Origin of the sequence: Micromonospora sp. NPDC050795, assembly GCF_044456785.1 — a bacterium.
Lineage (GTDB): Bacteria > Actinomycetota > Actinomycetes > Mycobacteriales > Micromonosporaceae > Micromonospora.
Window position 1 is genome coordinate 1 of the sequence record NZ_JBITGE010000026.1, and the last position, 55,626, is coordinate 55,626.

Annotated in this window: 56 protein-coding genes and 1 pseudogene (1 of these 57 only partly in view); 31 read left to right on the plus strand and 26 right to left on the minus strand. The window is 71.3% G+C overall.

Annotated features, from left to right (window positions below):
- Positions 1–197 (plus strand): annotated as a pseudogene (locus ACIBEF_RS22075) (IS701 family transposase); the annotation flags it as partial.
- Between the two features lie 260 nt (positions 198–457).
- Here the strand turns inward: ACIBEF_RS22075 and ACIBEF_RS22080 are convergent.
- Both ACIBEF_RS22080 and ACIBEF_RS22085 read right to left on the minus strand, forming a co-directional pair.
- Positions 458–1,408: a DUF3500 domain-containing protein gene (locus ACIBEF_RS22080; RefSeq protein ID WP_396795070.1), complete on the minus strand. Its 951-nt coding sequence runs from the start codon at positions 1,406–1,408 to the stop codon at positions 458–460.
- A gap of 31 nt (positions 1,409–1,439) precedes the next feature.
- On the minus strand, positions 1,440–1,787 hold the full coding sequence (locus ACIBEF_RS22085; protein WP_396795145.1) for an ankyrin repeat domain-containing protein: 348 nt from the start codon (positions 1,785–1,787) through the stop codon (positions 1,440–1,442).
- Between the two features lie 275 nt (positions 1,788–2,062).
- On the opposite strand from ACIBEF_RS22085, the gene ACIBEF_RS22090 reads away from it, so the two are divergent.
- The 13 genes from ACIBEF_RS22090 to fxsT all read left to right on the plus strand — a co-directional run bounded on the left by ACIBEF_RS22090 (position 2,063) and on the right by fxsT (position 12,053).
- On the plus strand, positions 2,063–2,440 hold the full coding sequence (locus tag ACIBEF_RS22090; RefSeq protein ID WP_030490949.1) for a signal peptidase I: 378 nt from the start codon (positions 2,063–2,065) through the stop codon (positions 2,438–2,440).
- A 112-nt stretch (positions 2,441–2,552) separates the two neighbouring features.
- A complete protein-coding gene (locus tag ACIBEF_RS22095) occupies positions 2,553–3,008 on the plus strand; it encodes a cysteine dioxygenase (RefSeq protein ID WP_396795071.1) in 456 nt (151 codons plus the stop codon).
- Between the two features lie 43 nt (positions 3,009–3,051).
- Entirely contained in the window at positions 3,052–3,540 is a 489-nt protein-coding gene (locus ACIBEF_RS22100) for a rhodanese-like domain-containing protein (protein ID WP_396795072.1), read from the plus strand.
- Positions 3,541–3,590: 50 nt separating this feature from the next.
- Positions 3,591–4,124, plus strand: a complete 534-nt coding sequence (locus ACIBEF_RS22105; RefSeq protein WP_396795073.1) for a winged helix-turn-helix domain-containing protein — start codon at positions 3,591–3,593, stop codon at positions 4,122–4,124.
- Positions 4,125–4,371: 247 nt separating this feature from the next.
- Positions 4,372–4,977 carry a winged helix-turn-helix domain-containing protein gene (locus tag ACIBEF_RS22110; protein ID WP_355007887.1) on the plus strand — a complete coding sequence of 202 codons (606 nt, stop codon included), beginning with the start codon at positions 4,372–4,374 and terminating at the stop codon, positions 4,975–4,977.
- A 41-nt stretch (positions 4,978–5,018) separates the two neighbouring features.
- Positions 5,019–5,681: a uridine kinase gene (locus ACIBEF_RS22115; RefSeq protein WP_396795074.1), complete on the plus strand. Its 663-nt coding sequence runs from the start codon at positions 5,019–5,021 to the stop codon at positions 5,679–5,681.
- 164 nt (positions 5,682–5,845) lie between these two features.
- Complete coding sequence (locus tag ACIBEF_RS22120; RefSeq protein ID WP_124823205.1) at positions 5,846–6,244, plus strand: TraR/DksA C4-type zinc finger protein; 399 nt, start codon at positions 5,846–5,848, stop codon at positions 6,242–6,244.
- 48 nt (positions 6,245–6,292) lie between these two features.
- Complete coding sequence (locus ACIBEF_RS22125; RefSeq protein WP_396795075.1) at positions 6,293–7,165, plus strand: DUF72 domain-containing protein; 873 nt, start codon at positions 6,293–6,295, stop codon at positions 7,163–7,165.
- Between the two features lie 111 nt (positions 7,166–7,276).
- Positions 7,277–7,462, plus strand: coding sequence for a hypothetical protein (locus tag ACIBEF_RS22130; RefSeq protein WP_396795076.1), 186 nt, complete (start codon positions 7,277–7,279; stop codon positions 7,460–7,462).
- Positions 7,455–7,883, plus strand: coding sequence for a DUF2267 domain-containing protein (locus tag ACIBEF_RS22135; RefSeq protein WP_396795077.1), 429 nt, complete (start codon positions 7,455–7,457; stop codon positions 7,881–7,883). Before ACIBEF_RS22130 ends, ACIBEF_RS22135 begins: the two co-directional genes overlap by 8 nt.
- A gap of 247 nt (positions 7,884–8,130) precedes the next feature.
- Positions 8,131–8,436: a hypothetical protein gene (locus ACIBEF_RS22140; RefSeq protein WP_238672152.1), complete on the plus strand. Its 306-nt coding sequence runs from the start codon at positions 8,131–8,133 to the stop codon at positions 8,434–8,436.
- Between the two features lie 9 nt (positions 8,437–8,445).
- On the plus strand, positions 8,446–9,723 hold the full coding sequence (locus ACIBEF_RS22145) for a cupin domain-containing protein (RefSeq protein ID WP_396795078.1): 1,278 nt from the start codon (positions 8,446–8,448) through the stop codon (positions 9,721–9,723).
- Positions 9,724–10,127: 404 nt separating this feature from the next.
- Positions 10,128–12,053, plus strand: a complete 1,926-nt coding sequence (gene fxsT / locus ACIBEF_RS22150) for an FxSxx-COOH system tetratricopeptide repeat protein (RefSeq protein ID WP_396795146.1) — start codon at positions 10,128–10,130, stop codon at positions 12,051–12,053.
- A 91-nt stretch (positions 12,054–12,144) separates the two neighbouring features.
- Here the strand turns inward: fxsT and ACIBEF_RS22155 are convergent, their stop codons facing one another.
- From ACIBEF_RS22155 to ACIBEF_RS22175, 5 genes are all read right to left on the minus strand, one after another.
- Positions 12,145–12,807 carry a hypothetical protein gene (locus ACIBEF_RS22155; protein WP_396795079.1) on the minus strand — a complete coding sequence of 221 codons (663 nt, stop codon included), beginning with the start codon at positions 12,805–12,807 and terminating at the stop codon, positions 12,145–12,147.
- Positions 12,804–15,479: an FtsK/SpoIIIE domain-containing protein gene (locus ACIBEF_RS22160; protein ID WP_396795080.1), complete on the minus strand. Its 2,676-nt coding sequence runs from the start codon at positions 15,477–15,479 to the stop codon at positions 12,804–12,806. Before ACIBEF_RS22160 ends, ACIBEF_RS22155 begins: the two co-directional genes overlap by 4 nt.
- A complete protein-coding gene (locus tag ACIBEF_RS22165) occupies positions 15,472–16,569 on the minus strand; it encodes a hypothetical protein (protein WP_396795081.1) in 1,098 nt (365 codons plus the stop codon). The genes ACIBEF_RS22160 and ACIBEF_RS22165 overlap by 8 nt, the downstream gene beginning before the upstream one ends.
- Before the next feature lie 6 nt (positions 16,570–16,575).
- A complete protein-coding gene (locus ACIBEF_RS22170) occupies positions 16,576–16,836 on the minus strand; it encodes a hypothetical protein (RefSeq protein WP_030332749.1) in 261 nt (86 codons plus the stop codon).
- 152 nt (positions 16,837–16,988) lie between these two features.
- Positions 16,989–17,381 (minus strand): hypothetical protein, encoded by a 393-nt coding sequence (locus ACIBEF_RS22175; RefSeq protein ID WP_124770817.1) that lies wholly within the window; start codon positions 17,379–17,381, stop codon positions 16,989–16,991.
- 140 nt (positions 17,382–17,521) lie between these two features.
- Here ACIBEF_RS22175 and ACIBEF_RS22180 point away from each other — a divergent pair, with 140 nt between their 5' ends.
- Together ACIBEF_RS22180 and ACIBEF_RS22185 are read left to right on the plus strand one after the other, a co-directional pair.
- The gene (locus ACIBEF_RS22180) at positions 17,522–20,080 is read left to right on the plus strand and encodes an ATP-dependent Clp protease ATP-binding subunit (protein ID WP_396795082.1); all 2,559 of its coding nucleotides are present in this window, start codon (positions 17,522–17,524) and stop codon (positions 20,078–20,080) included.
- Between the two features lie 209 nt (positions 20,081–20,289).
- The gene (locus ACIBEF_RS22185; RefSeq protein ID WP_141909299.1) at positions 20,290–20,640 is read left to right on the plus strand and encodes a DUF3140 domain-containing protein; all 351 of its coding nucleotides are present in this window, start codon (positions 20,290–20,292) and stop codon (positions 20,638–20,640) included.
- A 57-nt stretch (positions 20,641–20,697) separates the two neighbouring features.
- Here ACIBEF_RS22185 and ACIBEF_RS22190 read toward each other — a convergent pair whose 3' ends face one another.
- The 3 genes from ACIBEF_RS22190 to ACIBEF_RS22200 all read right to left on the minus strand — a co-directional run bounded on the left by ACIBEF_RS22190 (position 20,698) and on the right by ACIBEF_RS22200 (position 22,679).
- On the minus strand, positions 20,698–20,943 hold the full coding sequence (locus ACIBEF_RS22190) for a hypothetical protein (protein ID WP_210818733.1): 246 nt from the start codon (positions 20,941–20,943) through the stop codon (positions 20,698–20,700).
- Between the two features lie 60 nt (positions 20,944–21,003).
- Entirely contained in the window at positions 21,004–21,984 is a 981-nt protein-coding gene (locus ACIBEF_RS22195; RefSeq protein WP_396795083.1) for a LysR family transcriptional regulator, read from the minus strand.
- Between the two features lie 83 nt (positions 21,985–22,067).
- On the minus strand, positions 22,068–22,679 hold the full coding sequence (locus ACIBEF_RS22200; protein WP_396795084.1) for a hemerythrin domain-containing protein: 612 nt from the start codon (positions 22,677–22,679) through the stop codon (positions 22,068–22,070).
- A 147-nt stretch (positions 22,680–22,826) separates the two neighbouring features.
- On the opposite strand from ACIBEF_RS22200, the gene ACIBEF_RS22205 reads away from it, so the two are divergent.
- Both ACIBEF_RS22205 and ACIBEF_RS22210 read left to right on the plus strand, forming a co-directional pair.
- Positions 22,827–24,155, plus strand: a complete 1,329-nt coding sequence (locus tag ACIBEF_RS22205) for a M20/M25/M40 family metallo-hydrolase (protein ID WP_396795085.1) — start codon at positions 22,827–22,829, stop codon at positions 24,153–24,155.
- 58 nt (positions 24,156–24,213) lie between these two features.
- Entirely contained in the window at positions 24,214–24,876 is a 663-nt protein-coding gene (locus tag ACIBEF_RS22210) for a hypothetical protein (RefSeq protein ID WP_091408864.1), read from the plus strand.
- Positions 24,877–24,927: 51 nt separating this feature from the next.
- Here the strand turns inward: ACIBEF_RS22210 and ACIBEF_RS22215 are convergent, their stop codons facing one another.
- Positions 24,928–25,119, minus strand: coding sequence for a DUF5703 family protein (locus ACIBEF_RS22215; RefSeq protein ID WP_013734349.1), 192 nt, complete (start codon positions 25,117–25,119; stop codon positions 24,928–24,930).
- 266 nt (positions 25,120–25,385) lie between these two features.
- Positions 25,386–26,357 carry an aldo/keto reductase gene (locus ACIBEF_RS22220; protein ID WP_112587412.1) on the minus strand — a complete coding sequence of 324 codons (972 nt, stop codon included), beginning with the start codon at positions 26,355–26,357 and terminating at the stop codon, positions 25,386–25,388.
- 185 nt (positions 26,358–26,542) lie between these two features.
- Between ACIBEF_RS22220 and ACIBEF_RS22225 the strand changes: the two genes are divergently transcribed.
- The 6 genes from ACIBEF_RS22225 to mshC all read left to right on the plus strand — a co-directional run bounded on the left by ACIBEF_RS22225 (position 26,543) and on the right by mshC (position 32,105).
- A complete protein-coding gene (locus ACIBEF_RS22225; RefSeq protein WP_396795086.1) occupies positions 26,543–27,595 on the plus strand; it encodes an LLM class F420-dependent oxidoreductase in 1,053 nt (350 codons plus the stop codon).
- Positions 27,592–28,428 carry an undecaprenyl-diphosphate phosphatase gene (locus ACIBEF_RS22230; protein ID WP_387353539.1) on the plus strand — a complete coding sequence of 279 codons (837 nt, stop codon included), beginning with the start codon at positions 27,592–27,594 and terminating at the stop codon, positions 28,426–28,428. The genes ACIBEF_RS22225 and ACIBEF_RS22230 overlap by 4 nt, the downstream gene beginning before the upstream one ends.
- Positions 28,429–28,538: 110 nt before the next feature.
- Entirely contained in the window at positions 28,539–29,243 is a 705-nt protein-coding gene (locus tag ACIBEF_RS22235) for an MSMEG_4193 family putative phosphomutase (protein WP_396795087.1), read from the plus strand.
- A gap of 157 nt (positions 29,244–29,400) precedes the next feature.
- The gene (locus ACIBEF_RS22240; RefSeq protein WP_357186688.1) at positions 29,401–29,985 is read left to right on the plus strand and encodes a DUF3090 domain-containing protein; all 585 of its coding nucleotides are present in this window, start codon (positions 29,401–29,403) and stop codon (positions 29,983–29,985) included.
- Positions 29,982–30,800, plus strand: a complete 819-nt coding sequence (locus ACIBEF_RS22245) for an SCO1664 family protein (RefSeq protein ID WP_210821339.1) — start codon at positions 29,982–29,984, stop codon at positions 30,798–30,800. Before ACIBEF_RS22240 ends, ACIBEF_RS22245 begins: the two co-directional genes overlap by 4 nt.
- Before the next feature lie 66 nt (positions 30,801–30,866).
- Entirely contained in the window at positions 30,867–32,105 is a 1,239-nt protein-coding gene (mshC, locus tag ACIBEF_RS22250) for a cysteine--1-D-myo-inosityl 2-amino-2-deoxy-alpha-D-glucopyranoside ligase (protein WP_396795088.1), read from the plus strand.
- Positions 32,106–32,269: 164 nt separating this feature from the next.
- On the opposite strand, the gene ACIBEF_RS22255 is transcribed toward mshC, so the two are convergent.
- The 3 genes from ACIBEF_RS22255 to ACIBEF_RS22265 form a co-directional block, all read right to left on the minus strand.
- A complete protein-coding gene (locus tag ACIBEF_RS22255) occupies positions 32,270–33,481 on the minus strand; it encodes an alpha/beta hydrolase family protein (RefSeq protein ID WP_396795089.1) in 1,212 nt (403 codons plus the stop codon).
- 216 nt (positions 33,482–33,697) lie between these two features.
- Positions 33,698–34,489, minus strand: coding sequence for a GntR family transcriptional regulator (locus ACIBEF_RS22260; protein ID WP_396795090.1), 792 nt, complete (start codon positions 34,487–34,489; stop codon positions 33,698–33,700).
- Between the two features lie 123 nt (positions 34,490–34,612).
- Entirely contained in the window at positions 34,613–35,482 is an 870-nt protein-coding gene (locus ACIBEF_RS22265; RefSeq protein WP_030332815.1) for a PAC2 family protein, read from the minus strand.
- A gap of 276 nt (positions 35,483–35,758) precedes the next feature.
- Here ACIBEF_RS22265 and metH point away from each other — a divergent pair, with 276 nt between their 5' ends.
- Both metH and ACIBEF_RS22275 read left to right on the plus strand, forming a co-directional pair.
- Positions 35,759–39,259, plus strand: a complete 3,501-nt coding sequence (metH, locus tag ACIBEF_RS22270; RefSeq protein WP_396795147.1) for a methionine synthase — start codon at positions 35,759–35,761, stop codon at positions 39,257–39,259.
- A 175-nt stretch (positions 39,260–39,434) separates the two neighbouring features.
- Positions 39,435–39,563, plus strand: a complete 129-nt coding sequence (locus tag ACIBEF_RS22275; protein WP_396795091.1) for a hypothetical protein — start codon at positions 39,435–39,437, stop codon at positions 39,561–39,563.
- Positions 39,564–39,641: 78 nt separating this feature from the next.
- Here the strand turns inward: ACIBEF_RS22275 and ACIBEF_RS22280 are convergent, their stop codons facing one another.
- From ACIBEF_RS22280 to ACIBEF_RS22300, 5 genes are all read right to left on the minus strand, one after another.
- On the minus strand, positions 39,642–42,197 hold the full coding sequence (locus ACIBEF_RS22280) for a M48 family metalloprotease (protein WP_396795092.1): 2,556 nt from the start codon (positions 42,195–42,197) through the stop codon (positions 39,642–39,644).
- 293 nt (positions 42,198–42,490) lie between these two features.
- Positions 42,491–43,003, minus strand: coding sequence for a hypothetical protein (locus ACIBEF_RS22285; RefSeq protein ID WP_396795093.1), 513 nt, complete (start codon positions 43,001–43,003; stop codon positions 42,491–42,493).
- Between the two features lie 287 nt (positions 43,004–43,290).
- Positions 43,291–43,599, minus strand: coding sequence for a hypothetical protein (locus tag ACIBEF_RS22290; RefSeq protein WP_396795094.1), 309 nt, complete (start codon positions 43,597–43,599; stop codon positions 43,291–43,293).
- Between the two features lie 261 nt (positions 43,600–43,860).
- Positions 43,861–45,036 carry a helix-turn-helix domain-containing protein gene (locus ACIBEF_RS22295; RefSeq protein ID WP_396795095.1) on the minus strand — a complete coding sequence of 392 codons (1,176 nt, stop codon included), beginning with the start codon at positions 45,034–45,036 and terminating at the stop codon, positions 43,861–43,863.
- Positions 45,037–45,229: 193 nt separating this feature from the next.
- On the minus strand, positions 45,230–45,622 hold the full coding sequence (locus ACIBEF_RS22300; protein ID WP_396795096.1) for a VOC family protein: 393 nt from the start codon (positions 45,620–45,622) through the stop codon (positions 45,230–45,232).
- 192 nt (positions 45,623–45,814) lie between these two features.
- Between ACIBEF_RS22300 and ACIBEF_RS22305 the strand changes: the two genes are divergently transcribed.
- Positions 45,815–46,567 carry an MBL fold metallo-hydrolase gene (locus ACIBEF_RS22305; protein WP_396795097.1) on the plus strand — a complete coding sequence of 251 codons (753 nt, stop codon included), beginning with the start codon at positions 45,815–45,817 and terminating at the stop codon, positions 46,565–46,567.
- A gap of 5 nt (positions 46,568–46,572) precedes the next feature.
- On the opposite strand, the gene ACIBEF_RS22310 is transcribed toward ACIBEF_RS22305, so the two are convergent.
- Entirely contained in the window at positions 46,573–47,538 is a 966-nt protein-coding gene (locus tag ACIBEF_RS22310) for an aminoglycoside phosphotransferase family protein (protein ID WP_396795098.1), read from the minus strand.
- Between the two features lie 61 nt (positions 47,539–47,599).
- On the opposite strand from ACIBEF_RS22310, the gene ACIBEF_RS22315 reads away from it, so the two are divergent.
- A complete protein-coding gene (locus ACIBEF_RS22315) occupies positions 47,600–48,040 on the plus strand; it encodes a VOC family protein (RefSeq protein WP_396795099.1) in 441 nt (146 codons plus the stop codon).
- Between the two features lie 67 nt (positions 48,041–48,107).
- Here the strand turns inward: ACIBEF_RS22315 and ACIBEF_RS22320 are convergent, their stop codons facing one another.
- Both ACIBEF_RS22320 and ACIBEF_RS22325 read right to left on the minus strand, forming a co-directional pair.
- Positions 48,108–49,028, minus strand: coding sequence for an NAD-dependent epimerase/dehydratase family protein (locus ACIBEF_RS22320; protein ID WP_396795100.1), 921 nt, complete (start codon positions 49,026–49,028; stop codon positions 48,108–48,110).
- A 58-nt stretch (positions 49,029–49,086) separates the two neighbouring features.
- Entirely contained in the window at positions 49,087–49,380 is a 294-nt protein-coding gene (locus ACIBEF_RS22325; RefSeq protein WP_396795101.1) for a hypothetical protein, read from the minus strand.
- Between the two features lie 170 nt (positions 49,381–49,550).
- Here ACIBEF_RS22325 and ACIBEF_RS22330 point away from each other — a divergent pair, with 170 nt between their 5' ends.
- A complete protein-coding gene (locus ACIBEF_RS22330) occupies positions 49,551–50,135 on the plus strand; it encodes a hypothetical protein (RefSeq protein WP_396795102.1) in 585 nt (194 codons plus the stop codon).
- Positions 50,136–50,164: 29 nt separating this feature from the next.
- Positions 50,165–51,109, plus strand: coding sequence for an acyltransferase domain-containing protein (locus ACIBEF_RS22335; protein ID WP_396795103.1), 945 nt, complete (start codon positions 50,165–50,167; stop codon positions 51,107–51,109).
- Here ACIBEF_RS22335 and ACIBEF_RS22340 read toward each other — a convergent pair.
- A complete protein-coding gene (locus ACIBEF_RS22340; RefSeq protein WP_396795104.1) occupies positions 51,106–51,492 on the minus strand; it encodes a nuclear transport factor 2 family protein in 387 nt (128 codons plus the stop codon). The two genes, ACIBEF_RS22335 and ACIBEF_RS22340, sit on opposite strands and share 4 nt — an antisense overlap.
- 80 nt (positions 51,493–51,572) lie before the next feature.
- Between ACIBEF_RS22340 and ACIBEF_RS22345 the strand changes: the two genes are divergently transcribed.
- Positions 51,573–52,340, plus strand: coding sequence for a helix-turn-helix domain-containing protein (locus ACIBEF_RS22345; protein ID WP_396795105.1), 768 nt, complete (start codon positions 51,573–51,575; stop codon positions 52,338–52,340).
- A 47-nt stretch (positions 52,341–52,387) separates the two neighbouring features.
- Here the strand turns inward: ACIBEF_RS22345 and ACIBEF_RS22350 are convergent, their stop codons facing one another.
- Both ACIBEF_RS22350 and ACIBEF_RS22355 read right to left on the minus strand, forming a co-directional pair.
- Positions 52,388–55,222, minus strand: coding sequence for a PQQ-dependent sugar dehydrogenase (locus tag ACIBEF_RS22350; RefSeq protein ID WP_396795106.1), 2,835 nt, complete (start codon positions 55,220–55,222; stop codon positions 52,388–52,390).
- A gap of 88 nt (positions 55,223–55,310) precedes the next feature.
- Positions 55,311–55,626, minus strand: the 3' end of a protein-coding gene (locus ACIBEF_RS22355; protein ID WP_396795107.1) for a ThuA domain-containing protein. It continues 872 nt past the right edge of the window; only the last 316 of its 1,188 coding nucleotides appear in the window; its start codon lies off the right edge, out of view; it ends in the stop codon at positions 55,311–55,313.

Below are 55,626 nucleotides of genomic sequence, written 5' to 3' on the forward strand. Positions count from 1 at the left end.
GTGCTTCGGCCCCCGCCGACACCAGCGACGAGACCCTCATCCGCATCGCCGGAACCCGGTGGGCGATCGAGGAATGCTTCCAGACCGCGAAGACCGAGGTCAGCCTGGACCATTACCAGGTGCGTCGCTACGACGCCTGGTACCGGCACATAACACTCGTTCTGTGCGCCCACGCCTACCTCGCCGTCACCGCCGCACACGCCAAAAAGGGGTGGTGCCGGATTCGAGCAAGAGGGTCTCATTCCTCTCACCCTCGGCGAGGTCCGACGTCTCCTGGCACACCTGATCACCACCATCCGACCCTTCGACCACACCCATCGATGACCACGATGGCGACGCCGACACCAGCACCGCGCCAAAACAGCCCACTACCAGCGAAGACTCCACCTCTAAGATCGACGGGGCGAGGGCGGGGCGGGGCGGGGGCGGGGCGAGGGCGAGGGCGGTGAGGGGTGGGTTAGTGAGGGTGGGTTTGGTGATGGGTTGCCAGGACGTCGGCGCCGAAGTCGCTGGCGGGGCGGCGCAGCACGGTGTGCGCGTGGTTGCCGTCCGCTGTGGTGTTGTCGTACTCGATCAGCAGGTCGTCGCCCTGTACCCGGTAGTAGTGCCGCCGCCCGGGGTGGGTCGGGCCGGCCCAGGCGAAGTGCAACGGGCCGGAGTCCAGTCGGGTCGCTTCCCGGATGGCCAGCTCGGGCGGTAACCGGTCGAGGTAGAGGGCGACCACCTGGTCGAGCAGGGCGCGGCCGGTCGGTCCCAGTCGCTGTGCCGGTACGCCGAGGGGCTCCAGCGGCGCGTCGACCCGCCCACGGGTGGCGCTGATGATGTCCGCCGGGGCCTCGTCGGCGATGATCGCGGCAGCCCGCTCGGCGGGGCCCAGCGCGTCGAGCAGGGCGCGGGCCAGGTCCTCTTCGACACCGAGTGGGCGGGAGACCGGCCGGCCGGCGTAGCGGACGGCGGCTGGGTTGGCGCCGAAGAAGATCGGCGCGGGGGAGACCTGACCGTCCACCACTGTCATGTTCACCGACAGGTGGTGCCCTTCGAGTCGCCACGCCCAGCGGTCGTCGCGCGCGGGGTCACCGAACACGGCCACCCAGTAGTCGGCGCTGTGCCGCCCGCGCTGCCAGCCCTCGGCCCGGTCCAGCACCTCCTCCAGTGAGATGATCGCCATCGCCTGTGCGTACGCCGAGGGGCTGAGCGCGGTGGCCAGCAACCGGTGTGCGGCCTTGCGGGCGGTGACGTCGAGTTCGGCGAGGCAGACGCCCGGTCGGGGTCGGGGCCGGTATTCCAGCCAGCGTCGGGCCGCCTCGTCGTCGAACGAGTGCACGGCGCTCTCACGGGCGGCGGGGTCGAGCGCGGTCAGCAGCGAGGTGGCGGCCGCCCGCATCTGCTCCGGCAGGGGATCTTCCACCGACCCTGTATACCGGCCGGCCGTGCCGGTGTCAGCCGACGCGCAGCAGCTCTGTCATCTCCGGCAGGTCGAAGAAGCGCGCCGTCTCGATGGCCGACGGGTTGCCGTGTGCCGGATCCGCGCCGGCGGCGAGAAGCGCGCGGACCGCTTCGGCGCTGCTGCGGAAGACCGCCGCTGCCAATGCGGTCTGACCTCGGTCGTTGGCTCGGGTGTGGTCGGCGCCGCGGCTGAGCAGGGCGGCCACCGTGTCCGGGTGGGAGTGGTACGCGGCCAGGATGAGCAGCGTGTCGCCCTTGTCGTTGGTGAGGTTGACCGGCAGGCCGGCGTCGATCTGCGCCGCCAGTTCGTCGGTGGTGCCGGCGCGGGCCAGGTCGAACATGCGGTGCGCGAACGCCAGCGTCTCGGCGTCGAGGTTCTCGGTCACCGGTCCAGGATAGGGCGTGTATCCCGGATCCTCGCCCGCCGACGACGGACCCGGACGACGCCCGGCAGCGTTGCCTGGACGTCCGGATGCAACACCGGTATCCGGACGTCCAGCCGCCTTGCCGGATCGCCGTCTGGGCCTCGTCTCGGCTCGACGAGGATCCGGGGTACACGTCCCCGCCACACCGGTCCTGATAGGTTGCTCGGCCGGCGCGCAGGGTGAGGGGTCCGATGGGTGAGACGGTGTACGTGGGCAACGCGGGCGTGGACGGCGCCACCAACGCTGGTTGGTTGCTCGGGCACTTCGCGCCGCCGGGGGAGATCCGGCACAGCACCGACGTCGAGGTGAAGTGGGGCGTGCATCCGCCCGGGCAGGCCCGGTCGCGGTGGGCGACCGGCGAGGTGCGCACCACTCTGCTCGTACTCGTCGAGGGGTGTTTCCGGGTGGAGCTGCCGGACCGGACGGTGCGGCTGGCCGCTCCGGGCGACTACGTGGTGTGGGCGCGTGGGGTGGACCATTCCTGGTTCGCCGAGCGCGCGTCGGTGGTGTTGACAGTGCGCTGGCCCTCGTTGCCGGGCTACCGCGCGGACCCCCCGGTGCTGCGCTGATTCACCCGAGCGGATGACCTGCGTCCCACCAGACGGAATTACCTACTAAACCTATAGGCTTTGCCGTCTAGAGTACGAGAGCACCCCGCCGAACGACCCGCGAGGAACCGCCATGACGCACCACCGTCCGGAGCCCGACCTGCTCACCGTTGCCGCCGGGTGGGCCGACCCGGCCGGCTGGCCGGTCGCGCTGCGCTTCGATCCAGCCGAGCGCTGGTACGCCCGTCTCGCCGTCGGCGACGAACACGAGGTGTGGGCGCTGAGCTGGCTGCCCGGGCAGGGCACCGACCTGCACGACCACGGCGGCTCCTCCGGAGCGTTCCGAGTGGTCAGCGGCGTGCTCACCGAGGAGACGGTCAGCGCCGGCCGACTGCGCCCCCGACTGTTGCCGGCCGGTGCGGGCCGCCGCTTCGGCCCCCGGCACGTACACCAGGTGACCAACCGGGGCGTCGATGCGGCGGTCAGCGTGCACGTCTACCGGCCGGCGCTGCTGCGGATGACCCGCTATCACCTCCTCGACGGGCGGCTGCGGGTCGCCGAGGTCGCCGAGGCCGGTCGGTCCTGGTAGTCGCGCGCCCCGAGAACCCCCTGTCACCGGAAGGAATCCGATAATGCAGACAACCGCCGAGCACTGTCCCGCCCCCGTGCCGCCACCGGGATCCCGGGGCATCGACGAGATCCTGGCCGCCGCGCGGGCCCGGCTGCGCCGGCTGGACCCGGAGCGGGCGCACCTCGCGTACCGGGGCGGAGCGCTGCTCGTCGACATCCGCCCGGCGGCACAGCGGGCCGCGCACGGCGTGGTGCCAGGCTCCCTCATCGTCGAACGCAACGTGCTGGAGTGGCGCTTCGACCCACGCTGCGCGGCCCGGCTGCCGCAGGCCGTCGACTACGACGTGCCGGTGGTGATCCTCTGCCAGGAGGGCTACACGTCGTCCCTGGCCGCCGCCGCTTTGCAGGACGTCGGGCTGCACCGGGCCACCGATGTGGTCGGTGGGTTCGCGGCCTGGCGCATCGCCGGCCTACCGGCCCTCGGCCCGACCCCACTGCACCACCCTTCACCCCTCGCGTCCCCGGTCAACGCCGGGTGGGCGCCCCGCTGACCGTCACGCCACACCCGGCGTGGCGCGCGTACCGCCACTCAGGAGGCACCATGTCCGTCGTCGCCATCCCCACGCGCCGTCACCCCGGCGTGCGTCCGTCGGCCCGTCCGCGCACCAGCCCGACCCTGACCATCACCCTCGACCTCGTCCCCGGGCCGCTGAGCCCTCGCCTGGCCCGGCTCGTGCAGCTGCTCGGCGAGCTGGCCGAATCGGGGGAGGGTCAACTGCAGGCCGTGGAGGAGCCCGCGTCGGGGCCGCGGCCGGCCCCGCGCCCCGCCGCACCGGACCACGTCCGCATCCTGGCCGGCTCGCGGATGGTCCGCCAGGGCGATCGGGACATCGCGCTGACCCGCATCGAGTACGAGCTGCTGCTGTTCCTGGCCGAACGGCCCCGCCGGGTCTTCACCCGCCTGCAACTGCTCTCCAGCGTCTGGGGCTACGAGCACGCGGTGGCCCGGACGGTGGACGTGCACGTCCGCCGGCTGCGCGCCAAACTGGCCGGTTCGGAGGTGGTCACCACCGTCTACGGCGTCGGCTACCGGCTGGCCGACGAGGCCCTGATCAGCGTGGATCACGGCAGCTGAGCCCTGGTCCGGAGGCGATGTGGCCGCCTGGTGAACCGGTCGGGGACCCCCGTAACGGGGCATGTCGACGACTCTGCTGTAATCATCAGGACTCGTACGCAGAGCGAGCATCCGGCTCCGATGCGTTCGTCAATTGTCACATTCATGCAACGCAGCCGCCTCTTGACCCTCGCCCAGGCGCCGGGAAGCATCGATGAAGCGGCGTCCCGGGCCGTGGGGAGATACCCGGACCAGCCCAAGGAGGACCATGTCGGTCAGCCCCGCCTCGTCGCGTGCCGGATGGCATACGTCCCAACCCGCGGTGCCCGGTCGACCTCCCGGCGGCCAGCGTCGCCCGGCGAACACCGCCGCGCCCGTGCTCACTGTGACGCTGTCCATCCCACTGGCCTGTGAGGAGTCGCTGACCCCGGCGGCACGCCGGCTGTTGGAGGCCGCTCGCGAGATGCTGGAGCGGGGCGAAGGCGTGATCATCGGCTCGGTCCCGACCGAACGTCGCCCCGACCAGGCGCCCGCCAACCGGTCGCCGGCCCGCCCGATCAGCCCGACCATCCCCGCCCTGCACATCCTCGCCTCGTCGCGTTCGGTGCTGCGCGACGAGGAGCCGCTGCCGCTGACCCGGCTGGAGTTCGACCTGCTGCTGCACCTGGTCGCCCACCCGCGCCGGGTGTTCACCCGCCTGCAACTGCTCAACGCCGTGTGGGGCTACGAGCACGCCGGCGTGCGCACCGTCGACGTGCACGTGCGTCGGCTTCGCGGCAAGGTCGGCGTCGACGTCCCACTGGTCACCACCGTCTATGGCGTGGGCTACCGGCTGGCCGACGACGCCCGGGTCACCATCGACCGCAGCGGCTGACCGACGACACCTCCGCACCCGGCGCGGGGCAGGATGGTCCGGTGCGCATCCGCCCCATCTCGCCCGACCTGCTCGTCACCGAGCTGACCGGCCGGCTGGCCGACGCGGCGACCCGCGCCGCGAGCGCCGCCGCCGGGCCCGCGCGGCTGCGGGTGGCAGTGGACGGCGCCCCCGCCGCCGGCGCCGACGAACTGGCCGCGGCGCTGGTCGACCCGCTGCGCGCGCAGGGCCACCCGGTGCTGCACGTCCGCGCCACCGACTTCCTGCGCCCCGCGTCGCTGCGCTTCGAGCTGGGGCGCACCAACCCGGACTCCTTCTACGAGGCCTGGGTCGACGAGGCCGGGCTGCGCCGGGAGGTGCTCGACCCGGCCGCCGCCGGCGGCAACGGCCGGCTGCTCCCGTCGCTCTGGGACGCCGACGCCGACCGGGCCAGCCGTGCCCGCTACGTCGACCTGGCACCCGGCGGTGTCGTCCTGGTCAGCGGCTCACTGCTGCTCGGCGGCGGCCTGCCCTTCGACGTGACCGTCCACCTGGAGTTGTCCCCGGCGGCGCTTCGCCGACGCACCGAAGCGGCCCAGCAGTGGGCGCTGCCGGCCTTCGACCGGTACGCCGAGGAGGTCGCCCCGGCGAGCTTCGCCGACGTCGTGATACGCGCCGACGACCCCCGCCGACCAGCGCTCGTGGAGCCCGGCGAAAACGACTGACAACAACCGAGAATTCGTCGGTTTGCCCGGCTGGTCCGGCGGGTACTCGCCCGGCTCACAGAGCACGGGTGATCGCCCGCGCACCGAACGCGACCGTGACCGGGGCCCCGCGCCGCCGGCACCCGGTTCACCTTGTGCCACAGGCCCAGGAAAGGCAGGCAGCGATGCTCGTCCACGACACGGTCGGTACGGCCCGGTCCCAGACGGAGATCGACCAGATCCGACAGTCGCTCCAGGCACGCTACGACGAGCTGACCGCGGAGTACGACCAGGCGGTGCTCCAGAGCCAGGTGCTGCGGCTGGTGGAGGTCGGCGACACCGCCGGCGACGACCAGGCCGACAGCGGCACCAAGACGGCCGAGCGGGACACCGCCCAGTCCCTGTTGCGCACCATCCTCGACCGCCGCGCCCAGTACGAGCACGCCCTAGGCCGGCTCGAGGAGGGCACCTACGGCTGGTGCGAGGGCTGCTCGGCGGCGATCCCGGTGGAGCGGCTGGAGATCTTCCCGTCCGCCACCACCTGTGTGACGTGCAAGCAGACTCGCGAGCGGCGGGCGGCCTGAGCCACCTCAGCGGTTGCCGGTCGGTCCGGGACGCGATGGACTTCAGCCATGGGTGACATCCTCGTGGGCACCGCGTCCTGGACCGACCGCACACTGCTGGACTCGGGGTGGTATCCGCAGACCGCCGACACCCCGGAAAAGCGGCTGGCCTACTACGCCAAGCAGTTCCCGCTGGTCGAAGTGGACGCCACCTACTACTCGCCGCCCGCCGAGGCGACCGCGCGGCTGTGGGCCGAACGCACCCCGGCGGGCTTCACCTTCAACGTCAAGGCGTTCAGCCTGCTGACCGGGCACCCCACCCGGGTCAGCGCGCTCTACAAGGACCTGCGCCCGGAGACCGACAAGAAGAACGTCTACCCCGACGACCTGCCCGCGCAGTCGTACGAGGAGGTGTGGACGCGTTTCCTGTCCGCGCTGGACCCGCTGGTCGAGGCCGACAAGCTGGGCGCGCTGCTGTTCCAGTTCCCACCCTGGTTCACCATCAAGCGGGCCAACAAGCAGTACCTGCTGGAGGTGGCGAAGCGCTGCGCGCCGCTGCGCCCGGTGTACGAGTTCCGGCACGCCTCCTGGTTCGACGGCGACAACGCCGACGAGACCCTGGCCTTTCTGCGCGAGCACAAACTGCCGTACGTCTGCGTGGACATGCCGCAGGGCCACCGTTCGTCGCTGCCCCCGGTGCTGGCCGCCACCGCGGACCTCGCGGTCATGCGCTTCCACGGGCACAGCGACAAGTGGACCAGCAAGGACATCCACGAGAAGTTCGGCTACCACTACTCCAAGCGCGAGTTGGCCGACTGGGCGCCGAAGCTGCGCGAGCTGGCCGACGAGGCCGGCCAGACCCACGTGCTCATGAACAACTGCTACCGCGACTACGCGCAGACCAACGCCACGACCCTCGCGGCTCTCCTCGACGTCGACTGACCTCACCCGATCAGGGTGGGGACGACTCACCCCACCCACCGGCAGGGTGGACGCGGTGGGTACGGCCGTCCACGGGCGGCCGACGCCGGAGACGACACGGAGGTGACGGGGATGACGGTTCGAGTGGTGACGGATCGACGGCGTGGTGCCGTCCTGCACGTGGTCGGCACGCCCGACAACGCCCGGCGCGCACCACAGGGCAGCCCGGTGCGGGCCCGCCGTGGCCCGGTGGGGCCGCCGCGCCGCGCCGACGACCGACGGTGGGACACCACGGAACGGGGGTCGACCGATGGCTGACTCGATGATCTCGGCGTTCGAGTCCTCGCTGGACAAGACGAACCTCATTCTCAAGGACATCGAGAACGCCTACGGCTGGCCGAAGGAACGGCGCAACCAGTCGTACGCGGCCCTGCGCACGGTGCTGCACCTGCTGCGCGACCGGCTGCCGGTGGACGAGAGCGTGGAGTTCGCCCAGCAGCTGCCGGTGCTGGTACGGGGCATCTACTTCGATGGTTGGGTGCCGTCCGACGTGCCGATCAAGCTCAACCGTGACGACTTCCTCTACGAGGTTCGGCAGGGCTTCCCGTACGACGCGGAGGGTGGCCCGGAGCGGGTGACACAGGTGGTGCTGGACACGCTGCGCCGCCACGTCACCCAGGGTGAGTGGCAGGACGTGAAGGACACCATGCCCAAGGACCTCGCCACGATGCTGCCGTGACGGTCTGACACACCGCGAGCCCGCCCGACCGCTGTCGGGCGGGCTCTCAGTCGTCCTCGGCGGGCACCCGCGACACCCCACCAGGATCACCAACCCGTCCTGGCACTCTCCGCCGCCGCTCGCGAACTGCCCGTGTCGCCCCGGTTCGGCGTCTACGGTGAGGGTTAGAGAAGATCGCGCGTGGGGTACCACCCGCAGCACGACGGACCCCGGCGTACGGCGGGGCGGCACACCCGAGGGAGTACCGATGGCACTCAACGATGACGACATGCAGACCACCGGCGGCGGCGGCGCGGAGGGTCCGGCCGACGGCGGTGCGACCCCCGGCCAGCACGACGGTGGCGCTGACGGCGGCGCGGAAGGTCCCGCCGACGGTGGTGCCACCCCGGGTCAGCACGACGGTGGCGCCGATGGCGGCGCGGAGGGTCCCGCCGATGGCGGTGCCACCCCGGGTCAGCACGACGGTGGCGCCGATGGCGGCGCGGAGGGTCCCGCCGATGGCGGTGCCACCCCGGGCCAGCAGGACGGTGGCGCTGACGGCAGCGCCCGGTAGCGGCTCGCCATGACCTACCTCGACCCGCCGGGCGGCCACCACGGTCGCCCGGCGGTTCCGTCCGCCGAGGCCACCGCGGCGCTGGCCCGCTGCGTCTCGGTCGAACCGGCCAAGTTCGCCGCCGCGTACTGGGGGCACACCCCGCTGCTGTCCCGAGCCGCCGAACTGCCCGACCTGGCCGGCTTCACCGACCTGCTCAGCCCCGCCGACGCCGACGACCTGCTGAGCCGGCGCGGTCTGCGTACCCCGTTTCTGCGCGTCGCCAAGGACGGCCAGCTGGTCGCGGCTTCGCGCTGGACCGGCGGTGGCGGCGCGGGTGCCGAGATCGGCGACCAGGTGCTCGACGAGCGGGTCCTGGAGCAGTACGCGTCCGGGGCCACCCTCGTGTTGCAGGGGTTGCACCGGATCTGGCCGCCGCTCATCGACTTCGCCCGCGACCTGGGCCTCGCGCTCAACCAGCCGTTGCAGATCAACGCCTACCTGACACCGGCCGGCAGCCAGGGCTTCGCCACCCACTACGACACCCACGACGTGTTCGTGCTCCAGGTCGACGGCCGCAAGCACTGGCGAATCCACCCGCCGGTCCTGCCCGACCCGTTGGAGAAGCAGCCGTGGGGTGGACGCGCCGACGAGGTCGGTGCCACCGCGCAGGGGCCGGCCGCGCTGGACGTGGTGCTCGCCCCCGGTGACGCCCTCTACCTGCCCCGGGGATGGCTGCACAGCGCGCAGGCACAGGACGCCAGCTCGCTGCACCTGACCGTGGGCATTCGCGCGCTCACCCGCTACGCCCTGGTCGAGGAGCTGCTGGCGCTGTCCGCCGAGGACCAGCGACTGCGGGCCAGCCTGCCGTTCGGCACCGACGTCGCCGACCCGGACGCCATCGAGCCGGAGCTGACCGAGACCGTGGAGGCGCTGCGGGACTGGCTGCTGCGGGCCGACCCGAGCGCCGTCGCCGCGCGGTTGCGCCAGCGCGCCTGGCCGGCCGCCCGCCCGGCGCCGATCCGACCACTCGCCCAGGCCGACGCGCTGGCCACACTGGACGCCGACTCCCGGCTCACAGTGCGGCCGGGCCTGCGGTGGCAGCTCGTGCCACACGGGTCGGACAGCGTGGCGCTGCGGCTCTTCGACCGCACCATCACCCTTCCGGTGACCTGCGAGCCGGCCGCCCGCGCCCTGCTCAGCGGAGTGGTCACCCGGGTCGGCGACCTGCCCGGCCTGCCCGACGACGCCGACCGGGTCACCCTGGCCCGCCGCCTGCTCCGCGAGGCCGTCCTGATCCCGGCCTGACCGGTCGCATCGAGGACGGGCGCAGCGCCCTGGGCACACCCTGCCCAGGGCGCTTCACGTCCCGAGGACCTGACGAACGGTCAGTGACACCGGACGCCACGTCCTGTTGGATGTGGGGGACGGTGCCGCGAAGGGATTCGTCCATGGGTTCTGATGGTCGTCGCTCGGCCGGATGGGTCGTGGCCGGTGTGCCGATATTGGCTGCGCTGGGCGGCCTTGCCGCTAACGCAGCTTCCGACCAGCAGCGTTGGCCCAGGGCCCTTGAGCTGGTGCGACAGAATCCGTGGTTGACCTTAGGCGTCATAACTCTGATGTGTGTGGGATCCGAGGCGGTGTTGCTGTGGCCGCGCCGGAGATCCAAGAGCGTTGTCCCCGCCGAGACTGAGCAGCCGGGCCCGCGTCGTATGCCGAATCGGAATCCGTTGTTCACGGGCCGAGAACAGATGCTGGACGAGCTCCACCTGCGACTCGAATCATCTGTCGTCTGTCTGCAGGGCATCGGTGGTTCCGGTAAGACAAGTTTGGCAGTCGAATATTCGCACAGATTCAAAGAGCGCTTTTCCGTGATTTGGTGGATAGCTGCCGAACAGCCTCCGCTCGTAACAGAACAATTGGCGGCGTTGGCTGTCGAAGTGGGTGAAGCGACCGAAGGAACACCAGTCAAGGATGCTGCCGAGAAGGCTCGGGGCTGGCTGCGCGGCCACCGGGGCTGGTTGGTGGTGTTGGACAACATGCCGGGAACCGAGCTCGTTTCTCCGGCAATTCCCGATGGTGCTGGTCGAGTGCTGATCACCTCGCGAGCCAACTACTGGAATCAGCTAGGAGCGTTGATTCAAGTGGATGTATTCTCCCGGACAGAGTCGGTGGCCTTATTGACAGCGCAGTTGGGCGGGATCAGCCCGTCGGACGCGGACAGGGTCGCGAACGCGGTGGGCGATCTGCCCCTGGCGGTAGCGCAGGCGGCGGGTTTCATGGTGGCGACGGGCATGCGGCCCAGTGAGTACGTCGATGCGATCGACGCACATGCGATCGAGATTCTGGACCGCGGCAGGCCGGTCGGGTATCAACTGTCGTTGGCCGCGGTGGTCGCGCTCTCCGTCGAACGGCTCAGTGTCGAGGATCCCGTCGGGGTCAGCATCCTGAATCTGTGTTCGTTCCTGGGACCAGAGCCGATTCCCTTCACCTGGCTCACTCGTATGCCGCAGGAGGGAAGTCGAAGCGCCCTCGCCAAGGCCTCACCCGTCAAACTGAGGTCATCGGTGGGGCGGCTGGTGGAATTCGGCCTTGCGCGGCTCGACTCGGACGGAGGGTCGCTCGTGGTGCACCGCACGACGGCGGCAGTCGTGCGCGACCTGCTCACCGTACGGACGCGAAGCAGGCAGTGGCAGTTGGCCGGTGAATTGCTCGCCGCGAACCGATCCGACGACCCCTCTGAGTTGACCCTCTGGCCGCAGTGGTCCGTCCTGACTGCTCACGTCGGCCCGCATCTACGGCTGGCGCCCGGATCCGCCGACGCGGGCAGCCAGGATTATCGAAGAGTCGTTCTCGATGCCGCCCGGTATCTGGAGCTGTCCGGACAGGCCGCATCAGCGAATGAACTCGCCCGCGCAGCTCGCGAGAGATGGACCCAATCGCTGGGCAGCGACGATCTGGATGTCCTGCGGGCAGCTCGGCGCCAGTCGGCGACGCTTCCCCCGGCGCATCCCGACGCGTTGGGCATCGAGACGGACACACTTGCCCGCTTGCAGCGCCTGCTCGGTCCGGACGATCCGGAAACCCTGTCTTCGGCTGGCAACTGCGCCAGGGCCATGGCCGACCTCGGGAGATACGAGGACGCACGGCAGTTGAACCGTGACACTCTCACTCGCCTGCGGCGGATCTTCGGTGACGATGATCCCAGGACCCTGCTGTCCGCCGACAATCTGGCTAATCGAATGTCCGAGCTTGGTGAACACGAAGCTGCGAGGGCATTGCACCGCCAGGTCCTGGACCGCCGGGAAGTCGTGCTTGGTCACGATCATCCGGACACCCTGATTACCAAGGCCCAACTCGCTCTCGACCTCGCGAATCTCGGAGAACTGGACGAGGCGAGGACGTCGGGTCGCCTGTCCCTTGCCGAGCTCGGCCGCAGGCTTGGTCCCGACCACCGCAGCACTCTGCGGGCGGCGGCCATCCTCGCTGAAATTCTGCGCCGGGAGGGCAGTCTCCAGGAGGCGCGCGCTCTTGACGAGGAGACTCTCCAACGTCGCAAGCGGGTGTTGGGCACAGACCATCCCGAAACCTTGGCCCTGGCTCAGAGCCTTTTTCCGAACTCGTCCCAGCAGGGATGAGCCGGGAATGCCCGGTGTCTAGCTGGTGCTGTCTCGCGCGCCGAGCGCCACGTCCGTTGTTGACTGCGGCCATCCGGGGGCCTTCGTCGGATCAGCGGCCGAGGGCCAGCAGCAGCCCGGTGGCGACCACCCCCGCACCGAGGACCACTGTGATCGGCCGGGGGCCGAGCACCGCGTGCCGGCGGTCGGCCAGCACCCGCGCCGGCACCAGACCGACCAGCGGCCCGAGCAGGGTCACCACCAGCGCCAGCACCGGCAACCCGACCGCGAGGTCTCCGCCGTACCCGATGCCGAGCGCGCGGGCGCCGGCCCCCAGCGCGTACGCCAGCACGGCGCCGGCCACCCCGCAGAGCGCCAGCAGCGGGTTGACCGAGCCCGGCAGCTCGCCCGGCTGACCGGCCCGGTCGAGCAGGTCACGGGCCTTGGCGAGCAGCACCACCGGGTCGCTGGCCCCGACGCCGTTCGCCGGGGCGGGCGGGCCACCGAGACGGCGGGCACCGAGGCGCGAACGGACCTGCTGCCACAGGTGGGTCACCTCGGCGCCGACCCGTTCCTGCTGCTCACGGGCAGCGACCAACTCCTCCTCGGCGCTCTGGAGCTGGTCGGCCGCCTCGGCGACGGCCCGCTCGGCGGCAACGCACTGCCGCTCGTGCCAGGTGTGCGCCTCGGCGCGCTGCTCGCGTACCCGCGCGCTGAGGTCGGCCAGCCGCCGTAGCTGCGCCGCGTACGTCTCGCTGGTCACCGGTTCGTTCATCGTGTCGGTCCATACGGGATGATCACCTGTCCGGTGCGGTGCACCGCCCGGTCGAAGAAGAGCCCCCGCCAGGGGCGGGGATACCAGTCCGGGCCGCCGGTGCCCGGGTAGAGCGACGAGCCGAGCTCGCCGCCGTGCGCGTCCAGGGCCACCCAGGCGCCGATCTGGTCGGTGCGGGCGGCCGGCCCACCGAGATCGGCGCGCATCCGGGCCACACCCCGCCACCAGGCCAGCACGTGCGTGCGTCGTTCCGGCCCGTCGTGCATGATGCGACGCAGCTGCTCCAGGCCGGTCCGCCGGCCCACGCGGGCGGCCAACGCGCCCGCTGCCGCGTCGACGGCGAACAGCAGCAGGTAGTGCGGAGTTCCCGGGCCGCTGAGCGCGTCGGCCGTCTCGGCCATCAGCTCCCCGACGGTCTCCTCGTCGTACCAGGCGGCGTCGTCGGCCAGGTCGTCGTAGAGGGCGCGGGCGATCGGGTCGGCGTCCGGGTCGAGGCAGGCGATGGAGAACCGGGCGGTGCCCGGCGGGTGCTGACGGGCCAGCGACCGGGCCGCCGCGTCGAGCACCGCGCACGCCTCGTCGACGCGGGTGCCGAGCACCGCGAGGTTGCGGCCCGGGGCGCGCGGCAGCCGTAGCGACGCCGAGCGGGACTGCACGTCGATGATCTCGCCGAGCAGGGCCACCGGGTTGCGCGGCGCGGTTCCGTCCGGCGGTACGGCGAGCGCCCGGAAGTCCGGGGCGTCCGCCAGCCGGGGGATCGCGTCGCCGTCGAAGAGCCGGGCCGGCGCCGCGTCGGGGGCGCGCATCCGCCACAGCCGGTGTTGCAACCCGCTCCAGGTCTCCCAGTCGCTGGCTGCCGGGATGCGGGCCACCTCGTTGCCCTCCACCATGCCCGACTCGGCGTTGACCACCGCGTGCCAGCGCGGCAGCGACTGCGCCGCGTCGTTGCGCTCGGCGAGGATGCGCAGCGCCTTGGGCAACGCGATGCGCAGGGCGAACTGGGCGACCAGCGCGGGGCGGCCCCACAGCGCCTCGATGCCCCGCACGTCCTGCGAGGCCAGGACGAGGTGGATGCCCTGGGAGCGGCCGCGGCGGGCCAGGTCCTCCAACAGGTCGGCCGCCTCCCGGGCGACCACGTCCCGGCCGGCCAGCAACATCTGGAACTCGTCCACCACGGCGACGATGCGTGGCCAGTGCCCGGTCGGGTCGACCGCCCGCAGCTCGGCCAGCTTGGTCACCTCGTGTTTCTTGGCCGCGTCGGCGCGTCGGCGCAGCTCCTCGGCGAGGAAGCGCAGCAGCGCCAGCCCGAATTCCCGGTCGGTGTTGACGTTGATGCCGACCAGCCGCATGTGCGGCAGCCAACTCGGGTCACGCCGGCCCTGCGCGAACCGCGCGAAGGAGACCCCTTCCTTGAAGTCCAGCAGGTAGAACTCCAGCTCGGCGGGGGAGTAGCGGGCGGCGAGGGCGCCGATCCACGCGAAGATCAGGTTGGTCTTGCCGGTACCGGACGGCCCGCCGATCAGCGCGTGCGGTGGGTAGTCGCCGAGCGTCAACCGCACCGGCCGGCCCTGTGGGCCCTCACCGATCGGCGCGGTCAGCCCGTCGGCGGAGTCCTCCCGCCACATCAGCTCGGGCGGGGGCAGCAGGTCGGTGAAGGGAGTCGGCGGCGGGCCCGCGTTCACCCGGGCGGCGACGTCCCGGCAGGTCTCGGTGACCAGCGCCGCCGGTGGCGGTGGGTCCAGCCGGACCGGCAGCCCGGCCGAGCCGCCGATCCGCGCGCCGGACACGCCGGCCACCACCCGGGTCACCGTCGGATCCTCTGGCAACGGCACACCGTGCACCACCAGGTGTACGCCGCAGGCGGCGCCGGCCCGCACCACGCGGTCCAGTTGCCCGCGCTCGTGCCGGTTCAGCTCCTCCCCGCCGAGCAGCACCGCCACCCGCCACGGCTCGGGTCGTCGGCCGGTCGCCGCCGCCAGTTCGCGCAGCGACGCGTACTCACCGGCGAGGACCGTCTCGTTGATTCGGCGGATCTGCTCCACCAGGTCGTCCAGCAGCGGGCCCAGCCCGCCCGGGCCGACGAAGGTGAGCAGTCCCGCCGTGCCCAACGGGGCGAACCCGGCCAGGCCGCCGCCGAGCTGGTCCGGGTCGTACCCGACCAGTCGTACCACCCCGGGGTCGGCACGGCCGACGGCCCGCAGCAGCAACGCGGACACCACCGCGTCGCAGCCGGCGCGGTCGTCCCCGGAGAGGTGCACGTGCCCGGCGTCGAGCAACGGCACCAGCGCGGGCACCGGGTCGACGCCGTCGATCCGGACCGTGCCGACCCGCAGCGCGCCGGGCGGTTCGGCCCGGCGGGCGGGCGTCGGCGTCCACCCGGCCCAGTCGGCCCCCGCGCAGCCGGGCGCCTCCTGCCGGGCGGCGTCGGCGGCCCGCCGGGCCAGCTCCGCGATCCGGGTGGAGTAGCGGGCGTCGATCTCGGCGATGCGGCGGTCCCGTTGGGCGCCCACCCGTTCCGGTACGGCAGCCGCGGCCCGCTGGACCCGGGCCAGTCGTTCCCGCCCGGCGGTCAGGTCGGCCTGGGCGGCGGACAGTCGGGTGCGGGTGGCGCCCAACGCCTCGGCGAGGGTGTCGCGGACCCGGCTGGCCAGTTGACCGCGCCGGTCAGCCATCGGAGCCCCGACGCGTCGGCGCGTCCCGCCAGGGGCTGCCCGAGCGTGGGGGCGGCCCAGCGGGGCGTGGCGGCGGCGCATCCGAGCGCTGCGGCAGGCCACCGGAGCGCTGCACCGCACCGCCGACGCGGGGAACCGCGCCCGCCGATCGCCCGGTCCCGCCCGGCTGCTGCGTGCCCGCCGGTTGCCCGGCCCGCGCCGCCTGCCCGGCGTCGCCTCGCTGCCCCGTACCCGCCGGTTCTTTCGCGCCGCCGGCCGGCAGGTCCCGGCCGAGGCGGGCGAGCAGCAGCCCGGTCGCCACCCCGGCGGTCACCGCGGAGTCGGCGGCGTGCGGTGGTTCCCCCGAGGCGCGCGGCGGCGGCATCCGGCACACCCGGGTCAGCAACGTCTCCAGCACCGGCGGCGGCAACCCGGGCAGCAGGTCGCGCACGCGTCCGTCCAACTCGCCGCGCAGCCGCCCGAGGTCGGCGGCGCGAGGTGGGTGTCCGAGCAACTCGCCGGCCAGTTCACGCAGCAGCGGCGGCGCCAGCGCCGCCATGCCCAGCCCCACGTCGGCCGGGGCTCGGCGCAGCTCCTTGCGGAGCCGGTCCCGGTCGCCGGAGCGGACACCACCCACCACTCGGCGCAGCAACTCCTGGGAGTCGTCCACCCGCTCGTCGGGCTCGTCGTCGGTGCCCTCGCGCCCGCCGGTCAGCTCGGCCACCCGCACCGACCACCAGCGGCGCATTCGCACCTGCTCGGCCGGCTCCGGCGCGACCGCGGCGGGCCCGGACACCGGTGGCGTGTCGTGTCGGGGAGCGCGTTGCTGCTCAGGGCGGGGCGCCGGGGCGCCGTCCGCGCCGAGCCCGATCGCCGTCAGGTACGCCGACAGCTGTTCCTGGGCCACCCGCAGCGCGTAGCCGGCGCTCTCGGCGTGCTCGGTGGCGGCGGAGAGCTCGGGCACACCCATCGGGTTGGCCGACTCCTGTCGTACCCAGCGCAGCCGCTCCGCGGCCAGGCCGAACTTCTCCAGCGCCTGCCCGAGCAGCGCGACCGGGAACTCCTCGGTGGCGGCACGGACCTGCCCGCCGACATCCTCGATGATGGACACGACGGCCTACAGGGTGGAGACGTAGAGCTGCGCCTGCTCCACCGCGACAAGTGTCGCGGCGAGACACTCCTCCAACTCCTGGCTGGCCTGGGTCAGCGACGCCTGGGCCGCCTCCACCGTCTCGTGCCCGCTGCCCTCCAGTGCCCCGGCCAGGGTCTGTTGTGCCTCGGAGAGTTTCTCGCCGGCTGCCTGCACGGCTGTCTGCCCGTCTCCGATCTGTTGGAGGGCGACATCGATGGCAGCTTTCAGCTCGGCGACGCTCGCCACGGCGGAACCTCCTGGGGGCGGGGAGATCTCCATTAGAGCCTATCGCCGGTTCCGAAAGAACATCCGCCCTGTCGGTGTTCCTGCCCGCCTGTCCGGAAGGCCCTCGGAAGTGCCGGGAGTCCGATCTGTGGGAGTCCCAGTGCGAGAACTTCTCAGTTGCTGGTCGGGTTCTCGCGGAGCCAGCGCGGGCCGTACACCTCGGCGCCCAGCGCCGTCACCCGGCCACGCAACTCCCGGTCGGCGGTGACCACCAGCCGCCGACGCCGCGGCGCGCCTTCCACCAGCTCGACCACCGTGTCGTCCCCGGAGCCGGCGGCGGAGACCACCCGCACACCCTCGGTGCCCGGCACGTCCCGCGCGGCCCCCTCGACCACCAGGACCACCTCCACCGGGGCGGTCAGCCGGGCCGGCAACCCGACGGTCGCCACCGGGGCGAGCGAGTCGCGCAACCGGGCAGCGGCCCCGGCACGGTCACGCCACCACCCGTTCGGGCGCGAGCCCACCACGTTGGCGCCATCCACGATCAGCAGCGGGGTCTCATCCATCCGGTCAGCCTGCCACCACCGCCCGGCCCTGGCCCGACGCCACTCCCAGAATGCCGGTCCTCCGCCACCTGCGGCGTTTGTCGGGGCGCGCGCCGGGTAGCCCCTGCCGACCGTGCCGAGCCCTACCGCGGAGGACAGACATGATGGGACCCGGTGACATCGGCTCCGACCCGTGGGACGAATTCCTGGCCAGGTACTTCGGCCGGGGCGAGGGAGGGCGCCGACCGCCGCACCGGGTCGACATCACCCGACTGATGACGGCCGACGCCCGGGAGATGCTGGCCGACGCGGCCCGGCGGGCCGCGCAACGGCAGAGCAGCGACCTGGACACCGACCACCTGCTCTGGGCGGCGCTGCAACGCGAACCGCTGCGTGACCTGGTACGCCGGGCCGGGGCCGACCCGGACACCCTGCTCAACGCCCTCGGCGGAAAGGGCGACGGCGCGCCACGCGGGGAGGTGCCGCCCAACCTCTCCTTGACCCCCGCCGCCAAGCGGGCGCTGCTCGACGCCCATCAGCTGTCCCGGGCAATGGGCGCCAACTACATCGGCCCCGAGCACATCCTGATGGCGTTGCCGCTCAACCCGGAGTCGCCGGCCGGGCGGATGCTGGCCGCCGGCCGGATCCAACCCGAGTCGTTGCAGGCCGCCAACGCCGAGCGCGGGCCGATGACCGGGCCGAAGCCGGACCGCGGCACCCCCACCCTGGACCAGTACGGGCAGGATCTCACCGACCTGGCCCGCAACGACCAGATCGACCCGGTGATCGGGCGGGCCGACGAGATCGAGCAGGCCGTGGAGATCCTGTCCCGTCGGACCAAGAACAACCCGGTGCTGATCGGCGAGGCGGGCGTCGGCAAGACCGCCATCGTCGAAGGGCTGGCCGAACGGATCTGCGACGGCGACGTACCGCAGACCCTGCTCGGCAAGCGGGTCGTCCAGCTCGACCTGGCCGGTCTGGTCGCCGGCACCCGTTACCGGGGCGACTTCGAGGAACGGCTGAAGAAGGTGATCGACGAGATCCGGGCGCACCGGGACGAGCTGATCATCTTCATGGACGAGATCCACACCCTGGTCGGGGCCGGTGGCGCCGGCAGCGAGGGCGGAATGGACGCGTCGAACATGCTCAAACCCGCCCTCGCCCGCGGCGAGCTGCGGGTGATCGGCGCGACGACGCTGGACGAGTACCGCAAGAGCATCGAGAAGGACGCCGCCCTGGCCCGGCGCTTCCAGCCGGTGCTGGTGCCCGAGCCCAGCGTCGACGACACCATCGCCATCCTGCGCGGGCTGCGCGACCGGTACGAGGCCCACCACCAGGTGCGCTTCACCGACGAGGCGCTGGTCTCGGCCGCCGAGCTGTCCGACCGGTACGTCGCCGACCGGTTCCTGCCGGACAAGGCGATCGACCTCATCGACCAGGCCGGCGCCCGGGTGCGGCTGCGGACCCGCACCCCCGCGTCCGACGTGCGCGAGCTGGAGCAGGAACTCGACGAGGTACGCCGGGACAAGGAACAGGCCGTCACCGACGAGCAGTACGAGCGGGCCTCCGCACTGCGCGACCGGATCTCCGAGCTGGAGGAGGACATCCGACGCGCCAACGGCGAGGACGGCTCGTCCGGATCCCAGGTGCCCGAGGTGGGCCCCAAGGAGATCGCCGAGGTGGTCTCCCGGGCCACCGGCATCCCGGTCAGCCAGCTCACCGAGGAGGAACGCGACCGGCTGCTGCGCCTGGAGGGTCACCTGCACCAGAAGGTGGTCGGTCAGGACGACGCGGTCACCGCGGTCGCCGAGGCGGTGCGCCGCTCCCGGGCCGGGCTGGCCGACCCGGAGCGCCCGATGGGCAGCTTCCTGTTCCTCGGCCCGACCGGTGTCGGCAAGACCGAGTTGGCGCGGGCCCTGGCCGAGGCGTTGTTCGGCGAGGCGGACCGGATGGTCCGGGTGGACATGAGCGAGTTCCAGGAGCGGCACACGGTCAGTCGTCTCGTCGGCGCGCCGCCCGGATACGTCGGCTACGAGGAGGCCGGTCAGCTCACCGAGGCGGTGCGTCGCCGCCCGTACGCGGTGGTGCTGCTCGACGAGATCGAAAAGGCCCACCCGGACGTCTTCAACATCCTGCTCCAGGTGCTCGACGACGGGCGGCTCACCGACAGTCAGGGCCGCACGGTGAACTTCAAGAACACCGTCCTGATCATGACGAGCAACCTCGGCTCCGAGCTGATCACCGGCGCCCAGCGCTCGGTCGGCTTCGGCACCGGGGACGTGGGCAGCGAGCAGGAGAGCAACGAGCTGCGTGAGCGCCTCATGCGCCGCCTGCAGGAGAACTTCCGCCCGGAGTTCCTCAACCGCATCGACGAGGTCATCATCTTCCGCCGGCTCGAGGCCGAGCAGCTACGCGACATCACCGCGCTGCTGCTGGAGGAGACCCGCCGCCGGATGCACGCCCAGGACCTCCAGGTGGAGTTCACCACCGCCGGCATCGACTGGCTCGCCGAGCACGGCTACCAGCCGGAGTTCGGCGCCCGCCCACTGCGCCGGGTGATCCAGCGGGAGGTGGACAACCACCTGTCCCGGATGCTGCTGGAGTCGGCGATCTCGCCGGGGCAGAAGGTCACCGTGGACGTCCGCGACGGGGCGCTCACCTTCGACGTGACAGCGGGCGAGCGGGGGTACACCGCCGCCACGACCACACACCCGCGATGAGCGGGCCGGCGCGAAGGGACGAACACGAGGACCCGCACCAGCCCGCGGAGTCCGCGAAACCCCGGGACGAGGACGACCATCCCGACCCGATCCTGGCGTCGCCCACCGCGAACCCCCGCCGGACGCGGGTGCCCGCGGAGGGCCTGCATCCGAAGACCGACCAGGACGACCCGGAGACGTCCGGGCCGCCGCCTGCGAGAGGAGACCCGATGGTACGCGAAGCGCGGCTCGACCCTGAGGTGGAAGTGCTCTGGGAGGACTTTCACGCCGAGGTCAACGTCCCGTCGGAGCAGCTGCGGACCTGGCTGCTGACCCGGGGTTCGGGGGAGGAGTCGTTCAGCCCGAACCCGAACCTCGACCTGCCCCAGCCCGGCCGGGAGATCCTCAAGGTGCTCAACAAGCGCAAGGTGGACCTCACCCCGGAGGACATCGAGGTGATGCGCGAGGCGGTCGAGCGGATCCGCGAGCTGATGGACGCCAAACCGTCGCGCGGCAACGCCGACGACAACTGGCGGCACTCCCTGCTGGACCTGGGTCACGACCCGCTCGTCGAACGCTGAGCGAGGTTCACCCGCGACGGTGCCGTCCCGAACCCGGGACGGCACCGTCGCGGCGCGCTACTGGCCCTGGTCGGGCTCCAGGCTCGCGATGGTCAGACCCGCCGCGTCGGCGGCGGCGTCCCGGTCGCCCCGGGTCTGGTCCTCCCGGGTGAGCAGATTCGCGTACTCGGTCACGTCGGCCGGGTCGGGCACCGTCGGCAGGCGGCGCAGGAACGCCTCCACCGCACGGGTGGCGGCGGTGTGCGCGGCAGCCGCCTGGCGCAGCAGTTCGCGGTCGTCGGCGGGCGGGTAGAGGTCGGTCATGTCCGCCAGATACCCGGCCCACGGCGGTTCGCACCGCCAGCGGCCGGGAATACCGGCAGCTCAGCCCGGCCGTACCCCGGTGGGGTGCCGGACGCCGAACCCCGGGTTACGGGGCAGCCAGGCCAGGTACGCCGGGTGCGGCGCCAACGAGTCGACGTACGCCGCCTTGGCGGATTCCAGCACGAGCTCCGCGCCCTGGGCGGCGGGGGAGTCCGGATGCCAGCCGAGCAGCAGCCGCCAGCGCAGCGGCGTCCCGGCGAGTTGACGGGTGACCAGACCACTCACCGGACGGAACGTCGCCTGGCACAGGGCCACCGCCACGCCGGCTTCCACCAGGTCGACGCAGCCGCGGATGTCGGTCTCGTACACCTTTCGGGGGGTGAAGCCGGCGCGGGCGCAGGCGGCGGCGAAGCAGTCGGCGAAGCAGCCGTCACCCGGCGCGGCGACCCACTGCTCGTGGCGCAGGTCGGCCAGGCGGACCTCGTCCTGCGCCGCGAGGGGATGGGTCTCCGGCAGCAGCACCAGCACCGGGTCGACGGCCACCTCCTGCCAGCTCAACCCGAACCCGCCCGACGGACTGGCGTCGCCGCACACGCCGGCCAGCGCGAAGTCCAACCGACCGCCGGCCACCAACTGCGCCAACTCGTCCACCGACCAGGACGCGTACGTGGTGATCTGGGCGGGCGGCTGCTCGGCCGCCAACCGGTGCACCAGCCGACCCAGGATCGGGCTGTTCACCCCGCCGAACCGGTAGCACGGCGGCGTGTCGCCCGCCCCGGCCAGGCGGGCGGCCTCGTCCTGCAGCCCCTTCATCGCCGGCAGCAGCACCCGGGCGCGGGCCAGCACCAGCTCACCGAGCGCGGTGGGTCGAGCCCCGCGCCGGTCCCGGTCGAACAGCGGGCCGCCCAGCGTCCGTTCGATGCGTTGGAGCTGGGCGGTGAGCGCCGGCTGGGCCAGGCCGAGCGCCGAGGCCGCCTTCGTCACACTTCCCGTCTCCGCGATCGCGCAGACCACCCGCAGGTGACGCAGCTCCAGGTTCATAGGGTGACGGTAGGACTACGCGTCTGCTGGCGGAATACCCCAAGCGGATCGGTGATAATGAATGCACTGCCGGCGGTCGCCGGTCACCGCTCGCGCGGCGGCTCCGGCAGGTCCGCCAGGTACGTCGGCCGCCGGGTCACCGCGTCGAGGACCTTGTCCACCACACCGACCGCCGGCTCCACGATCCGGTTCCACGGAGGGGTCGCCGGTGTGCCCGGGTGCGGTCGGGTCGGCGCGGCCTCCTCGGCGATCTCCAACCGGTTGCCCAGCCGGATCAGCTCCTCCTCGGTCGCGACCTCGCGCAGCTCGGTGACCAGCGCGCCCACGCCCTCGACATGCCGGCGGACCCGCTCGGCGACCTCGGTCAGCGCCTCCTCCGTCAGCCCCTTCAGGGCGCTCAGCAGGGCCGCGTCGGCGCTGATCTCCGCATCGACCCGCTCGGTGGCCGCCGGCAGCGCCGCGCGGATCGCCGGCAGCAGGTACTGCTCCTCGGCGGACAGGTGCCGCGACAGCGCGGCGGTGAGCACCGCCAACCCCTCCTGCGGCGTGGTGTCCGGGCCGGAGAGCTGGTCCAGCAGCGCCAGCAGTTGCCGGTGCTCCCGGTCGACGATGTCGGCGATGCTACGACCGGCGGGTCGGTAGCCCTCCTCGGGTGCGGGCGCGGGCGGCAGCGGCGGCAGGGGAACAGCGGACATGGTGCCCTCCTCGACTGGCGGGCGGAAGCTCCGGCAGGGACGATCGGTCGTGGGCGGCGGTACCCGAACGCGGCCGACGCGAAACCGACCCGTCGATGCGTCCACCCGCGCCGCCTGTCGAGCTGCCCGGGCTGGTATGAAGAGGCGATGACGAGCGACGCCGCCTCCGCCCTGCCCGACCCCACCGCAGAGGTCGTGGACCTCTGCCGCGACCTGCTGCGCATCGACACCACGAACACCGGTGACAACGACACCAGCGCCGGCGAGCGCCGCGCGGCCGAGTACGTGGCGGAGAAGCTCGCCGAGGTGGGCGTGGAGTCCGTCCTGCACGAGTCCGCGCCGGGCCGGGCGAACGTGGTGGCCCGCATCCCGGGCACCGACCCGAGCCGGGGCGCGCTGCTGGTGCACGGCCACCTGGACGTGGTGCCCGCCGACGCCGACGAGTGGTCGGTGGGCCCGTTCTCCGGCGAGCTGCGCGACGGCTACCTCTGGGGCCGGGGCGCCATCGACATGAAGGACTTCGACGCGATGGTGCTCGCCGTGGTGCGGCACTGGCAGCGCACCGGCGTACGCCCGCCGCGCGACATCGTGCTGGCCTACACCGCCGACGAGGAGGCCGGCGGCGAGTACGGCGCGCACTTCCTGGTGGACAACCACCGGGGCCTCTTCGACGGCTGCACCGAGGCGATCGGCGAGGTCGGCGGCTTCTCCTACTCGGTCAACGACAGCCAGCGGCTCTACCTCATCGAGACCGCCGAGAAGGGCATCGACTGGCTGCGGCTGCACGCCAAGGGCCGCCCCGGGCACGGCTCGATGATGCACGACGACAACGCGGTCACCGCGCTCGCCGAGGCGGTCGCCCGGATCGGCCGGCACCGCTTCCCGGTGGTCGTCACCGACACCGTGCGGGCCTTCCTCACCGAGGTCTCCGACCTGCTCGGCATCGAGCTGGACCCGGACGACCCGGAGACGGCCATCGCCAAGCTCGGCCCCATCGCGAACATCATCGGCGCGACCATCCGCAACACCGCCAACCCGACCCGGTTGAGCGCCGGATACAAGGACAACGTCATCCCCGGCCGGGCCACCGCCACCATCGACTGCCGCAGCCTCCCCGGCCAGTCCGAGCTGCTGGAGCGGCAACTGCGCGAACTGGTCGGCCCGGACATCGCGATCGAGTACATCCAGCGGCAGCCGGCGCTGGAGACCACCTTCGACGGTGACCTGGTCGAGGCCATGTCGGCGGCCCTGCGCGCGGAGGACCCGGGGGCGCGGCCCGTCCCGTACATGCTCTCCGGGGGCACCGACGCCAAGGCGTTCTCGCAGCTCGGCATCCGCTGCTTCGGGTTCGCCCCGCTCCAACTGCCCGCCGACCTGAACTTCTCCGCGTTGTTCCACGGCATCGACGAGCGCGTTCCGGTCGACGGACTACAGTTCGGCGTGCGGGTTCTCGACCGGTTCCTCCGCACCTGCTAGTCGTGTCCGGCGGTGGCCGCCGGCGCGCAACCTCCCCATCGTGAAGGGACTGCCCCACATGACCGACCAGCATGGTGAGCTGGACGCCGCTCTCGAGCGGGTGATCGAAGCGGCCCGCCACCACCTGGCCGCCGTACGCGCCGCGCAGGGCCGCGTCGACGACGACGACGTCTGGCAGGCGTACGTGGCGTTGAACAACGCCTCCTTCGCGTACGACGAGCGGCTGCTCGACGCCTTCGGCGAGGTGACGCCGTGGGATGTCGACTCGATCGACCCGGACGAGGCCGACGAGCGTTTCGGCGGCGGCGAGGGTGCCGAGGCCAGCGACCCGCACCCCCGGGTGATCTCGGTGCGTCAGCGTCGCGACTACCGGGTGCCGAGCGTCGCCGCGCTGCTGCGGGTGGCCGAGGCGGCCCGCCGCGAGGGCACCCCGGAGGACGACGAGCCGGCACCGGTGGAGGGCGTCGGCGAGGCGGTGCTGGAGCTGCTGCAGAGTGGTGACGGCTCGCTCGGCGCGTTGGACGTCCCCGAGTTGGAGCCACTCGACGGGGTGGTCATGGTCAGCGAGGTGGGCACCCCGGTCGACCTGGAGTCGTTCGACGACGACGACGCTGTCGGCCCGTTCCAGCCGGCTGCCGACGACCGGCTGGTCGGTCGGCTCGACGAGCACCCGTTCCTGGAGCTCGACGACGACCACGACCACGCCGGGCACCAGCACTAGGCCGCGTGTCGCCCGGGGCCGACTCCGGCCTCGGGCGACACGGCCCGGTCGTCAGTACGACAGACCCGGCTGCGGCTGGTTGACCCGCCGCCGCCGTAGCACCACCTGCCGCGTGCCGTCCCGGTACAGCCGCACCCGGGCCAACTCCCATCCGGAGAACTCCGCCTGGATCGCCAACTGCGCCGCTGCGGTCAACCGGTCGACGTTCGGCGGCAGCCGCAGTGGCGCGTACTCGTAGTCCATGCCCTCCATGCTGCCCAGCCCAGCGACCGTTTGCCACCCCCTCCAGGGTGACCAACAACGCCGCCGCCACCGGTTCGCCCCGCCTCCATGCCACCCCGCGCCCACCCAACCCCTTCGCCGCGCCGATCTTGCGCTTTCTGTCGCGACAAAACAGTCACGTCGCACCATAACGGCAACAGAAACTGCAAGATCGACGCGCTGGCCCCCGGGCCGGCGGGGCCAGCCGTGACCCGGACCCAGGGGCCAGCCGTGACCCGGCCGCCCGGTCAGCCGTCGCGTTCGGGGTAGCCGACCGGCACCGCGGAGACGTCGTCCAGCGCGGTGGTGATCTCCTCGGGCAGGGTGATCCGTTCCACTGCGAGCGCGCCGAGCAACTGCCCGACCGTGCGCGCGCCGAGGATCGGCGCGGTCACGCCCGGCCGGTCCCGGATCCAGGCCAACGCCACCTCCAGCGGCGACACCCCCAGCCCACCGGCCGCGGTCGCCACCGCCTCCACGATGCTGGAGCAGCGCGGCTCCAGGTAGGTCGAGACGAACCGCTCGAAGTGCGGCGACGCGGCCCGGGAGTCGGCCGGACGGCCGTGCCGGTACTTGCCGGTGAGCACGCCCCGGCCCAGCGGCGACCAGGGCAGCACGCCGAGGCCGAGCGCGTCGCACGCGGGCAGCACCTCCCGCTCCACGCCCCGCTCCAGCAGCGAATACTCCACCTGGGACGCGACCACCGGCGCCCGCCCCGGCCAGGCGGTCTGCCAGGCGGCGGCCCGCGCGGTCTGCCAGCCGGAGAAGTTCGACACCCCGACGTAGCGGACCTTGCCGCTGGCCACCGCGTGATCCAGGGCGGCCAGGGTCTCTTCGAGGGGGGTGTCCGGGTCGTACCCGTGCACCTGGAACAGGTCGACGTGGTCGGTGCCGAGCCGGCGCAGCGACGCGTCCAAGGTGCGCAGCAGGTGCCCCCGGGAGCCGTCCCGGCGTCGGCCACTGCCGGGGCGCAACCCGGCCTTGGTGGCGATCAGCAGCTCCTCGCGGGGGACGAGGGAACCCAGCAGCGAGCCGATCACCGACTCGGCGTCGCCGTCGCCGTACACGTCGGCGGTGTCGATCAGGTTGCCGCCCGCGTCGAGGTAGCTCTTCAGCTGAGCGGCCGCATCGTCGGCGTCGGTGTCCCGGCCCCAGGTCATGGTGCCGAGCGCGAGCCGCGAAACCGCCAGCCCGCTTCGGCCGAGCGGTCGCTGTTGCATGGGTGAACCTTATTTCGAACCTGCCGCCACCGATATCCTCGCTCCCGTATCTCTGCCGGTTCTGCCGGTTCCGCCGCCCCGGGCTGCCCCATGGAGGGGGATCGTAAGGTGTCGAGCCGGTGATCGAGTCCGTTATCGGCATTGCGTAACCTGGGGCGACCTGTGCCACGGATGGGGGAGGACCAGTGCGACTCGGGCTCAGTCTCGGATACCAGACGGCGTGGAGCACACCGGCCGACCACCTGGCGCTGGCCCAGGAGGCGGATCGGCTGGGCTACTCGGTGGTGTGGGCGGCGGAGGCGTACGGCTCCGACTCGCCCAGCATGCTCGCCTGGATGGCCGGCCAGACCGAACGGATCGACGTCGGCGCGGCGGTGATGCAGATCCCCGCCCGTACGCCGGCGGCCACCGCCATGACCGCCGCCACTATCGACGCGCTCTCCGGCGGCCGGTTCCGCCTCGGCCTGGGCGTCTCCGGCCCGCAGGTCTCCGAGGGGTGGCATGGTGTGCGCTTCGCCAAGCCGCTGGCCCGGACCCGCGAGTTCGTCGACATCGTCAAGCTGGCCATCGCCCGCAAGGAGGTGGCGTACGACGGCGAGCACTACACGCTGCCGCTGCCGGACGGCCCGGGCAAGGCCCTGCGACTGGGCTTCCACCCACCGCGCGAGCACATACCGATCTACCTTGCCGCGGTCGGCCCGAAGAACCTGGAGCTGGCCGGCGAGATCGCCGACGGCTGGCTGGCGGTGTTCTACGCGCCGGAGTTCGCCGAGGAGCAGCTCGCCTCGGTGCGCGCCGGGCGGGCCAAGGTCGGCAAGGAGTTGACCGGGTTCGACGTGGTGCCGTCGGTGCCCGTGGTGATCGGCGACGACGTGGCCTCCTGCGCCGAACTCGTCCGCTGGTACGCCGCGCTCTACGTGGGCGGTATGGGCAGCCGGCAGCAGAATTTCTACAACCAGCTCGCCACCCGGATGGGCTACGGCGACGCCGCCCGCGAGGTGCAGGACCTGTACCTGGCCAAGCGGCAGCGTGATGCTGCCGCCGCTGTGCCCATGGAGTTCATCGACCGCACCTCGCTGCTCGGCCCGAAGGAGCGCATCGCCGAACGGATGCGGGAGTACGCGGCAGCCGGGGTCACCACGCTGTCGGTGACCCTCTTCGTGGCCGACCGGGACAGCGGTGTGCAGACTCTGCGTACCGTCGCCGAGGCTCTCGACCTCTCGGGAGTCGGCGAGTGACCTGGGTCGAGGCCATCGTCCTGGGCATCGTCCAGGGACTGACCGAGTTCCTTCCGGTCAGCTCGTCGGGGCATCTGCGGATCACCTCGGCGATCTTCTTCGACCGTGACGCCGGCGCGTCGTTCACCGCGGTCACCCAGCTCGGCACCGAAGCGGCGGTGCTGATCTACTTCGCCAAGGACATCTGGCGGATCACCCGGACCTGGCTGGTGGGCATCCGGGACAAGTCGGTCCGCTCCAGCCTCGACTACCGGATGGGCTGGTACGTCATCGTCGGCTCGATCCCGATCGGGCTGTTCGGTTTCCTGTTCAAGGACCAGATCAAGACCGCCGGGCGCAACCTGTGGGTGGTGGCGACCACGCTGATCGTGTTCGCCTTCGTGCTGGCGTTCGCCGAGTACTGGGGGCGGCAGACCCGCACCCTGGAGAACTTCCGGATGAAGGACGGCATCGTGATGGGCTTCGCCCAGGCGATGGCGCTGGTCCCCGGTGTGTCCCGCTCCGGCGGCACGCTCACCGCCGGCCTCCTGCTCAACCTGACCCGGGAGGCGGCGGCACGGTACTCGTTCCTGCTGGCCATCCCGGCGGTGGTGATGTCCGGGGTGTTCAGCCTCGGGGACGTCTTCGAACCGTCCGCCCCGGGCACGTCAGTGCCGACCGTGGCCCAGACGATCGTGGCCACCCTGATCGCGTTCGGCATCGGCTACGCGGCCATCGCCTGGCTGCTGCGCTACGTCGCCCACCACACCCTGTACGTCTTCGTGCTGTACCGGGTCGCGCTGGGCACCCTGGTCCTGGCCCTGCTGCTGACCGGCACGATCGACGCCACCTGACCGATCTGCCGACGGCCCTCGTCTGCGCCCGCGGGTGGGGACGAGGGCCGCAGTCGTCAGGTCGCCGCCCGCGACGGCCCGGCCCGGGGGGCAGGTCATAGGGTGGTCCCGTGGCGACCCTTCTGCTTCTGCGACACGGCCGTACCACGGCGAACGCCGATGGCGGCCTGGCCGGTCGGCAACCGGTCGAGTTGGACGACACCGGGCGCGCGCAGGCCACCGCGGTCGGCGAGCGCCTGCGGGCGGTGCCGTTGGCCGCCGTGGTGACCAGCCCGCTCATCCGCTGCCGGCAGACCCTGGAGCTGGCGCTTCCGCAGGCCGCCCCGGTCGTCGAGGACGGGCTGATCGAGTGCGACTACGGCAGTTGGGAGGGGCAGCCGCTGAAGAAACTCGCCAAGGAGCCGCTCTGGCCGGTGGTCCAGCAGCACCCCAGCGCCGCGGTTTTCCCGGGTGGCGAGGCGATGGCGGCGATGGCGGCCCGTGCCGTGGCGGCGGTGCGGTCCTGGGACGCGCGGGTGAACGCCGAGCACGGGCCCGAGGCGGTCTGGTTGGCGTGCAGCCACGGCGATGTGATCAAGGCCATCGTCGCGGACGCGCTCGGCGTACACCTGGATGCCTTTCAGCGGATCGTGGCCGACCCGGCGTCGGTGACGGCGATCCGGTTCACGCCGCTGCGTCCGTTTCTGGTGCGACTCAACGACACCGGTGGCGACCTGGCGGCGCTGGTGCCGCCGCCGGCCAAGCGGCGTCGGCGCGCGAGCCGCGTGGCCGACTCGGACGCGGCCGTCGGCGGCGGAGCGGGTGCGTCGCGGTGAGGCCCGTCACGACACCACCCCCGGCCGGGGCGTCCGCGCAGGCCGAAACGGCCGCCACGCCCGGGTGTAACCCCTGCTACACCGGGCGCGCCGTCGCTGTGGCGATTCGCGTCGGTGGGGTGCGCGATGCCAGGGCGGGCCGGATAGGGTCGTGGGTATGACCCACCAGGTGCACGCCTTCGAACCGCCGGAGCGGTTCGTCGCCGGGACTGTCGGGCCGCCGGGGGAGCGCACGTTCTTCCTGCAGGCCCGCGGCGGCGGCAGGCTGGTCAGCGTCGCGCTGGAGAAGGTCCAGGTGTCCCTGCTCGCCGAGAAGCTTGAGGAGTTGCTCACCGAGGCGCAGCGTCGCTTCGGGGTGGACCTGCCCGAGCTGGCACCGGTGATCGGCGACAACGAGCCGCTGGACACTCCGGTCGACGAGGAGTTCCGGGTCGGGACGCTCGGGCTGGCCTTCGACGTGGACACCGCGACCGTGGTGATCGAGGCGATCGCGGCGGGCGAGGTGGAGCCCGAGGTCGAGCTCGGCGACGAGGACGACGACGACGAGGACGACGACGAGGACGAAGAGCCGGACGAGGACCTGGATCGGCTCCGGGTCCGGCTCACTCCCCAGGCGACCCGCCAGTTCATCGAGCGGGCCCGGCGAGTGGTCAACGCGGGCCGGCCACCGTGCCCGCTCTGCGGCCAACCGTTGGACCCCGCCGGGCACCTCTGCCCGCGGCACAACGGTTATCACCGGTGACCTCGTCCGGCCTCCAGCCTCGCCAGGACGGCGACGCCGCGCTGCGGCTGCTGCGTGACGGCGTCCTCGACCTGGAGGGTCGGCTGGTCGACGCGTCGAACACGACGCTGCGCGGCATCCTGACCCTGGACGGGTTGACCGCCCGGTGCGTCTACAAGCCGGTCCGTGGCGAGCGCCCTCTCTGGGACTTCCCCGACGGCACCCTGGCCGGCCGGGAAGTCTCGGCGTACCTGGTCTCCCGGGCCACCGGATGGGACCTGGTGCCGCCCACGGTGCTGCGCGACGGCCCGTTCGGCCCCGGCTCCTGCCAGCTGTGGATCGACGAGCCGGAGGACGCCGAACCACTTGTCGGTTTCCTGCCCGCCGGGGAGTTGCCGCCACGCTGGATCCCGATCGCCGCGGCCCGGGACGACGACGGCGCCGCGTACGCCCTCGCCCACGCCGACGACCCACGGCTGGCCCGGCTCGCGGTGCTCGACGCGGTGCTCAACAACGCCGACCGTAAGGGTGGTCACGTGCTCGTCGGTGCCGACGACCGGATCTACGGCGTGGACCACGGGGTGAGCTTCCACGTGGAGGACAAGCTGCGCACGGTGCTCTGGGGTTGGGCCGGTAAGCGCCTGCCCGCGGACGCCGTGGAGATGCTCGACGCGCTGGCCGGTCAGGTCGCCGGTGCGCTCGGCGCGGAGTTGGCCGACCATCTGACGATCAGCGAGGTGGCCGAGGTGGCCGCCCGGGTCGACCGGCTGCGCGAGACCGGCAGCTTCCCGCAGCCCCCGGAGGACTGGCCGGCGATGCCCTGGCCGCCCATGTGACCCGCTGTCATCTTGATCACCCGTGGGGCGCTCCGGCGTTGCCGGCGGGCTGGCTAGGCTGATCCCATGGAGTCTTGGGCGGGACACGAGGTGCCACGGCTGCCGGGCAGGGGCGAGCCACTGGCGTTGTACGACTCGGCGCGGCAGGGTGTCCACCCAAGTGAGCCGGCCGACGCGGGCAGCATGTACGTCTGCGGCATCACCCCGTACGACGCCACCCACCTCGGCCACGCCGCCACCATGATCACGTTCGACCTGGTGCAGCGGATGTGGCGTGACGCCGGCCGCCCGGTGCGCTACGTGCAGAACGTCACCGACATCGACGACCCGCTGCTGGAGCGGGCCGCCCGCGACGGCGAGGACTGGGTGGTCCTGGCGATGCGCGAGACGGCGCTGTTCCGGGAGGACATGGAGGCGCTGCGGATCATCCCGCCGGCGCACTACGTGGGTGCCGTCGAGTCGATCCCGGACATCGCCGACAAGGTCGAGGTGCTTCTCAAGGACGGTGCCGCGTACCGGCTCGACGACGGCACCGGCGACGTCTACTTCGACATCTCCGCCACGCCCCGCTTCGGCTACGAGTCGAACCTGACCCGCGAGCAGATGCTGGAGATCTTCCCCGAGCGCGGTGGCGACCCCGACCGGGCCGGCAAACGGGACCCACTGGACCCGCTGCTGTGGCGCGGCGCCCGCGAGGGCGAGCCGTCCTGGCCGGGCGGCGAGCTGGGCCCGGGCCGCCCCGGCTGGCACATCGAGTGCGCGGTCATCGCGCTCAACCTGCTCGGTGACCGGATCGACGTGCAGGGCGGCGGCAACGACCTGCTGTTCCCGCACCACGAGGCCTCCGCCGCGCACGCCGAGCGGCTCACCGGCCAGGCGCCGTTCGCCGAGCACTACGTCCACGCCGGCATGATCGGTCTGAACGGCGAGAAGATGTCCAAGTCCCGCGGCAACCTGGTCTTCGTGTCCCGGCTGCGCGCCGACAAGGTCGACCCGATGGCGATCCGGCTGGCGTTGATCTCCGGGCACTACCGCAGCGACCGCACCTGGACCGACGACCTGCTCACCGCCGCGCACGAGCGCCTGGACCGTTGGCGGCGGGCCGCCGCCGCGCCCGCCGGGCCGTCCGGGGCCGAGCTGCTGGCCGAGGTACGCGCACGCCTGGCCGACGACCTGGACACTCCCGGAGCCCTCGCCGCAGCCGACCGCTGGGCCGAGGCGACCCTCACCGGTGCCACCGACGACCCCGAAGCGCCCGCTCTCTTCGCGACCACTGTCGACGCCCTCCTGGGCATCCGCCTCTAGCCCCTCGCAAGCCCCGCCCCGCTCGCGTCGATCATGGAGTTGTGGTGGGCGATAAGCGGTGCTGTGCCCCTTACGCGGGGCGCCACGACTCCATGATCGACAGAGGCTCTGGTGGCCGCGTCACGGAATGAACGCCACCTCGGGGAAGGACCGGCTGGGGCCGTTCAGTAGGTGGCCGCCCCGGTGCCGCAGGTGCAGGTCGAAGAACGCCAGCGGGTACGCCTGCCCGATGCGGACCGCGCGGGCGGGGTCGAGCGTGCCGACCCACGCGCGAGTTCCTCGTCGCTCATGCCGATGAGCTTCGCCAGTTGCGGCACGAGCCACTGGTTGTCGCCGTAGGACGAGTGGATCGCTTCGGCGGCCTGGATGTTGAGTCGCCATCCCCGCAGGTGCGTGAAGAACTCGGCGACGGCGGGCTCCGCGGCCCGGGTGTACTCCGCCGTCATCAGCATGAACGGCCGGTACAGGTCGGTGGTGGGCATCGGCTGCGACACCATCGGGGCGTCCAGGCTCAGCCCCGCCCGGACCCGTCGGTCGGTGCCCATGGTCAGGGCCGTCGCGGTGCCGCCCTTCGACCAGCCGAACATGCCGATCCGACTGAGGTCGAGGGCGGCACCCAGCCCGGTCGGCAGCGGCGCGTGGTCGACGTCGGGGTTGCCCCCGGCGGCGAGGTCGCAGATCTCATCGAGGGCGAATCGGACATCCCTGGTGTAGGTCCACGGGGTGGAATCGAAGTCTTCCTCCTGAATGGTGACCCGGCCGTCGGGGAATTCGCTGAACCCGTCGTACGTGTGGTCCACAGTGACCACCGCGTACCCGTGGCTGGCGAGTTCCTGCACCACGATGGTGGTGTCCGAACGGTGGCTGCCAGCGCCGTGCGAGTACAGCACCACCGGCAACCGCCGGCCCGGGTGCCGCACCGGGGCACCCTCGTGCCCGGCCGTCAACGGCGCCAGCGCGGCGTGGGGGTCGAAGCCTGCGGATTCCAGCAGCACGCGCATCGAGGCGGCCGTCATCCACGGGGAGCGCGGGTAGCGCCGCTCGTCGTTGCGGGCGGGGTACCAGACGCTGACCATCAGTTCCCGATACCGCCCCGGCCCCGCCAGCGGTTCCGGCCGCGACCGGTCGACCAGATGCAGCGGCACCACACCCACGCGGTACGGCCCGGTCGGCCGGGGGAGAGTGAGCCGGGCCGGGCCCGCATCGGCGGTTGCCGTCGGGGCGCGGCCGGCGATGCCCAACGGTACGCCGGCCCCGACCGCCAGCGTGGCTCCGACAAGGCCACGGCGCGTGATCCTCCGTGTACCAACAGGTTTCACGGTTGGCATTGATCCTCCCCTGGGTTGCTCGACGCCGGAACCGGGCCGCCCGGCCATCGATATAACCGCAGTATATATACCGAGTGTATAGATGCAACGACGGCGACGCGTCTCGGCAACGGGTGAGAGCTCTCAGAGGCCGCCCTGGCGCGCGCCGATCGCCCCGATCTTGCAGTTTCTGTCCCAGTAAAAGGTGTAGAACAGGCAAAAGCACGACCGAAAGCGCAAGATCGCCGAGCCGAGCCGAGCCGAGCCGAGCCGAGCCGGGGCTGGCTAGCCCAGGACCAGGCCGGGGTCGGGTTCCGGGTCGGGGGTCGGGCCGGGGATCTTGTACTCCTCGGTGAGGGTGGTCATCGGGCCGGGCCAGGTCGCCTGGGAGACCTCGATCGGCTTGCGGTGCGCGTCGTACGCGACGTGCAGCAGGTGCAGCACCGGGGTGTCCGGCCGGATCTGGAGGGTTTCGGCCTCCTCCCGGCTCGGCTGCCGGGCGCTGATCGTGTCGGTGGCCGAGACGTACCGTCGTCCGGTGGCTTCCTCGGCCTCCTGGTAGAGCGGCCGGCCGAACGCCTCGGTGCGCTCCAGTGAGGTGCCGGCGGTGTCGCGGGGCAGGAACCAGGAGGTGCCCACCTCGACGGGGGAGTCGTCGGTGCGGACGAGGTGCCGGCGGCAGAGCAGGTTGGTGCCGTCGGAGACGCCGAAGGCGTCGGCCACCTCGGCGGGGGCGGGGGCGTGCCCCACGGAGACGAGCTGTTGACGGTATCGGGCGGCCAGGTCGGTGTGGTAGCCGCGGTAGCCGCCGTACCGGCCTCGGGAGAGGCGGTTGAGGCGGCGGCGGGTGCCCCGGACGTACGTACCGGAGCCGGGTTTGGTGATCAGGATGCCTTCGACCCGCAGTTGGTCGACGGCGCGTTGCACGGTCTGCTTGGCGACGCCGAACATCTCGGCGATGGCCGGGATGGACGGCAGCCGCTCACCCGGCCCCCAGTCTCCGCGCCGGACCTGGGCCTTGAGCTGCGCGGCGATCTGTCGGTGCGGGAACTCGGCGGCCCCGGGATTGATCTGCACACCCGCCTCCTTGATCACATCTAGGTTCCTAGGATGCCCTAGGGGGTGTGTCGGCGCTACCCCGGACACGCGAAAACGGGCCCCCGGACCACAAAAGGTCCGAAGGCCCGTAGCGAGAACGTGCTACCAGGAACCGGCGGTGGGGCCGGCCGAACCGCCCCGGCGGCGCAGGTACTTCTCGAACTCCTGGGCGATCTCGTCACCGGTCAACGGGGTGATCCCCTCGTCGCCGACCCGCTCTTCGAGCTCGCGGACGTACTCGCCCAGCTCGGCGTCCTGCTCGGCGGCGCTGCGCACCCGCTGCTCCCACTCGGCGGACTCCTCGGCCAGGTCGGCCATCGGCACCGGCAGGTCGACGACCTCCTCGACCCGGTGCAGCAGGGCGAGGGTGGCCTTCGGGCAGGGCGGGTTGTTGGCGTAGTGCGGCACGTGCACCCAGAATGAGACGGCGTCCACCTCGGCGCGGGTGCAGGCGTCGTGCAGCACGCCGACGATGCCCGTCGGCCCGTCGTAGCGGGTGGGGGTGAGCTGGTAACGCTCGGCGGCCTGCGCATCGGAGGCGCTGCCACTGATCGGCAGCGGCCGGGTGTACGGCACGTCGGCCAGCAACGCGCCGAGCAGCACCACCCGTTCCACCTCCAGGCTGTGGCAGATCTCCAGCACCTGCTCGCAGAACGTCCGCCAGCGCATGCTCGGCTCGATGCCGCGGATCAGCACCACGTCACGGTCGGTGCCCTCCGGGCTGGCCACCATGAACCGGGTCGTCGGCCACTCCACCCGCCGGGTCTCCCCGTCGGCCATGGTGATGGTGGGCCGGCTGACCTGGAAGTCGTAGAAGTCCTCCGGATCCAGCTCGGCGATCTGCCGGGCGTTCCAGACCTGCTCCAGGTGCTCGACCGCGGCGGTGGACGCGTCGGCGGCGTCATTCCAGCCCTCGAACGCGGCGATCGCCACCGGGGACCGCAGCACCGGCAGTCCGTCGAACTCGGTCACGCCGTCACCTCACCCTGCTCGTCGCGGCTGGCGCCGGGACCGCGCCCGGTCGTCATACCGTGTGGCACGGTGGCGTCCCTGTTGTCCTTCACGTCCGCCAGCCTACGTGCAGGGCGAGGGTGCGGCCCGTCGGCCGCGCCGGTCGGCCGCTCCGGCAGCAGGTCATACCCGAACGAACCAGGCAGCGTGATCCCCGTGACACAATAGGGGATAGCACGTGGATGGTCGTGGAGTCCGGCGGAATCGCACTAACCTGAACGGGTGCGGACTTCATTGATGGATGTGCTGGCTGATCGCATTCTCATCGCCGACGGCGCGATGGGCACGATGCTTCAGGCCGCGGACCTCACGCTCGACGACTTCGACGGGCTCGAGGGGTGCAACGAGATCCTCAACGTCACCCGCCCGGACGTGGTGCGCGGGGTGCACGACGCCTACCTGGCCGTCGGCGCCGACTGCGTGGAGACCAACACCTTCGGGGCCAACCTCGCCAACCTCGCCGAGTACGACATCCCGCACCGCATCCGCGAGCTGTCCGAGGCGGGCGCCCGGATCGCCCGGGAGGCCGCCGACGCGGCCAGCACCCCGGATCGGCCCCGGTTCGTGCTCGGTTCGATCGGGCCGGGCACCAAGCTGCCCACCCTCGGGCACGCCGCCTACTCGACCCTGCGCGACGCCTACCAGGAGAACGCCGCTGGTCTGATCGTCGGCGGCGCGGACGCGCTGATCATCGAGACCTGTCAGGACCTGCTCCAGGTCAAGGCGGCGGTGGTCGGGTCGAAGCGGGCGATGGCCGAGCTGGGCCAGACGGTGCCGATCATCTGTCACGTGGCGGTGGAGACCACCGGCACCATGCTGGTCGGCAGCGAGATCGGGGCGGCCCTCGCCGCGATCGAGCCGCTCGGCGTGGACCTGATCGGGCTCAACTGCTCGACCGGCCCGGCCGAGATGAGCGAGCACCTGCGCTACCTGTCGCAGCACTCCCGCATCCCGCTGTCGGTGATGCCGAACGCCGGCCTGCCGGTGCTGACCGCCGACGGGGCGTACTTCCCGCTGACTCCCGTGGAGCTGGCCGAGGCCCTGGAGCGGTTCATCACCGAGTACGGCGTGGGGCTGATCGGTGGCTGCTGCGGCACCACCCCGGAGCACATCCGGGTGCTGGCCGAGCGGTTGCACGGCGTCACCGCCCCGGCCCGGGAGCCGCGGCACGAGGCGGGCGTCTCCTCGGTCTACCACCCGGTGCCGTTCGCCCAGGACGCGTCGGTGCTGATGGTGGGGGAGCGGACCAACGCCAACGGCTCGAAGGCGTTCCGGGAGGCGATGCTCGCCGGCGACTGGCGGGCCTGTGTGGAGATCGCCCGCAGCCAGGCACGGGACGGCTCGCACCTGCTCGACCTGTGTGTGGACTACGTCGGCCGCGACGGCACGCAGGACATGCGGGAGCTGGCCGGTCGGTTCGCCACCGCGTCCACCCTGCCGATCATGTTGGACTCCACCGAGCCGAACGTGGTGGAGGCCGGCTTGGAGATGCTCGGCGGCCGCTGCGTGGTCAACTCGGTGAACTTCGAGGACGGCGACGGCCCGGAGTCCCGGTACGCGCGCGTGATGCCGATCGTCCGGGAGCACGGCGCGTCGGTGGTGGCGCTGCTCATCGACGAGGAGGGTCAGGCCCGTACCCAGGAGTGGAAGGTCCGGGTCGCGGCGCGGTTGATCGACGACCTGACCGACCGGTGGGGCATGGACCGCGCCGACATCCTGATCGACGCGCTGACCTTCCCGATCGCCACCGGGCAGGAGGAGACCCGCCGCGACGGCATCGAGACGATCGAGGCGATCCGGGAGATCTCCCGCCGCTACCCGGGCGTCAACTTCACCCTGGGCATCTCGAACATCTCCTTCGGGCTGAACCCGGCGGCCCGGCAGGTGCTCAACTCGGTGTTCCTGCACGAGTGCGTGCAGGCCGGCCTGACCTCGGCGATCGTGCACGCCAGCAAGATCCTGCCGATGTCGAAGATTCCCGACGAGCAGCGCGAGGTCGCCCTGGACCTGGTGTACGACCGGCGACGCGAGGGGTACGACCCGGTGCAGCGTTTCCTCGAGCTCTTCGAGGGCGTCGACGTGACCAGCGCCCGCGCCAGTCGCGCCCAGGAGTTGGCGGCGCTGCCGCTCGACGAGCGGCTCAAGCGGCGGATCATCGACGGTGAGCGCAACGGCCTGGAGGCCGACCTGGACGAGGCGATGGCCGGCGGCCGATCCCCACTGTCGATCATCAATGACATCCTGCTGGACGGCATGAAGGTGGTCGGCGAGCTGTTCGGCTCCGGCCAGATGCAGCTGCCGTTCGTGCTCCAGTCCGCCGAGGTGATGAAGACCGCGGTGGCCTACCTGGAACCGCATATGGAGACCGCGGAGGACGGCGGCAAGGGCCGCATCGTGCTCGCCACCGTGCGCGGCGACGTGCACGACATCGGCAAGAACCTGGTCGACATCATCCTGTCCAACAACGGCTACGAGGTGGTGAACATCGGCATCAAGCAGCCGATCAGCGCCATCCTCGACGCCGCGGAGCAGCACCGCGCCGACGCGATCGGCATGTCCGGGCTGCTGGTCAAGAGCACTGTCATCATGAAGGAGAACCTGGCCGAGATGGCCACGCGCGGGGTCGCGGAACGCTGGCCGGTCCTGCTGGGTGGGGCGGCGCTGACCCGCGCGTACGTCGAGGACGACCTGCGGTCGACGTTCCCCGGGCAGGTGCACTACGCGCGGGACGCGTTCGAGGGTCTGTCCCTGATGGACCGGGTGATGACGGCCAAGCGCGGCGGCGCCCCGGTGATCGACCCGGAGCGGGAGGCGGCTCTCGCGGCCCGGCGGGCGCGCCGGGAACGGCAGCGCTCGATGGTCACCACGTCGCTGCCGGAGCTGCACGACTCCTCGGTCCGCTCCGACGTGGCCGCCGACGTGTCGGTGCCCACTCCGCCGTTCTTCGGCACCCGGGTTGTCAAGGGTGTGCCGATGGCCGACTACGCGGCGCTGCTCGACGAGCGGGCCACCTTCTCCGGGCAGTGGGGGTTGCGCGGCGCCCGGGGTGGCAGCGGACCCTCCTACGAGGAGCTGGTCGAGACCGAGGGCCGGCCGCGGCTGCGGTACTGGCTGGACCGGCTGATCGCCGACCAGGTCCTTGAGGCAGCCGTGGTGTACGGCTACTTCCCCGCGTACTCCGAAGGCAATGACCTGGTGGTGCTCGACGAGAACGGGCATGCGGAGCGCGCCCGGTTCTCCTTCCCCCGGCAGCGGCAGGAGCGGCGGCTCTGCCTGGCGGACTTCTTCCGGCCCCAGGGCGACCAGCTCGATGTGGTCGCGTTGCAACTGGTCACCGTCGGCCAGCCGGTCAGCGAGTACGCGGCGAAGCTGTTCGCCCGCAACGAGTACCGCGACTACCTGGAGGTGCACGGCCTCTCCGTGCAGCTCACCGAGGCGCTCGCCGAATACTGGCACCAGCGCATCCGCGCCGAGATGACCCTGCCCGACGGCCGCCCGCTGGGGCACGACGACCCGGCCGACCTGGCCGGCATCCTGCACAACGACTACCGGGGCTGCCGGTACGCGTTCGGCTACCCGGCCTGCCCCGACCTGGAAGACCGGGCGAAGATCATGGATCTGCTCGGCGCGGACCGGATCGGGGTCGAGCTGTCCGAGGAGTTCCAGCTCATGCCGGAGCAGGCCACCGACGCGATCGTGGTCCACCACCCGGAGGCCAACTACTTCAACGCCAAGTAAGGCCAGTGGGTGAGGAACCTGCTCTGAGCTGCGCAAACATAGATCACGCCTTTTGGCTGGTCGGCGAACTGGTTTAACGGCCGCTGTCCCTGGCGGAGATCCGCCGGTCCGTCACGCCCCGCCCGGGGCTTGGATACCCCCCGCCCCGGGCGTACCGGGCGGACCGCAGCTCACCGTGGACGTTCTGCGTGCCCGGCTCGCCGCGGGCGATGCCGCGTACGGCCGTGGCGACTACCCGGCCGCGTTCGCCGCAGTTCGTCGAGCAGCCTGGCGCGAGCCCGCCGTCTCGCCACCGAGCTGCTGATCCAGTTGCGACGTTTCGGTGGTGCGGGTCTGTGCAGGATGGTTGAACAACATCATGACCACCGAATCCCGGCCAGGCCTAGCGCCTGAGGGCAGCCACCGTCGAGGAGACCGCCGCATCGAACACCGCCTCGTCCAGCGGCTCCGCGATGGCGGTCAGCTGCACCTGCACCAGGTTGTGACCGATCCGGACCAGGCCGAACAGGGTCGTACCGGTGATCCTGCTCGAACCACTGCCGAGGGAGAGGTCATACCGTACCCGCCAGGACTCTTCCCCCACCTGAGGGGCCGGCTGGGCGCTCACGGTGAACCGCACTGGCGAGCTGCCGGGGACGGTGGCGTCGAACCGGGGGCACGCGGCGCGGGCTGCCTCGGCCTCGTCGAGGAGGGTGTCGGGCACGGGGTGGGCGTACGAGGTGACGATCACGATGACGGTCGATTGCCTGATGCTGCTCGGCAATTTCCTGGTGGCAAAGCCGCGAATCTCGTCGACCCGTTGGTCCGACTCGATCCGGCGCAGATAGTCGTCCCGGGCCAACTCCCGGCAGCTTGCAGGCGCGACGACGGTTTCGGCGTTCTCGGTCTCCCGCTCCTGCGGCTCCGGCTTCCAGAACGCTGGCAGTGGTGCCCGGACCGCGCTGGCGGCGGCACCGGCTTCCGCGACGGTGAGCAACCGGCCAGGATCCGCACCGGGCGAGGCGCTGGCGTTCGGCCCGACGGTGGTCGATGACGGCACCACCACGACCGCCGGGCCGGTGTTGACCACCGCCCCTGTGGGTGGCAGCACCGGCACACCCGGCAAGCCGATGACCGCCGCCGCCCCGACCAGGAGCGCCGCCGTCACGGGACCCACCGCCGGCCACACCTGCGGTCGCCTGCCGGTTCGGCCAGGTGGCCATCCGATCGGGTCGGGCCGTTTTCCGAGCCGTCCGGTGAGAGCGGAGAGCCCGATCAGGACGGGCATCGTGAGCACCGCGAGGTAGAGCCACCAGATCACCGGCACACCGACATAGAGTCGGAGCAGGGACGCATCCGAGGTGCGACCGGCGAGTATCTGGTGCACGAACTGCGAGGTCCCGGTCAGCGCCGCGACACCTGCCCCCGCTACAAGGGCCCGCCCTAGACCGGGGTCATCACGTCCGATGGCGAGCACCACGAGCGCTGCCCACCCGGCCAGGGCGCAGATCCACCATCGCTGCTGGGAAAGGGAGAGCGCGGCGTCCAGCGTGATCGGTGGGTGCCGTAGCGCCTGCGCCGATGCGAGGCTCCCACCGATCAGCACCGTCACCACCACGACGGACAGGACGGCATGGGTGGCGACCCGGCGCCAACCGAGCAGGGCCACGACCGCCGCTGGCAAGGCTAGGCCCAGCCACGGCCACGGCGCGTCGGGCAGCGCGTAGACCAGCCAGGCACGTACCGGCACCGGCCGTTCCAGGCCGACGACGAGCGGCTGCAAGGGCCAGCAGATCGCCGTAACTGTCGTGGAGGCCGCCAGATAGGTGAACCCTCGCCGGACTCGGGTGAACCGGTCCGGGCCCCGGCGGGCCGCCATCCCGGCGAGCACGGTGCAGGCGGTGGCGGCGACGACGCCGGCCAGTGCGACCACGATCGCGAACCGCAGACTGACGCCCAGACTGGCTGTGCCGGCCGGGAACGACGTACCGCCACCGGTCGTCCCGGTGGGAAAGAGGAAGCCGCCCACGGCGAAACCGGCCGCGGCCGTAACGACCGGGAGCCAACGCCGTGACGGCGCACCGGTGAGCGCCCTACGATGCAGCGCGGGGGTCAGTCCGAACCCGAGCAGCACACCGACCAGACCGGCCGGCAACACGGAGAGATCCCGGTCAATCGCCAATGCGCTCGCCGCCTGGGTCGCCGCTCCCGCGACGATCGCCGTTACCGTCCCGGTCACCGCGGCCTGCATCGGCCCACCAACCGACACCTGCTGCCCGCCACGCAGCGCGGCGGCCCGGCGCTGCGGTGTCGGGTGCCGGGCGAACAGCCGGCGCAGCCGCCCGGGCCGATGCGGTCGGATCGCGGCGGCGGCGTCCAGCAGCCAGACCAGCGCGGTCCGGTCACCGGTCCGGTTGACCTGCTGATCCGCCTCTTGTTCGCGCAGTCGCAGCACCAGCGCCCGCAGTAGGGCGCTGAGCAGCACCAGAACCAGCGCCCGGCTGAGCGTGACGACCGGGATCTCGGTAAGGCCTTCCCGGCGGATCTCGGAAACACTGGCCACCGCTACCGCCGGTATGACCAGCCACAGCAGACCACGCACGGCGGAGACCCACCGGACGTCCCGACCCTGCACATGCGCCAACTCGTGCTGGACGACTGGGTCGAACCGCGCCGGATCCTGATGACCCACCGCCACCGCAGCCGGCAGCACCACAAGTGGTCGACCGCCGGGCCGGACGGTGGTGAACGCCTGCCGCACCGAAGGTCCGGCCACGAGCAGGCGGGGACGGTGCCGACCATGCAGGCCTTGCCGATCGCAGAGCTCGGCAAACCGCTGCTCGGCACCGGCGATGGTGCCCGGGAGTCGGTGGCGACGCAGCCGCCAGTGATCGACCACCGGGGTAAGCGCGACGATCAGGGCGAGCCCGACCAGCAGCAGGACGCCGCCGGTGAGCATGACCAATCCGCGTATCCGGGACGGGTCGGACATGCAGGTCAGGAATTGCATTGTCCGGGTGGCATCGAACTCGACGGGACTGCTTGGGTCGACGTCATAAGTCCGGGAACACCGGGTGATCGCCTGCGCGTAGGGCTGCGCCAGTGGACGGCGACCGAAGAAGAAGACGGTGCCCACAGCGATACCGACGCCACCCACCACCCCAAGGACTTGCAGATAGAGCCAAAGCAGGGGGGCCGACTGCTCGCCGGGCCTCCGGGCCTGGGGATCAGCCGGTGGCGCGGCGGTGCGGATCACTCCGGTGCCGACAGGCGGACGTGCAGGGCTCCCACCGCCGCGTCGGCCAACAGGACGGCCTGCTCCTCGGTGAGCCCGAGAGTGATTCCATGGCGCCGGCATGCCTCGCGTAGAGCCTGTGCCTGCGCATCAGTCAGCACCAGCCGATCCCCTTCGATGACCGGCTGGGGTGCGTCGCCGCCCGACTCGACCGTTGCCGGCGCCGTCGACCGGCGTAACCGTCGCCTGCTGCGCCACCAACCGGCACCAGCCGCGATCGCACCGGTCGCGAGAATGTCACCGAGACCCGACGTGACGGCCTGCAGTGCGATCTCGCTGACCAGGACCGAGTCGATCCCGAACCCGATCGACCCGCCAGGCGCCGGTAGGCCCCGTAGCGACGACCCGTCCCGCCGCCACTTCTGAGCGACCGGGGCGAAGACCGCCAGCTCCTCGGGGGCTAGCCGGGCCACCCCGGCGCGGGCGGCGGCCTCGATGAGGTCCGGCAACTGCGTGTGTGTGTCGGCCATGCCCACCCTCCACAGAGTAGGCATTAGGATACGCAACGTCTTCCAGCCCCATCGGGCAGAGGACGGCACGACCCGCGCACCCCCGGTGGCGGCCGGAACGTCATCGAGGGGCGCGCGGTGAGCGCTGCGACCGTAGCCCTCGAAACACAGACCGATACGCGCGATGCCGCGCCGACGGTGTTGCATGGTGGCCAACGCCGACGTCGTGCAGGAACTGGCGCGGAGGCTGGTGGCGCAGCGCCTGCCCCTAACCGTTGCTGTTCCCGTCGAAATGGGAACGAGATTCCCTAGCAGCAGGCCACAACGAGACGCCCCGCCAACCCTTCGCTGGGCTGGCGGGGCGTCTTCGTCGTTTCGGTCAGCGAGGCCACGAACCTGTCGTACAGATCAGCGGTGTCGGCGGTCGGCAACTCTTCCAAGGCCGCATCGAGCAGGCCACTGACGTACATGGACAGGTTGACCCGGTTGGTGCCGAACTCCTCTGCCAGGCGTACCCGCGCCGGGTCGCACGGCCAAGGCTGCTCGCACGCCTCACAGTCCCACTGCGGCCGGCGGGGCATGTGCTCACCGCCCAGTCGACTGTCCAGTGCCGCCACCGACCGTTCCGCGTGAAGGGCGCTGCCCGCCCGAACGGTTGTTGGTACCTCCGACATCACCGCTGTCCCCTCTGTCACTGGCTGGAGGGCGCCCGGTCATTCCCGGCACGGACGCCCCCCGCTCTCGGCGGAACGGCGGCGACGATCGCACACATCGCGTCGGGCCCGGATGTTCGCCGCCGCCGTCCGTGAACGGGACGTTACGGGCGGTCAACGACAACTTGAAGGCGGCGGCTGTCCGCTGATCGCCGAACCTGTCCGCTACCTGCCAGCGGTGGGCCTGAACTGCTCCAAGACGTCCCGCAAGTCGGCGGCCTCCGGTGCGCCCGTCTGCTCCACACGGCGCAACACCTCCCGCGCCCGCCACCAATTCGACGGCACGACACGTCGTGACGCCACCGCCTCGGCGGCGAACGCGGACGCCTCATCAGGGCGACCGGAGGAGGCGAGCGCCAACCCCAAGTCGAGGCGAGCTGACGCCGACCGTCGCGGTCGTTCGCCACCATCACCGCGCGGATCCAGATGCGCCAGGACCTGTCGGGCCACCCGCTCCGCGCTCGGGTCACCCGCCCACGCCAACGTGGTGGCCATGTACGCCTGAGCCTTCGATGGGTCATACCGGTAGTGGTGCTCCGCCCTCTCCGGTACCGGCAGGTTCGAGGTCAACCGTTCCACCCGGTCCAATGTCCGGCGTGTCTTACGAACGTCGCCCATTCGCGCCCACGCCCGCGCCTCCTGCGCTGTCGCCTGGATATGGGCGGAACTACCGACGGGGGCCACTTCCTGCGCCTGCTGGGCCAGGCGGAGGGCACCCTGGTAGTCGCCGATGGTCAGCACCTCCCACGCCCTGGTTTCGAGGCACCAGCCCAGGATCTCCGGGTGATCGGCGTGGCCGGCGAGCCCGGAAGCGGCGGTGAGGTGGGCGCTGGCGGCGCCGGGCTGTTGCAGGTCGATGTGCACGGTGGCCCGCAGTACGGCCAACCACCCACCGGCGACGACGAGGCGCCGCTGTTGAGCGAGGGTGACTCGTCCGGCGAGCAGCCTGCCGACGTAAGCGAGGTGTTGGCGCACCATGGGCAGCAGGTCGGCCGGGGCGGTGGTGGGGTACAGGCTGGCGAGGTCGTCGACGCCTTGTTCGATTCGGGTAAGGGTGTGGTTACTGACGTCGCTGGCAGCAATGCGTTGCAGCAGGTCGTCGGCTTCAGCTTCGTGGTCGATGGGCGCGGTGACCAGCCGGGCGAGCGCACCACCGGCGTTGAGCACCTGATCGAGGTGTTGGGCGGTATCGACGGTGGGCGCTTTGCTGCCGACTTCGAGTTCGTGAAGGTGACTCTTGCCCCGGTGAGTGAGTTGCGCGAGTGCCCGCAGGGACAGGCCGGTTTCCTCACGGAGCTGCCGGAGTATGACACCGAAGCGCGGATCGACGTGGGACGTCATGACTGTGCTCCCAGGTAACGGTCTGGGTGGTGGGCCGCCGACCGCTACAACCAGCGGCACCACCGTGGACCACGCTACCCGCAGTGTCGTGACTGGTCACCTGTTGCAGTAGCGTTCGTCAGATCCACTCGCCATCCCGTGTTCGTGTGCGGGGCAAGCAGTGTCGGCATCTCTCAGTGTCGATGACGGTCGGTCAGCCGAGCTGACTTGGTGTAGCCGTGGCTTCCCAGGTGGTCAGGCAGAACGGGTGGCCCGCCGGGTCGGCGTAGACGTAACACTGTTCGCTGTTGGGCTGGAAGTCGTACTTTGTCGCTCCGGCAGCGAGCACGCGGGCCTCGGCGGCGTCTCGGTCCACGACCATGAAGTCGAGATGCATCATGATCGACGAGGTGGGGTCGGGCCAGGTGGGTGGCGTGTATCCGGGCACAGTCTGGAAGTTGATCCGCCCGGCCGGGCTCAGCACGCATGCCCAGCCGTCCCCGGCGTATGTCAGGGTCCCGCCGGTGATGCTGGCGTAGAACTGCGCCAAGGCGACGGCGTCCGGGCAGTCCAGGGTGACCGCGCTGAGCCTGATCTCGTCGGACATGTCTCCTCCTGTGGCCCGTGCCGGCCGGTTGCTAGGCGCGCTCGCACCGATACGACCACCAGCACGACGGTGCGCTCGACAAACTGGACGACGTAACCTAACGCACACGGTGGTCGAGCACGCTGATCTAGCCGCGGGCGGCATCCCTACCAGCGGTGCCCATCCCGCCTGAGGCGATGACACGCTGTGCGGATGCGACAGATCACTGTGCTCGGCAGTTCCGGTGCCTTTCCCGAGCCAGGCCGTGCCTGTAGCGGCTTCGCTGTGGACTGGGACGGCTACCGCGTGGTGCTCGACCTGGGCTACGCCACACTGCCGCGATTGCTCAGGCACTGGCCCGATGGTGCGGTGGACGCCGTCGTCATCACCCACGAGCACCCGGATCACTGCGTCGACCTGCACGGCCTGTTCAGGATGCGGTTCTACGGTCAGCCCGGCGGGCCACGGCTGCCATTGTACTGCCCGCCCGGCGTGCTCGAACGGCTCAGCGGCTTGGAGCCCGATGTCGACCTGCACACGGTGTTCGACCTGCACCCACTACCCGGCAGCTACCGGGTCGGGCCGTTCGACCTGACCGGGCTGCCTCTGCCGCACTTCGTGCCCAACGCCGGCATCCGGATCGAGGCCGACGGAATCGTGGTGGCCTACTCCGGGGATACGGGGCCGACTCCCGCGCTTGCCGACCTGGGCCGTGACGCTGACCTGTTCATCGTCGAGGCGACGGACCACGACGGCGAGACCAGCCGTCCCACCCGAAACCTGATGACCTCCGCCGAGGCCGGTATGTGGGCTCGCCGGGCGGGCGCCCGTCGCCTGATGCTCACCCACTTCTGGCCAGGCAATGACCGGGCAGCCGCAGTGGCGGCGGCGCAGGTGGAGTTCGAGGGCGCCGTACTGGCGGCTCAGGAAGGGCTCACAGTGATTCTTGGGACCCCAGCCAACTGACCGCCTCAGACCTTTGTGTTCGCCACGACCCGGTCAAGGACGAGGCGGCCCATCTGGTACATGACGGGTTTGGTCTCGACGTAGTACCAGATGGCACCGAGAGCCTGTTGGAAGCTCCATGCCATGCTGCGCTCCCATTCCAGGTCGTCGCAACCCAGCTTGTCACGGAACACCGCTCGGGACGCATCGTCGAAGAAGTACCAGCCACACATGGCATCAAGGGCGGGATCGGCCGGCGCGAAGTCGCCGGTGTCGAGCACACCCACCAGCCGGCCGTCGGCCACCAGGACGTTCAGCGGCTGCAGGTCGCCATGGGACATGACGTCGGCCGACGTGCGCGGCAGTTCCCGGAAGTGACTCCACAGACGCCGAAGCGTCGGGACGTCGAGCAGACCCTCGCTCTTTCCGAAACATTCCTCGACCCACTCGTCGTGGTCGGGTAGGTCGCCACCACGGTTGTCGCCCTGGAACCGGCGGCCCTGCGTGTCGGTGGCCCGAAGCGCGCTGATCAGGTAGGCCAGGTCACGGGCGAGTTCCACGGACCCGTCGATGTCAACGGGGGCGATGCTTCCCGGTACCCACGACTGCACCGACCACGGCAGGGGATAGTCCTTTCCGGGGTTGCCGATCGCGATCGGCCAGGGAGCCGGGAATGGGCTGTGTTCGGCGAAGCGTCGGGAGGCCTCGGCCTCCCGCTGGAGGAGCTCGGCCGCCACTGCGACATCGCGTGGCCGCAGCAGGAACCGGGCCGCCACATCGTCGCCGATGCGGAAGATGGCGTTCACGGTGCCGTTCGACGCGACGCGACGGACCGGTGCCGTCTCCCACCGAGGGAACTGATCCGCGATCAGCTCGCGGACGACGTCATCGGTGATGGCTAACTCATCGTCGTGCATGGCCATGCGGAAGATCTCCGGTTCTGGTCGGCGGGACGGCACACAGTTGGTCAGCCCGGAGGTCGAGAACGCCAACGTGGCTCCGTCTCAGGGAGGATGCGGCAACGGCGACCGCACCAGACCAGGGAGATTCAGCATGGCGATCCAGCGGATGGACAACGTCCTCATCGTTGTCGAGGACCTTGACGCCGTCATCGGGTTTTTCGTCGAGCTCGGCATGGAGGTCGAGGGTCGGGGGCCGGTCGAGGGGCGCTGGGTGGAGCGGGTCATCGGGATCGAGGACGTCCGGCAGGAGGTGGCGATGCTGCGGACCCCGGACGGTCACGGCAAGGTCGAGTTGGCGATGTTCCACCGACCGGCGGCGATCAGGGAGGAGCCGACGAACGCGCCGGCGAACACGCTCGGCATTCGGCGCATCATGTTCGCCGTCGACGACATCGACGACGTGATCGCCCGGCTGCGGGGCCACGGCGCGGAACTCGTCGGGGAAGTCGAGCGGTACGAGGACATCTTTCGGCTCTGCTACGTCCGGGGCCCCGAAGGCATCATCGTCGGCCTGGCCGAACAGCTCCGCTGACGCCCGTCGCCGCTCGGTCCCGCCCACAACGTCAGGGATGTAGGGGCCCAGCGAGCGGCGGAGACCACTATTTCCCTGGAGTTGCGGGGAAGGTCTCACGTAGGGCCGGGTCCAGCGGCCGGCCGGTGGTCGGTTCGATGAACAGGTCGGCGAGCAGCAGGTCGGGGAGGTAGCTGGGGTTGACGCCCGACTCCTTGCGGCCGAGGGCCTGCGCCGCGCCGCCGAGTCGCAGCGCGGCCCGCGCCGCGCCGGCCGGCAGACGACCGACCCGGCGGGGCCGGCCCACCGCCGCGGCGATGCGGGCGATCATGTCGTGCCAGGTGAGGTTCTCGTCGGCGACCGGGAGGTCCGCGCCGCTGGCCTGCTCCAGGGCGTCGACCGCGACGTCGGCCACGCTGCGCGCGGAGGCCGCGGCGCTGCCGCCGGTCGGGGCGACCAGCGGGGTACGCGAGCGGGCCCACCGGTCCAGCGGACCGGCCCAGTTGGGCAGCCGGTCGCCGGCCCGACCGAAGACGAAGGGCAGCTCGAGTACGGCGACCGGTAGGCCCTCGCCCGCCGCCGCCCGCCCCTCCCGGGCCTGTTCCAGCCGGCAGCGGATGTACGTGTGCCGTTCGGCGAGGCGCCACTGGGGGTGCAGCCGGTCGAAGTAGGTGTAGTAGGAGCCCATCACGACGCCCCGGGTGAGACCTTCGAGGCGGGCGGCGGTGAACAGGCGTACGACCGGGTCGACGTTGTCTCGGCGGAACTCGGGATAGATCGGCTTGGGTAGCGGCCGTTGCTCGTCGGTGCGGGTGGCGTAGACGACGCCGTCGTGGCCGGCGAGCACCTGCCGCAGTTCGTCGACCGGGGCGGACCCGACGTCGAGCAGGTGGTCGATGCCCGGCTGGGCGGTACGCGCCACGGCGGTAGCGGCGTGACCACGCTCCCGCAGGACGTCCACGACGTGCGCGCCGATCAGGCCGCTGCCACCCACCACAAGAATTCGCACGGTGCATCGTCCACTCCGGAACCGGTGTCTTGTCAACCCACGAGTGCCACCGAACGGGTCACTGCTTGTTCTTCGCGACGTTGTAGATGTCCATGACGTCGTCGTCGAAGTAGGGCCCGTACATGTTCCCGGAGTACTTGTACGACATCACCGAGTTGACGTACCCGAACCGGAGGTCGTTGTCCCAGGCGCGCAGGAACGGGCCCCCGCTGGCGCCCTTGTTGAGCGGGCAGTTCTTCAGCTTGATCCGCCGCCGGTGCTGCCACGTCGCGGGCCTGGCCTGCGGCTGCGCGACGGTGACGGCGGCGAGCAGCATGACACCGGCCGAGACGAATCCGAGCTTGCTTCGCACGGGACCTCCTGGGGTGGGCGGTGGGGCCGATGCGTTCCGGCGTCCTGGCGCAGACGCTAGGCTCGGATAGAGGGTCCACAGTAGGCATGGCGCATACGGTCAGTGACGGTTGCCTGGCTGCGGCATGCGCCACCGTGTGTCCGAGAACTTCTCACAAATGGGGGTTGAGGATGCCGGATCCGCGCGCCTTCTGGCTGGACGAGCAATTCGACCGCGAGCACGGCACCGACGGGCGTGGCCGGTACGAGGCCGAGGTGTTCCGCCGGATCGACGAGTTCGCCGACACCTGGGGTGACTTCGCGCCCGTGGCGTTCGCGGTGACCGCTTGGCGGCTGGCCACCGAGCTGTCGCCGGGTTTCGTGCGCTGGCACCGGCGGATCATCTCGGCGACCTGCGCGCGTAGCCCGTGGGACGGCAGCCTGGTCTGCGCGGTGACGGTGGCCTCCCGCTGGCCGGCCGAGCTGACCTGGACCAAGCAGTGGCAGCGCGACCGTGGGTGGCAGGACTGGCCCCGGCTGTTCGGCCAGTTCACCACACCCACCGAGCAGGACCAGACGCGCCGCCCGCATCTGCGCGCGCTGCTCCAGGTGGAGGCGCCGGTCCCGCTCGATGACCTGCCGCCGACGCCCGACGGCCCGGACGACGAGGTTGGCGCGGCGGCGCGCCGGGCCGTGGCGGTGCTGGCCCGGGAACTCAACGACCTCCTCGCACCGATGATCGGGCAGCTCGACGCCGGAGTTCCGGCGGACTCCTGAAACGCTCGCCCGCCGGTAGGGTCGTCGGCGTGAATTCCGACGACATCGCCGGCCGGCTCGGAGTGCCCGTCGAGGACGTCGACCGCGTGCACCGGCTCGCCGGTGACGGGCCGTCAGCTCCGTTGCCGGCCAAGGCCGACGCACCCGCGATCCTCGACCGGCTCACCGTGCCGCCGGACGACGCCGCCGAGATCCTGGCGGGCTGGCCCGACCCCGGCTCCGCCCTGTGGACTCCGGAGCTGCGCTGGCTGCTCGACCGCTCGATCTCCCTGGTCCGTGCCGACCTCGCGGGCTACGACTGGCTCCCGCCCGGCCCGGAGCTGCCCCGGGAGCGCGGGCCGGCCTGGCGGCACCTCTACGTGTACGTGTGCCTGGCCCTTGTCGACGTGGTGCGCGGGTATCACCGCGACCACGGCATCCCCGACGCCGTGACCTGGGTGACCCTGGCTGACCTGGGCCGCAACCTGGCCATCGATCGTCGGATGCGCGGCGAGGGCTGGCCGATCATGCAGAGCTGGCTGACGCTGCACCTGCGCGGCAGCGTCTACGAGCTGGGCCGGCTACAGCACCAGCGCGGTGACGGCGCGATCGGGCTGCACGTCCCCGATTCGGGGCCGTTGACCCCGGAGGCGGTGGCGTCGTCCCTCGACGAGGCCCGCGCGTTCTTCCCCCGGCACTTCCCCGACGAGCGCTACACCGCGTTCTCCTGCGCGTCGTGGCTGCTCGACCCGCAGCTGCGGGAGTACCTCCCCGCGGACTCCAACATCGTGCGGTTCCAGCGCCGGTTCGAGTTGGAGCCCTACGACGAGTCCGCGGGGCCGGACGCCGACATCGAGGTCCTGCGGTTCGGGTTCCGGACCCTGACCACGCCGCTCGACGAGCTGCCGCGCCGCACGGTGCTCCAGCGCGCGATCATCGACCACCTGCGGGCCGGCGGCCACTGGCACTGGCGCCACGGCCGCTTCCCGATCTAGGCATCCGCGTCCCACCACGCGTCGTTGGCGACGGCCTGGGCCGCCGGTTCGATGACCTCCCACACCTGCGCGATCAGCCCGTCGGCGATCCGCAGGACGTCGACCACCACGATCTCCGGCCCCCCGTCGGGGAGTCGGCGTCGCGAGTGCACCACGACGTGGTCACCGTCGGCCAGCAGGTGCAGGATGTCGACCCGCATGCCGGTGGTCGGGCCGAGCGCGGCGCGGACCGCGGCGAGCCACTGCGCCCTGGTCGAGGTCGTCGAATCCGACCGGTGATGGGTGAAGTCCTCGCTCAGGTACGAGGCGAGCGTGTCGACGTCGCCGGTGTCGACAAGCCCCGCCAACGCACGTCCGACGATGCTCTTGTTCTCGGTGGTCATGGGCGCAAGTGTTTCCCCGGCCCGGATGGTTGTCGATGACATCGCACTTCATGGTGTCCCGAGCGAGGATGAGTAGGGTCATGATCGTGTATGCGGTCGGGGAACTCCTGCGGCAGTGGCGCAAGCGCCGAGGGCTCAGCCAACTCGACCTGGCGATCGCCGCCGACGTCTCGGCTCGGCACGTCAGCCTGGTCGAGACCGGCAGGTCCACGCCGAGCGCCGACATGATCCTCCGGCTGGCCGAGCAGCTCCACGTGCCGCTGCGTGACCGCAACCACCTGTTGCTCGCCGCCGGCTTCGCGCCCCGGTACGCGCAGCGCCCGCTCGACGACGCCGCCCTGTCGAATGCCCTCGGCGCTGTCCGCAGGGTGCTGCGGGCGCATGAACCGTATCCGGCGCTGGTCTTCGACCGTCGGTGGAACATCCTGCTGACCAACCGCGCGGTCGACCCGTTCTTCGCGTACGTGGCCCCCGACCTGTTGCGGCCACCGGTGAACCTGGTCCGGCTCGGCCTGGACCCGCGCGGGCTCGCCTCGCTGGTCGTCAACCTGGCGGACGTGCGGGCGGTGTTCCGCAGCCGCATCTCACGCCAGCTCGCCGCAGCTCCGGACGCGGCGCTCGCCGCGCTCTACGACGAACTGCTCAGCCCCCAGCCCGAGGAGCCGACGGGCGACCGCGTCGACGCCGACGTGGTGCTCCCGATGATCCTCCGCGTCGGTGACCGAGAGCTGCGGCTCTTCTCGACCATCACCACGTTCGGCACCCCGACGGACATCACGATCGAAGAGATCGCCGTCGAGTCCTACTACCCCGCGGACGCGGAGAGCGCCGCCTACTTCACACGGTAGGGCCCGGCCTGGTCGGTTACCAGGCCGGGCCCCGTGCACATTCCCGCTCAGCCGGTGGTCAGGATGAACCTCTCCCAGGCCCCGACCGCCGTGCGGTTGGCGATCAGGGACCCGGCCCCGGCGTTCTCGGCGCACACGATCTGGTTGTTGACCGTGGCGCGCAGGCTCACCGTCCCATCCGAGTTGCTGATCAGCTGGAACGTCTCCCACGATCCGATCGACGCGGCGTTGGCGACCAACGCTGCGGCGCCCGCGTTCGTGGCCGAGACGTAGAGCCCGTTGGCGCGCGACCGCAGGGCGATGGCACCGTTGCCGGCGTCCACCCGGTCGAACTGTTCGGTCGGGCCACCGACGCTGGCCTTGTTGGCGATCAACGCGGTGGTGCCGACCGCCGACACGTACTGGTTGTTGACCTGCGCCCGCAGCGTGCTCACCGGCGTGGTGCTACCGGTGCCGGTCGCGAAGGTGAACGCGTCGACGTCGAACAGGTAGCCGGACCCACCCTTGAACACCAGGTACAGCGTCGTCGACGCGGTGGGCGGGTTGCTGATCGTGGCGGACACGTCGACGAACGTCTCCCAGTTGCCGGTCACCGGCACCGTGACGGTGCCCAGCAGGGAGCCGGTGGCCGACCCGGCCCGGACCTCGATGGTGCCGCCCGCGCCGGCCGACGACGCCCGGACGGTGATGCGGTTGGCGTTGGCCAGGTTGTACGGCTGGTACGAGATCCAGTCGTTGTTCTCGATGAATCCGGCGGTGCGGCCACCCTCGGCGTTGGTGTGGTCGGTGGCCTGGACGCCGGACTGAGCGCCGAAGTGCTCACCCTGGCGGTGCTTCGGTTGCAGGGTCTTGATGCTGTGCGTGGTCAGCCCACCGTTGTCGGTGTAGGCGGCGTCGAAGACCCCGTAGATGTTCGCCGCCGAGTCGTGCTCGCCGTCGGTCGGCACGGTGATCGAGCCACTGCACCCGTTCTTCGAGGTGATCTGGTGGGCGTGGCTGTCGTGGCCCAGCGCGTACGTCAGGCTCACCTTGGAACAGTCGATCGTGCCGTCCTGCGGGTCGCTCACCGAGATCTGGTACGACACCGTGTCACCGAAGCTGAACAACTGCCCGTCGGCGGGCGAGGTGAGCGTCACCGTCGGGGCCGTGTTGCCCACGGTGATGACCAGGCTCGCCGTGCCGGTCAAGCCATTCGGGTCGGTGACCCTCAACGTGGGGGAGTACGTGCCGTTCGTGGTGTACGTCTTGGTCGGGTTCGCCGCCGTCGACGTGGTGCCGTCACCGAACGTCCACAGGTAGCTCAGCGCCCCACCCTCGGGGTCCGAGCTGCCGGCCGACGAGAAGTTGACCGTCAACGGGTTGGCCCCGGACGTCGGGTTCGCCGAGGCGACCGCGATCGGGTTGCGGTTGCCGCCGCCGATGTACTCGATCCGGAACAACGCCTGGTTGTTCGAGCCGGTGCCGTAGTCCAGCACGTACAACGCGCCGTCCGGGCCGAAGGCCATGTCCATGACCTGCGTGCCGGACCACGGGAAGTTGGAGATCTCCCCGCGGGAGCCGTCGGAGTTGACCGCGATGGCCTTGATCCAACGGCGACCGTACTCGCCGGCGAAGAACTGGCCGTTGAGCGACTGCGGGAACTTGATGCTGGAGTTCAGCGACGCGTCGTACCGGTAGACCGGCCCGCCCATCGGCGACTCCGAGCCGCTGCCGAACTCCGACGGAGAACCGGAGTCGCCCGCGTACTTGATCCAGGCCGGCCTCGCCGCCGGAAGCGTGCCGAGCCCGGTGTTGCGGAACGAGTTGTTGGTCGGCCCGCCCGAGCAGTTGTACTTGGACTGCGACGGCCCGGACGGGAAGGTGTATTCGTTGTACGTTTCGGTGCTCGTGTTGCTGCCGGTGCAGTACGGCCAACCGTAGTTGCCGGCCGACGCGATGCGGTTGAACTCGACCTGACCGGAAGGGCCACGGCTGGAGTTCGTGGAACCGGCGTCGGGGCCGTAGTCACCGAGGTAGACGACGCCGGTGGCCTTGTCGACGCTCATCCGGAACGGGTTGCGCAGACCCATCGCGTAGATCTCCGGCCGGGTGTTGGCCGTGCCGGGAGCGAACAGGTTGCCCGACGGGATGGTGTACGTGCCGTCGGACTGCGGCTTGATCCGCAGCAGCTTGCCCCGCAGGTCGTTGGTGTTGCCCGCCGTGCGCTGGGCGTCGAACTGCGGGTTGCGGTCGGTCCGCTCGTCAAGTGGCGCGTAGCCGGACGACTCGAACGGGTTGGTGTCGTCGCCGGTGGTCAGGTACAGGTTGCCGGCGGCGTCGAAGTCCAGGTCGCCGCCGACGTGGCAGCACTGCCCACGGTCGTTGGCGACCTGGAGCACGATCTTCTCGCTGCTCAGGTTGAGCGTGTCGTCGCTGTTGAGGGTGAACCGCGACAGCCGCAGGTGCCCCTTCCACCGGTCCCAGTCCGACTGCGAGCCGGTGGTCGGCGCGTCCCCGGACGGGGTGCTCAACGAGGGGGAGTAGTACAGGTAGATCCACCGGTTGGTGGCGAAGCCGGGGTCGACGGCGACGCCCTGCAACCCCTCCTCGTCGTGGGTGTAGACCGACAGGGTGCCGGAGGTCTTGGTGTTGCCGGCCACGTCGGTCACCCGCAGCACACCGTTGCGGGCGGTGTGCAGCACCGAGCGGTTGGGCAGGACGGCCAGGGACATAGCCTCACCCAGCTCGGCCGAGCCGGTGGCGAGTTTGACCTGCTGATAGTCGGAGGCGGGGATCACCGCGGCCTGCGCGGTGGACGGTGCAGCCACAGCGAGGGCCGCGCTTGCGACAGCGAGAACCGCCGCGAAGAGCGCCCGGGGCCAGCGCCGGGGATACGAGAGCATGATCGTCCTTTCTCGACGACCGGGGGTGCGGGCGCGCGGGGGCGCACCACGACCAGGTGGGGGTGGTGAAGAACGGGCGGGGAGCAGGTCAGCTGGTGGTGACCAGGTCGAACTTCTCCCACTGGCCGATGGAGGTCCGGTTGGCGATCAACGGGGAGGCGCCCGCGTTGTCGGCGGAGACGTACCGGCTGTTCACAGTGGCCCGCAGGCTCACCGTGCCGTCGGAGTTGCGGACCAGCTGGAACGTCTCCCAGGAGCCGGCGCTGCCCCGGTTGGCGATCAGCGCTGCGGCCCCGGCGTTCTCGGCCGCGACGTACTGCCCGTTGCTCTTGGCCCGCAGCGCCACGTTGCCGTTGGCGAGGTTGACCAGGTCGAACCGCTCGCTGGTGTTGACCGAGGTCTTG

Bases quoted from the DNA above. Each gene is read 5' to 3' on its own strand.
- ACIBEF_RS22085 (WP_396795145.1), bottom strand. From the start codon at position 1,787: ATGTTCGACCTGGCCCGCGCCGGCACCACCGACGAACTGGCGGCGCAG.
- ACIBEF_RS22090 (WP_030490949.1), top strand. From the start codon at position 2,063: ATGGGTGAGACGGTGTACGTGGGCAACGCGGGCGTGGACGGCGCCACC.
- ACIBEF_RS22095 (WP_396795071.1), top strand. From the start codon at position 2,553: ATGACGCACCACCGTCCGGAGCCCGACCTGCTCACCGTTGCCGCCGGG.
- ACIBEF_RS22100 (WP_396795072.1), top strand. From the start codon at position 3,052: ATGCAGACAACCGCCGAGCACTGTCCCGCCCCCGTGCCGCCACCGGGA.
- ACIBEF_RS22105 (WP_396795073.1), top strand. From the start codon at position 3,591: ATGTCCGTCGTCGCCATCCCCACGCGCCGTCACCCCGGCGTGCGTCCG.
- ACIBEF_RS22110 (WP_355007887.1), top strand. From the start codon at position 4,372: ATGTCGGTCAGCCCCGCCTCGTCGCGTGCCGGATGGCATACGTCCCAA.
- ACIBEF_RS22120 (WP_124823205.1), top strand. From the start codon at position 5,846: ATGCTCGTCCACGACACGGTCGGTACGGCCCGGTCCCAGACGGAGATC.
- ACIBEF_RS22125 (WP_396795075.1), top strand. From the start codon at position 6,293: ATGGGTGACATCCTCGTGGGCACCGCGTCCTGGACCGACCGCACACTG.
- ACIBEF_RS22130 (WP_396795076.1), top strand. From the start codon at position 7,277: ATGACGGTTCGAGTGGTGACGGATCGACGGCGTGGTGCCGTCCTGCAC.
- ACIBEF_RS22135 (WP_396795077.1), top strand. From the start codon at position 7,455: ATGGCTGACTCGATGATCTCGGCGTTCGAGTCCTCGCTGGACAAGACG.
- ACIBEF_RS22140 (WP_238672152.1), top strand. From the start codon at position 8,131: ATGGCACTCAACGATGACGACATGCAGACCACCGGCGGCGGCGGCGCG.
- ACIBEF_RS22145 (WP_396795078.1), top strand. From the start codon at position 8,446: ATGACCTACCTCGACCCGCCGGGCGGCCACCACGGTCGCCCGGCGGTT.
- fxsT (WP_396795146.1), top strand. From the start codon at position 10,128: ATGCCGAATCGGAATCCGTTGTTCACGGGCCGAGAACAGATGCTGGAC.
- ACIBEF_RS22155 (WP_396795079.1), bottom strand. From the start codon at position 12,807: ATGAACGAACCGGTGACCAGCGAGACGTACGCGGCGCAGCTACGGCGG.
- ACIBEF_RS22160 (WP_396795080.1), bottom strand. From the start codon at position 15,479: ATGGCTGACCGGCGCGGTCAACTGGCCAGCCGGGTCCGCGACACCCTC.
- ACIBEF_RS22175 (WP_124770817.1), bottom strand. From the start codon at position 17,381: ATGGATGAGACCCCGCTGCTGATCGTGGATGGCGCCAACGTGGTGGGC.
- ACIBEF_RS22180 (WP_396795082.1), top strand. From the start codon at position 17,522: ATGATGGGACCCGGTGACATCGGCTCCGACCCGTGGGACGAATTCCTG.
- ACIBEF_RS22185 (WP_141909299.1), top strand. From the start codon at position 20,290: ATGGTACGCGAAGCGCGGCTCGACCCTGAGGTGGAAGTGCTCTGGGAG.
- ACIBEF_RS22190 (WP_210818733.1), bottom strand. From the start codon at position 20,943: ATGACCGACCTCTACCCGCCCGCCGACGACCGCGAACTGCTGCGCCAG.
- ACIBEF_RS22195 (WP_396795083.1), bottom strand. From the start codon at position 21,984: ATGAACCTGGAGCTGCGTCACCTGCGGGTGGTCTGCGCGATCGCGGAG.
- ACIBEF_RS22200 (WP_396795084.1), bottom strand. From the start codon at position 22,679: ATGTCCGCTGTTCCCCTGCCGCCGCTGCCGCCCGCGCCCGCACCCGAG.
- ACIBEF_RS22205 (WP_396795085.1), top strand. From the start codon at position 22,827: ATGACGAGCGACGCCGCCTCCGCCCTGCCCGACCCCACCGCAGAGGTC.
- ACIBEF_RS22210 (WP_091408864.1), top strand. From the start codon at position 24,214: ATGACCGACCAGCATGGTGAGCTGGACGCCGCTCTCGAGCGGGTGATC.
- ACIBEF_RS22215 (WP_013734349.1), bottom strand. From the start codon at position 25,119: ATGGACTACGAGTACGCGCCACTGCGGCTGCCGCCGAACGTCGACCGG.
- ACIBEF_RS22220 (WP_112587412.1), bottom strand. From the start codon at position 26,357: ATGCAACAGCGACCGCTCGGCCGAAGCGGGCTGGCGGTTTCGCGGCTC.
- ACIBEF_RS22240 (WP_357186688.1), top strand. From the start codon at position 29,401: ATGACCCACCAGGTGCACGCCTTCGAACCGCCGGAGCGGTTCGTCGCC.
- mshC (WP_396795088.1), top strand. From the start codon at position 30,867: ATGGAGTCTTGGGCGGGACACGAGGTGCCACGGCTGCCGGGCAGGGGC.
- ACIBEF_RS22255 (WP_396795089.1), bottom strand. From the start codon at position 33,481: ATGGCCGGGCGGCCCGGTTCCGGCGTCGAGCAACCCAGGGGAGGATCA.
- metH (WP_396795147.1), top strand. From the start codon at position 35,759: ATGGATGTGCTGGCTGATCGCATTCTCATCGCCGACGGCGCGATGGGC.
- ACIBEF_RS22280 (WP_396795092.1), bottom strand. From the start codon at position 42,197: ATGCTCACCGGCGGCGTCCTGCTGCTGGTCGGGCTCGCCCTGATCGTC.
- ACIBEF_RS22285 (WP_396795093.1), bottom strand. From the start codon at position 43,003: ATGGCCGACACACACACGCAGTTGCCGGACCTCATCGAGGCCGCCGCC.
- ACIBEF_RS22295 (WP_396795095.1), bottom strand. From the start codon at position 45,036: ATGACGTCCCACGTCGATCCGCGCTTCGGTGTCATACTCCGGCAGCTC.
- ACIBEF_RS22300 (WP_396795096.1), bottom strand. From the start codon at position 45,622: ATGTCCGACGAGATCAGGCTCAGCGCGGTCACCCTGGACTGCCCGGAC.
- ACIBEF_RS22305 (WP_396795097.1), top strand. From the start codon at position 45,815: ATGCGACAGATCACTGTGCTCGGCAGTTCCGGTGCCTTTCCCGAGCCA.
- ACIBEF_RS22315 (WP_396795099.1), top strand. From the start codon at position 47,600: ATGGCGATCCAGCGGATGGACAACGTCCTCATCGTTGTCGAGGACCTT.
- ACIBEF_RS22330 (WP_396795102.1), top strand. From the start codon at position 49,551: ATGCCGGATCCGCGCGCCTTCTGGCTGGACGAGCAATTCGACCGCGAG.
- ACIBEF_RS22340 (WP_396795104.1), bottom strand. From the start codon at position 51,492: ATGACCACCGAGAACAAGAGCATCGTCGGACGTGCGTTGGCGGGGCTT.
- ACIBEF_RS22345 (WP_396795105.1), top strand. From the start codon at position 51,573: ATGATCGTGTATGCGGTCGGGGAACTCCTGCGGCAGTGGCGCAAGCGC.
- ACIBEF_RS22350 (WP_396795106.1), bottom strand. From the start codon at position 55,222: ATGCTCTCGTATCCCCGGCGCTGGCCCCGGGCGCTCTTCGCGGCGGTT.